The organism is Streptomyces sp. RPT161, from assembly GCF_027533845.1.
Lineage (GTDB): Bacteria > Actinomycetota > Actinomycetes > Streptomycetales > Streptomycetaceae > Streptantibioticus_A > Streptantibioticus_A silvisoli_A.
Genome location: NZ_JAPZVN010000001.1, coordinates 738,480 through 796,150, shown reverse-complemented (window position 1 = coordinate 796,150; position 57,671 = coordinate 738,480). Strand labels below are relative to the sequence as shown.

General features: G+C 71.5%; 50 protein-coding genes, 1 pseudogene and 1 riboswitch (2 of these 52 cut by a window edge). Of the genes and pseudogenes, 34 read left to right on the top strand and 17 right to left on the bottom strand.

The features are described from left to right. Positions 1–482: the 5' portion of a glutamine--fructose-6-phosphate transaminase (isomerizing) gene (gene glmS / locus O5O46_RS03585; protein WP_269853708.1), read on the bottom strand. It extends 1,366 nt beyond the left edge of the window; the window shows 482 of its 1,848 coding nt (coding positions 1–482); it begins with the start codon at positions 480–482; its stop codon lies off the left edge, out of view. Positions 483–667: 185 nt separating this feature from the next. Here glmS and O5O46_RS03580 point away from each other — a divergent pair, with 185 nt between their 5' ends. The 4 genes from O5O46_RS03580 (at position 668) to tsaE (ending at position 4,674) form a co-directional block, all read left to right on the top strand. Beyond that, on the top strand, positions 668–1,609 hold the full coding sequence (locus O5O46_RS03580; protein ID WP_269853707.1) for a L,D-transpeptidase: 942 nt from the start codon (positions 668–670) through the stop codon (positions 1,607–1,609). Positions 1,610–1,700: 91 nt separating this feature from the next. Then, positions 1,701–2,912, top strand: coding sequence for an alanine racemase (alr, locus tag O5O46_RS03575; RefSeq protein ID WP_269853706.1), 1,212 nt, complete (start codon positions 1,701–1,703; stop codon positions 2,910–2,912). A gap of 6 nt (positions 2,913–2,918) precedes the next feature. Beyond that, the gene (locus O5O46_RS03570) at positions 2,919–4,130 is read left to right on the top strand and encodes an alpha/beta fold hydrolase (protein WP_269853705.1); all 1,212 of its coding nucleotides are present in this window, start codon (positions 2,919–2,921) and stop codon (positions 4,128–4,130) included. Positions 4,131–4,170: 40 nt separating this feature from the next. Further along, a complete protein-coding gene (tsaE, locus tag O5O46_RS03565; protein WP_269853704.1) occupies positions 4,171–4,674 on the top strand; it encodes a tRNA (adenosine(37)-N6)-threonylcarbamoyltransferase complex ATPase subunit type 1 TsaE in 504 nt (167 codons plus the stop codon). Positions 4,675–5,028: 354 nt separating this feature from the next. On the opposite strand, the gene O5O46_RS03560 is transcribed toward tsaE, so the two are convergent. Then, the gene (locus tag O5O46_RS03560) at positions 5,029–5,589 is read right to left on the bottom strand and encodes a hypothetical protein (protein WP_269853703.1); all 561 of its coding nucleotides are present in this window, start codon (positions 5,587–5,589) and stop codon (positions 5,029–5,031) included. A 164-nt stretch (positions 5,590–5,753) separates the two neighbouring features. Between O5O46_RS03560 and tsaB the strand changes: the two genes are divergently transcribed. From tsaB to O5O46_RS03535, 5 genes are all read left to right on the top strand, one after another. Then, on the top strand, positions 5,754–6,422 hold the full coding sequence (gene tsaB / locus O5O46_RS03555) for a tRNA (adenosine(37)-N6)-threonylcarbamoyltransferase complex dimerization subunit type 1 TsaB (RefSeq protein ID WP_269853702.1): 669 nt from the start codon (positions 5,754–5,756) through the stop codon (positions 6,420–6,422). Beyond that, positions 6,419–6,913, top strand: a complete 495-nt coding sequence (gene rimI / locus O5O46_RS03550; RefSeq protein WP_269853701.1) for a ribosomal protein S18-alanine N-acetyltransferase — start codon at positions 6,419–6,421, stop codon at positions 6,911–6,913. The genes tsaB and rimI overlap by 4 nt, the downstream gene beginning before the upstream one ends. Further along, a complete protein-coding gene (gene tsaD / locus O5O46_RS03545; RefSeq protein ID WP_269853700.1) occupies positions 6,906–7,964 on the top strand; it encodes a tRNA (adenosine(37)-N6)-threonylcarbamoyltransferase complex transferase subunit TsaD in 1,059 nt (352 codons plus the stop codon). Before rimI ends, tsaD begins: the two co-directional genes overlap by 8 nt. Continuing rightward, positions 7,964–8,227 (top strand): hypothetical protein, encoded by a 264-nt coding sequence (locus O5O46_RS03540; RefSeq protein ID WP_269853699.1) that lies wholly within the window; start codon positions 7,964–7,966, stop codon positions 8,225–8,227. Before tsaD ends, O5O46_RS03540 begins: the two co-directional genes overlap by 1 nt. Before the next feature lie 114 nt (positions 8,228–8,341). Then, a complete protein-coding gene (locus O5O46_RS03535) occupies positions 8,342–8,944 on the top strand; it encodes a hypothetical protein (RefSeq protein WP_269853698.1) in 603 nt (200 codons plus the stop codon). A gap of 6 nt (positions 8,945–8,950) precedes the next feature. Here the strand turns inward: O5O46_RS03535 and O5O46_RS03530 are convergent, their stop codons facing one another. Further along, complete coding sequence (locus tag O5O46_RS03530) at positions 8,951–10,114, bottom strand: THUMP-like domain-containing protein (RefSeq protein WP_269853697.1); 1,164 nt, start codon at positions 10,112–10,114, stop codon at positions 8,951–8,953. Positions 10,115–10,378: 264 nt separating this feature from the next. Between O5O46_RS03530 and groES the strand changes: the two genes are divergently transcribed. Next, on the top strand, positions 10,379–10,687 hold the full coding sequence (gene groES, locus O5O46_RS03525) for a co-chaperone GroES (protein ID WP_269853915.1): 309 nt from the start codon (positions 10,379–10,381) through the stop codon (positions 10,685–10,687). A gap of 136 nt (positions 10,688–10,823) precedes the next feature. Then, the gene (gene groL, locus O5O46_RS03520) at positions 10,824–12,452 is read left to right on the top strand and encodes a chaperonin GroEL (protein WP_269853696.1); all 1,629 of its coding nucleotides are present in this window, start codon (positions 10,824–10,826) and stop codon (positions 12,450–12,452) included. A gap of 90 nt (positions 12,453–12,542) precedes the next feature. On the opposite strand, the gene O5O46_RS03515 is transcribed toward groL, so the two are convergent. Genes O5O46_RS03515 through O5O46_RS03505 form a run of 3 tightly spaced genes read right to left on the bottom strand, consistent with a single transcriptional unit; the run spans position 12,543 to position 15,150 of the window. After that, positions 12,543–13,316 carry an SDR family NAD(P)-dependent oxidoreductase gene (locus O5O46_RS03515; RefSeq protein WP_269853695.1) on the bottom strand — a complete coding sequence of 258 codons (774 nt, stop codon included), beginning with the start codon at positions 13,314–13,316 and terminating at the stop codon, positions 12,543–12,545. Between the two features lie 29 nt (positions 13,317–13,345). Beyond that, positions 13,346–13,996: an MOSC domain-containing protein gene (locus tag O5O46_RS03510; protein WP_269853694.1), complete on the bottom strand. Its 651-nt coding sequence runs from the start codon at positions 13,994–13,996 to the stop codon at positions 13,346–13,348. 59 nt (positions 13,997–14,055) lie between these two features. After that, positions 14,056–15,150 (bottom strand): aminotransferase class V-fold PLP-dependent enzyme, encoded by a 1,095-nt coding sequence (locus tag O5O46_RS03505; protein ID WP_269853693.1) that lies wholly within the window; start codon positions 15,148–15,150, stop codon positions 14,056–14,058. Positions 15,151–15,245: 95 nt separating this feature from the next. Here O5O46_RS03505 and O5O46_RS03500 point away from each other — a divergent pair, with 95 nt between their 5' ends. Next, entirely contained in the window at positions 15,246–16,178 is a 933-nt protein-coding gene (locus O5O46_RS03500; RefSeq protein ID WP_269853692.1) for a LysR family transcriptional regulator, read from the top strand. A 279-nt stretch (positions 16,179–16,457) separates the two neighbouring features. Here O5O46_RS03500 and O5O46_RS03495 read toward each other — a convergent pair whose 3' ends face one another. Next, entirely contained in the window at positions 16,458–16,763 is a 306-nt protein-coding gene (locus O5O46_RS03495) for a WhiB family transcriptional regulator (RefSeq protein WP_255932531.1), read from the bottom strand. Positions 16,764–17,315: 552 nt separating this feature from the next. On the opposite strand from O5O46_RS03495, the gene O5O46_RS03490 reads away from it, so the two are divergent. From O5O46_RS03490 to O5O46_RS03475, 4 genes are all read left to right on the top strand, one after another. Beyond that, a complete protein-coding gene (locus O5O46_RS03490; protein ID WP_003948568.1) occupies positions 17,316–17,927 on the top strand; it encodes a response regulator transcription factor in 612 nt (203 codons plus the stop codon). A gap of 744 nt (positions 17,928–18,671) precedes the next feature. After that, the gene (locus tag O5O46_RS03485) at positions 18,672–19,280 is read left to right on the top strand and encodes a sigma-70 family RNA polymerase sigma factor (RefSeq protein WP_443072383.1); all 609 of its coding nucleotides are present in this window, start codon (positions 18,672–18,674) and stop codon (positions 19,278–19,280) included. Between the two features lie 178 nt (positions 19,281–19,458). Beyond that, positions 19,459–20,973, top strand: coding sequence for an IMP dehydrogenase (gene guaB, locus O5O46_RS03480; RefSeq protein WP_269853691.1), 1,515 nt, complete (start codon positions 19,459–19,461; stop codon positions 20,971–20,973). Positions 20,974–21,075: 102 nt separating this feature from the next. After that, positions 21,076–22,200, top strand: a complete 1,125-nt coding sequence (locus tag O5O46_RS03475) for a GuaB3 family IMP dehydrogenase-related protein (RefSeq protein WP_269853690.1) — start codon at positions 21,076–21,078, stop codon at positions 22,198–22,200. 70 nt (positions 22,201–22,270) lie between these two features. Here O5O46_RS03475 and O5O46_RS03470 read toward each other — a convergent pair whose 3' ends face one another. Continuing rightward, positions 22,271–22,912, bottom strand: coding sequence for a hypothetical protein (locus tag O5O46_RS03470; RefSeq protein WP_269853689.1), 642 nt, complete (start codon positions 22,910–22,912; stop codon positions 22,271–22,273). Between the two features lie 152 nt (positions 22,913–23,064). Between O5O46_RS03470 and O5O46_RS03465 the strand changes: the two genes are divergently transcribed. After that, the gene (locus tag O5O46_RS03465) at positions 23,065–24,303 is read left to right on the top strand and encodes a rod shape-determining protein (protein WP_269853688.1); all 1,239 of its coding nucleotides are present in this window, start codon (positions 23,065–23,067) and stop codon (positions 24,301–24,303) included. 149 nt (positions 24,304–24,452) lie between these two features. Continuing rightward, positions 24,453–26,567 (top strand): DUF6049 family protein, encoded by a 2,115-nt coding sequence (locus tag O5O46_RS03460; RefSeq protein ID WP_269853687.1) that lies wholly within the window; start codon positions 24,453–24,455, stop codon positions 26,565–26,567. A gap of 73 nt (positions 26,568–26,640) precedes the next feature. On the opposite strand, the gene O5O46_RS03455 is transcribed toward O5O46_RS03460, so the two are convergent. Next, positions 26,641–27,900 (bottom strand): nucleotide sugar dehydrogenase, encoded by a 1,260-nt coding sequence (locus O5O46_RS03455; protein WP_269853686.1) that lies wholly within the window; start codon positions 27,898–27,900, stop codon positions 26,641–26,643. Positions 27,901–28,123: 223 nt separating this feature from the next. Here O5O46_RS03455 and O5O46_RS03450 point away from each other — a divergent pair, with 223 nt between their 5' ends. The 8 genes and pseudogenes from O5O46_RS03450 to O5O46_RS03415 all read left to right on the top strand — a co-directional run bounded on the left by O5O46_RS03450 (position 28,124) and on the right by O5O46_RS03415 (position 41,534). Continuing rightward, positions 28,124–29,830 carry a glycerol-3-phosphate dehydrogenase/oxidase gene (locus tag O5O46_RS03450; protein WP_269853685.1) on the top strand — a complete coding sequence of 569 codons (1,707 nt, stop codon included), beginning with the start codon at positions 28,124–28,126 and terminating at the stop codon, positions 29,828–29,830. A gap of 56 nt (positions 29,831–29,886) precedes the next feature. Then, positions 29,887–31,692, top strand: a complete 1,806-nt coding sequence (locus O5O46_RS03445) for a serine/threonine-protein kinase (protein WP_269853684.1) — start codon at positions 29,887–29,889, stop codon at positions 31,690–31,692. 205 nt (positions 31,693–31,897) lie between these two features. Further along, a pseudogene (locus O5O46_RS03440) lies at positions 31,898–33,106 on the top strand (serine/threonine-protein kinase); the annotation flags it as partial. 243 nt (positions 33,107–33,349) lie between these two features. Further along, a complete protein-coding gene (locus O5O46_RS03435; protein ID WP_269853683.1) occupies positions 33,350–35,284 on the top strand; it encodes a protein kinase in 1,935 nt (644 codons plus the stop codon). Positions 35,285–35,449: 165 nt separating this feature from the next. Beyond that, complete coding sequence (locus O5O46_RS03430) at positions 35,450–36,412, top strand: alpha/beta fold hydrolase (RefSeq protein ID WP_269853682.1); 963 nt, start codon at positions 35,450–35,452, stop codon at positions 36,410–36,412. Between the two features lie 77 nt (positions 36,413–36,489). Next, complete coding sequence (locus O5O46_RS03425; RefSeq protein ID WP_269853681.1) at positions 36,490–37,890, top strand: dihydrolipoyl dehydrogenase family protein; 1,401 nt, start codon at positions 36,490–36,492, stop codon at positions 37,888–37,890. Between the two features lie 167 nt (positions 37,891–38,057). Then, a complete protein-coding gene (locus tag O5O46_RS03420; protein WP_269853680.1) occupies positions 38,058–39,689 on the top strand; it encodes a succinic semialdehyde dehydrogenase in 1,632 nt (543 codons plus the stop codon). A 78-nt stretch (positions 39,690–39,767) separates the two neighbouring features. Further along, a complete protein-coding gene (locus tag O5O46_RS03415) occupies positions 39,768–41,534 on the top strand; it encodes a GMC oxidoreductase (protein WP_269853679.1) in 1,767 nt (588 codons plus the stop codon). A gap of 66 nt (positions 41,535–41,600) precedes the next feature. Here O5O46_RS03415 and O5O46_RS03410 read toward each other — a convergent pair whose 3' ends face one another. Together O5O46_RS03410 and O5O46_RS03405 are read right to left on the bottom strand one after the other, a co-directional pair. Beyond that, positions 41,601–42,596, bottom strand: coding sequence for an LAETG motif-containing sortase-dependent surface protein (locus O5O46_RS03410; protein ID WP_269853678.1), 996 nt, complete (start codon positions 42,594–42,596; stop codon positions 41,601–41,603). Positions 42,597–43,344: 748 nt separating this feature from the next. After that, positions 43,345–43,629: a chorismate mutase gene (locus O5O46_RS03405; protein WP_269853677.1), complete on the bottom strand. Its 285-nt coding sequence runs from the start codon at positions 43,627–43,629 to the stop codon at positions 43,345–43,347. Positions 43,630–43,934: 305 nt separating this feature from the next. On the opposite strand from O5O46_RS03405, the gene guaA reads away from it, so the two are divergent. The 4 genes from guaA (at position 43,935) to O5O46_RS03385 (ending at position 47,737) form a co-directional block, all read left to right on the top strand. Next, complete coding sequence (guaA, locus tag O5O46_RS03400) at positions 43,935–45,524, top strand: glutamine-hydrolyzing GMP synthase (protein ID WP_269853676.1); 1,590 nt, start codon at positions 43,935–43,937, stop codon at positions 45,522–45,524. Between the two features lie 122 nt (positions 45,525–45,646). Further along, complete coding sequence (locus O5O46_RS03395) at positions 45,647–46,243, top strand: Uma2 family endonuclease (protein WP_269853913.1); 597 nt, start codon at positions 45,647–45,649, stop codon at positions 46,241–46,243. A 41-nt stretch (positions 46,244–46,284) separates the two neighbouring features. Beyond that, a complete protein-coding gene (locus O5O46_RS03390) occupies positions 46,285–47,079 on the top strand; it encodes a class II aldolase/adducin family protein (RefSeq protein ID WP_269853675.1) in 795 nt (264 codons plus the stop codon). 148 nt (positions 47,080–47,227) lie between these two features. Further along, positions 47,228–47,737: a DoxX family protein gene (locus O5O46_RS03385; protein WP_269853674.1), complete on the top strand. Its 510-nt coding sequence runs from the start codon at positions 47,228–47,230 to the stop codon at positions 47,735–47,737. Here O5O46_RS03385 and O5O46_RS03380 read toward each other — a convergent pair. Next, positions 47,700–47,924, bottom strand: coding sequence for a hypothetical protein (locus O5O46_RS03380; protein WP_269853673.1), 225 nt, complete (start codon positions 47,922–47,924; stop codon positions 47,700–47,702). The two genes, O5O46_RS03385 and O5O46_RS03380, sit on opposite strands and share 38 nt — an antisense overlap. Next, positions 47,908–49,233, bottom strand: coding sequence for a PspC domain-containing protein (locus O5O46_RS03375; protein WP_269853672.1), 1,326 nt, complete (start codon positions 49,231–49,233; stop codon positions 47,908–47,910). The genes O5O46_RS03380 and O5O46_RS03375 overlap by 17 nt, the downstream gene beginning before the upstream one ends. A gap of 151 nt (positions 49,234–49,384) precedes the next feature. Between O5O46_RS03375 and O5O46_RS03370 the strand changes: the two genes are divergently transcribed. Continuing rightward, positions 49,385–50,656, top strand: a complete 1,272-nt coding sequence (locus tag O5O46_RS03370) for an ATP-binding protein (RefSeq protein WP_269853671.1) — start codon at positions 49,385–49,387, stop codon at positions 50,654–50,656. Beyond that, the gene (locus tag O5O46_RS03365) at positions 50,653–51,336 is read left to right on the top strand and encodes a LuxR C-terminal-related transcriptional regulator (RefSeq protein WP_269853670.1); all 684 of its coding nucleotides are present in this window, start codon (positions 50,653–50,655) and stop codon (positions 51,334–51,336) included. Before O5O46_RS03370 ends, O5O46_RS03365 begins: the two co-directional genes overlap by 4 nt. A 44-nt stretch (positions 51,337–51,380) precedes the next feature. Here the strand turns inward: O5O46_RS03365 and O5O46_RS03360 are convergent, their stop codons facing one another. The 3 genes from O5O46_RS03360 to O5O46_RS03350 all read right to left on the bottom strand — a co-directional run bounded on the left by O5O46_RS03360 (position 51,381) and on the right by O5O46_RS03350 (position 53,687). Further along, positions 51,381–51,779 (bottom strand): ATP-binding protein, encoded by a 399-nt coding sequence (locus O5O46_RS03360; RefSeq protein ID WP_269853669.1) that lies wholly within the window; start codon positions 51,777–51,779, stop codon positions 51,381–51,383. 138 nt (positions 51,780–51,917) lie between these two features. Continuing rightward, complete coding sequence (locus tag O5O46_RS03355) at positions 51,918–52,481, bottom strand: DUF4232 domain-containing protein (protein WP_269853668.1); 564 nt, start codon at positions 52,479–52,481, stop codon at positions 51,918–51,920. A 162-nt stretch (positions 52,482–52,643) separates the two neighbouring features. Beyond that, a complete protein-coding gene (locus O5O46_RS03350; protein WP_269853667.1) occupies positions 52,644–53,687 on the bottom strand; it encodes a C40 family peptidase in 1,044 nt (347 codons plus the stop codon). A gap of 264 nt (positions 53,688–53,951) precedes the next feature. Here O5O46_RS03350 and O5O46_RS03345 point away from each other — a divergent pair, with 264 nt between their 5' ends. Continuing rightward, positions 53,952–54,305: a hypothetical protein gene (locus O5O46_RS03345; RefSeq protein WP_269853666.1), complete on the top strand. Its 354-nt coding sequence runs from the start codon at positions 53,952–53,954 to the stop codon at positions 54,303–54,305. 69 nt (positions 54,306–54,374) lie between these two features. Here the strand turns inward: O5O46_RS03345 and O5O46_RS03340 are convergent, their stop codons facing one another. Continuing rightward, positions 54,375–55,517, bottom strand: a complete 1,143-nt coding sequence (locus O5O46_RS03340) for a C40 family peptidase (RefSeq protein ID WP_269853665.1) — start codon at positions 55,515–55,517, stop codon at positions 54,375–54,377. Positions 55,518–55,524: 7 nt separating this feature from the next. Next, positions 55,525–55,679, bottom strand: a riboswitch (cyclic di-AMP (ydaO/yuaA leader). 203 nt (positions 55,680–55,882) lie between these two features. Between O5O46_RS03340 and pcrA the strand changes: the two genes are divergently transcribed. Then, positions 55,883–57,671, top strand: partial view of a DNA helicase PcrA gene (pcrA, locus tag O5O46_RS03335; RefSeq protein WP_269853664.1) — the 5' portion only. The gene runs 653 nt beyond the window's last position; only the first 1,789 of its 2,442 coding nucleotides appear in the window; its start codon is at positions 55,883–55,885; the stop codon falls past the right edge of the window.

Here is a 57,671-nt window from a genome sequence, read left to right as displayed (position 1 = left end):
AGGGTGAACGCGCCCTCCAGGCGGCGGCACACCTGGCGCATCGCCTCGGCGAGGTCACCGGCCGAGGAGTACGCCTCGGCGAGCAGGTGGGAGACCACCTCGGTGTCGGTCTCGGAGAGCAACTCGTGGCCGCGCTCGACGAGTTCGGCGCGCAGTTCCGCGAAGTTCTCGATGATGCCGTTGTGTACGACGGCGACCCGTCCGGCGTTGTCCAGGTGCGGGTGGGCGTTGGCGTCGTTGGGAGCGCCGTGGGTGGCCCAGCGGGTGTGGCCGATGCCGGTGGTGCCGGTGGGCAGCGGACGGTCGGCCAGCTCCTTCTCCAGGTTGGCCAGTTTGCCCGCCTTCTTGGCGGCGGCCAGCCCGCCGTCGGCCAGCACCGCGACCCCGGCCGAGTCATAGCCGCGGTACTCCAGCCGCTTGAGCCCGGTGATGACAACGTCGAGGGCGTTCTGGGCGCCCACGTAACCCACGATTCCGCACATGGGGGTCAGCTTAGGGGGGCCCGGTGAGCGGGTGGACGACGGCGTCGGCCACCCGAGTGGACCACGCCGGGGCGTACGGCGAGGGTACCGGGGAGTGAAGTGCGATTGTCGTACGACTGATGCCGTCCTACTCCGGTGCGCGGCGGGTCCGCCGCGGCTGACGAAAGGCCGGTGCGATGGCTGGTGTGGTGAGGTTGCGAGTCTGGGCGGGGCTGCTGACGGCGGTCACGGTGCTGCCCCTGCTGCTCGGCGGCGGCACCGCCGCGGCGGGCGGCAGATCAGGAGACCCGCGGGTGCCGCTGTACCGGCTGGTGCCGGGCGTACCGCTGCCGCGCGGGGTGGCGGTGACGCCGGACGAGACGTACACGCAGCGGATCGTGTACGGCCGCACCCCCGCCCGGCACCGTCGGCCGGCGCTGACCGCCGCGCAGATCCGGGCGGCCCGGCTCACCGAGTACGTGCCGCGCGAGGACGCGGCCGTGGTGCGGGCCAAGGGGGCGCGGCGGTACTGCTCGCCGCACGCCGGGCCGTACCAGCGGCAGATCACCCGCTTCCTGCGCCTGCTGGTGCGCAACCGGCAGAGCCGGGCCACCTGCCGGGCGATCCGCGGCTACCAGCGGGCGCACGGCATCCGTCCGGCGATCGGCTTCGCCGGTCCGGTCACCTGGGGCATGATGCGCGACTCGGTGCGCACCCGGGCGATGGACCGGAAGGCGCTGATCAAGTCGAGCGCGCGCTGGGCCTGCCCGACCGGCCCGTTCCGGATCGCCTGTGTGGACCAGGACAACCAGGAGCTGTGGATCCAGAACGGCGACGAGATCGTCTTCGGCCCGGTCCCGGTGCGCACCGGCCTGCCCGGCTACCGCACCCGCAACGGCATGCACAGCATCTACTGGCGGCACCGCGACCACGTGTCGACGATCTACCACACCCCGATGCCCTTCGCCCAGTTCTTCTCCGGCGGCCAGGCGCTGCACGGGATCATCGGCGACGTCTACGGCCCGGACGGCTCGTACGGCTGTGTGAACCTGCGGATGCGGGACGCGCAGGAGGCGTGGGACATCCTCCAGCAGGGCGACCGGGTCTATGTCTGGGGGGTCAGGCAAATGAACAATGACGACGACTAGCCACCGTCGCGCCGCCCCCGAACGGTTCCCGCCCGGGCGTGAGGCGAATGCCATAGGCACGAGCGGCGCCCCGCCTGAGACACTGACGGGGATGAACGCTGCACTTGATGAGGACGAGCACTCGGCCCCCGGCACGGCCCTGCGGGTGTGGGCCGAGGTCGACCTCGCCGCGCTGCGGGCCAATGTGGCGGCGCTGCGCGCCCGTATCGGCGGGGCCGCCCTGATGGCCGTGGTGAAGGCCGACGGATACGGGCACGGCGCGTTGGCCTGTGCCCGGGCGGCCCGCGCGGCCGGTGCGTCCTGGATCGGCACCGCCACCCCGCAGGAGGCGCTGGACCTGCGCGCCGCCGGGGTGGACGGCCGGATGCTGTGCTGGCTGTGGACCCCGGGCGGGCCGTGGCGGGAGGCGATCGAGGCGGATGTCGACGTGTCGGTCAGCGGCATGTGGGCGCTGCGCGAGGCGACCGCCGCCGCCCGCGCCGCCGGGCGCCCGGCACGTATCCAGCTGAAGTCGGACACCGGCCTGGGCCGCAACGGCTGCCAGCCCGCGGACTGGCCGGAGTTGGTGGCCGCCGCCCGCGCCGCGGAAGCCGCCGGGCTGGCCAAGGTCACCGGCATCTGGTCGCACTTCGCCTGCGCGGACGAGCCGGGCCACCCGTCGATCGCCGCCCAACTCTCCGTCTTCCATGAGGCGTTGGAGGCCGCGCGGGCGGCGGGCCTGGAGCCCGAGGTGCGGCACATCGCCAACTCGCCCGCCACGCTGACCCTTCCGGAGACGCACTTCGACCTGGTGCGCACCGGTATCGCGATGTACGGCGTCTCGCCGGTGCCGCAGGTCGGCGCGCCGGCGGACTTCGGGCTGCGTCCGGTGATGACGCTGCGGGCCCGGCTGGCCCAGGTCAAGCGGGTGCCGGGCGACCACGGCGTCAGCTACGGCCACCTGTACACCACGCCGGGGGAGACCACCTTGGCGCTGGTTCCGGCCGGTTACGCGGACGGCATTCCGCGGCACGCCTCCAACACCGGTCCGGTGCTGGTCGCGGGCAAGTGGCGCACGGTGGCCGGGCGGGTCGCCATGGACCAGTTCGTGGTGGACCTCGGCGGCGACAGCGCCCAGGTGGGCGATCCGGCGGTGCTGTTCGGGCCGGGCGACCAGGGCGAGCCGACGGTCGAGGACTGGGCGCGGGCGTGCGGCACCATCGCGTACGAGATCGTCACCCGGATCGGCGCGCGGGTGCCGCGGGTCCATCTGCACACGGATGACGACGGAAGTGGGAGCCAGGCCGTCACGGGGGGTATCTGATCCACGATGACTGACAGCAGTGGCAGTGGTGGTGGGCTGAAGTCCGCGGGCAGGTCCGCCGGGCTGGTCGGCGCGGCGATCGGGGTGCTCGCGGCGGGCGCCGCCGCGGGCGTCGCCATAGAGCGGATGACCGTGGGCCGTGCCATACGCAGCAAGGCGCGCCTGGCGCTGGACGCCACCGGCCCGTTCGGCACGCTGCGCGGCACTCCGGGCGTGGCGTACGCCGAGGACGGCACCGCGCTGCGCTACGAGGTCGAGGAGCCCGAGCCGGACGGGCGCGGGCGGCCGGGCCTGTTCCGCCGCAACGGGACCGCGCCGCTGACCGTCGTCTTCAGCCACGGCTACTGCCTGAGCCAGGACGCCTGGCACTTCCAGCGGCTGGCGCTGCGCGGCAAGGTCCGGGCGGTCTACTGGGACCAGCGCAGCCACGGCCGCTCCGCGCGCGGCCACGCCCAGCGGGACGGCGAGCCCGCCACCATCGACCAGCTCGGCCGTGATCTCAAGGCGGTGATCGACGCCGCCGCGCCCGAGGGGCCGCTGGTGCTGGCCGGGCACTCGATGGGCGGCATGACGGTGATGGCGTTCGCCGCGCAGTTCCCGGAACTGGTGCGGGAGCGCGTCGCGGGCGTGTTCTTCGTGGGCACGTCGGCGGGCAAGCTGTCGGCGGTGTCGCTGGGACTGCCCGCGATGGGCGCCCGGGCGTTCCGTGTGCTGGCGCCGAGCGTGCTGAGGGCGCTGGGCAGCCAGGCGACGCTGGTCGAGCGCGGCAGGCGGGCCACCGCCGACCTGTTCGCCGGGATCGTCAAGCGCTACTCGTTCGGCTCGGAAGTCGACCCGGCGGTCGCCCGGCTCGCCGAGCGCATGATCGAGTCAACGCCCATCGACGTGGTCGCCGAGTTCTATCCGGCGTTCACCGAGCACGAGAAGGCGGAGTCGCTGGTCGTCCTGGACGGCCGTCCGGCGCTGGTGATGGCGGGCGACAAGGACCTGCTGACGCCCAGCGACCACAGTGCGGCGATCGCCGAGCGGCTGCCGAGCGCCGAACTCGTCATCGTTCCCGCCGCGGGTCACCTGGTGATGCTGGAGCACCCGGAGGTGGTCAACGCCCATCTCGCCGCGCTGCTGGCGCGCGCCGCGGACGCGGTACGGGCGCCGCTGCCGGACGCGGTGCGCGAGCTGGCCTCCGGCCATGAGGTGACGCAGGCCGCTCGGGCGTAGCGGCGCCGCGGGCCTCCGGTCTTGCGTAGCATCGACACCCATGGGTACGACGCAGGACTTGGACGTACGGGCGCGGATCACCGTGGAGACCGCCGACCGCATGCGGGAGCTGGGCCGTCGGCTGGCCGCGCTGCTTCGGCCGGGTGATCTGGTGCTGCTCAGCGGCGAGCTGGGCGCAGGGAAGACCACGCTGACCCGCGGCCTGGGTGAGGGACTCGGCGTGCGGGGCGCGGTCACCTCACCGACGTTCGTGATCGCACGGGTCCACCCCTCGCTGACCGGAGGCCCGGCGCTGGTCCATGTGGACGCGTACCGGCTGGGCGGCGGGCTGGACGAGATGGAGGACCTCGACCTCGATGTGTCGCTGACGGAGTCGGTGGTCGTCGTGGAGTGGGGCGAGGGCAAGGTCGAGGACCTGTCCGAGGACCGGCTGCACGTCGCCATCCACCGCGGTACCGGCGACGAGGCGCACGATGTGCGGGAGGTCGTGATCACCGGGGTGGGGGAGCGCTGGACGGACGCTCCGCTGACGGAGCTCGGCTAACCGGCGCCTTCCCACCGCTGTCCGTACCCGCGGTCTTTCGCGACAGTATTCCGACAGGACGTCGGGAAGATGTTGCGCGGGGGCCGCCGGGCATGGTGTGCTTGAGGTCAGAGGTTGGTTAGGCCTGCCTAAGTTCTGGCCCGGGAGGCGACATGTCGGCCGACGGTCGTGCAGAGGTTTCCCCGGAATCGCGTGATTACCGGGACGAGACACCGATGCCGCCGATGAGTGCGCTGCTGGCCGCGAGCGCCGCCGCGCAGGCGGTCTGCACCCCGCCCCGGGCGCCGGAGGACGACCCCGAGGACGCCGAGCGGGACCAGGACGCCGCCTAGTCCGGCGCAGCGCCCGGGGGACTCAGGGGACGACGATCACCTTCGCGCCGATCAGCGCGAACTGCCACATCGCGGTGCCGTCCGCGGCCTTCTCCCGCACCCCGCCGGTCTTCTTGGCGGTCTGCGGGGACGGCGCGGAGCCGTCCACCGCGGCGGAGAAGCCGATCGTCGTACCCCGCACCACGGCGAACCGCACCACATGCTCGATCGGCACCCCGTCCGTGCCGGTGACCCGCTCGGAGCGGGAGGTCACCGTGTACGTGCCCGGGTTCGGGGAGACCGAGCCGGGAGTGACCGTGAAGCCGCGCTCCACCTGGTCGTCGGCGGACACCAGCCACACCCGGCGCTGCGCCAGGGAGTACACGATGCGCTTGCCGTGCCCGGAGGCGGGGGGCAGCGCGATCGGCTCGGGGGAGGGCGCCGTCGAAGGAGCCGTGCTCGGACGGGCGGAGGCGCTGGGCGCGGTGTGCGACCGGCCGGTGTGGTCGGGCGCGGCGGACGCCTGCCAGGCGAGTACGCCGATGGCCGCTAGCGCGGCGGCGGTGAGGCCGGTGACGATCGTGCCGGAGGCAATCCTTGCCATGGGGAGACGTTAGCACCGGGTCACTGACCCGTTGGCGTTCGGGTTTTTCCCACCCGGGCACCTGTTCGCGGCTGCGCGCGTGCGGGTGGGAATTCCCCCACCGCCGGCCACAGTGCGCCGGAACCCAAATTAAGACCCCCGAAACGCGCCGTAGGCTGTCTACCGTGCTACTCGCCTTCGACACCGCCACCCCCGCCATCACCGCCGCCGTCCACGACGGCACCGCCGTGCGCGCCGAGTCGACCCAGGTCGACGCCCGCCGCCACGGCGAGTTGCTGCTCCCCGCGGTGGACACGGTGCTGAGCGAGGCGGGCATCAAGCTGGACGCGGTGACCGGCATCGTGGTCGGCGTGGGCCCCGGCCCGTACACCGGACTGCGGGTCGGCCTGGTGACCGCCGCCGCCTTCGGCGACGCGCTGGGCATCCCCGTGTACGGCGTCTGCACGCTCGACGGCATCGCGTACGCCGCCGGGCGGATGGGCGACCTGGACGGGCCGTTCGTCGTGGCGACCGACGCCCGCCGCAAGGAGGTGTACTGGGCGCGGTACACCGACCCCCGTACCCGTACCAGCGACCCGGCGGTGGACCGCCCGGCGGACATCGCCGACGAGGTGGCGGGGCTCCCGGCGGTCGGCGCGGGCGCCGTGCTCTACCCGCAGGTCTTCACCGGTGCCCGTGCGCACGCCCCGCAGAACCAGTCGGCCGCGGCGCTGGCCGCGCTGGCCGCCGAACGGCTGGCGAGCGGCGCGGACTTCCTGCCTCCGCTGCCGCTGTACCTGCGGCGGCCGGACGCCCAGGTGCCCGCCGGGTACAAGGCGGTCATGCCGAAATGACCGCCGCGCTGCGCGAGATGCGCTGGTGGGACATCGAGCCGGTGATGGCGCTTGAGGAAGCGCTGTTCCCGGAGGACGCCTGGTCGCGCGGCATGTTCTGGTCCGAACTGGCCGGAGTCCGGCACCGGGAGGCGACCCGCTACTACGTGGTGGCCGAGGACGGCGGCCGGATCGTCGGCTACGCCGGTCTCGCCGCGGTGGCCGGGACCGGTGACGTACAGACCATCGCGGTCGCCACCGACCACTGGGGCAGCGGACTCGGCGCCCGGCTGCTCGGCGACCTGCTGCGCCGGGCCACCGCCATGGAGTGCCGAGAGGTACTCCTGGAGGTGCGGGTCGACAACGCCCGCGCCCAACGCCTCTACGAGCGCTTCGGCTTCGAGCCGATCGGGTTCCGGCGCGGCTACTACCAGCCGGGCAACGTGGACGCCCTCGTCATGCGACTGACCGACCCCTCATCCGTACCCCTGCAAGGACTGATCCATGGCTGACGAACCCCTCGTCCTGGGCATCGAGACCTCCTGCGACGAGACCGGCGTGGGCGTGGTCCGCGGCCACACGCTGCTGGCCGACGCGGTCGCGTCCAGCGTGGACGAACACGCCAGGTTCGGCGGCGTGGTGCCGGAGGTCGCGAGCCGGGCGCACCTGGAGGCGATGGTCCCGACCATCCAGCGGGCGCTCAAGGACGCCGGTGTCACCGCCCGCGACCTGGACGGCATCGCGGTGACCGCGGGCCCGGGGCTGGCCGGAGCGCTGCTGGTCGGCGTCTCGGCGGCGAAGGCGTACGCCTACGCGCTGGGCAAGCCGCTGTACGGCGTCAACCACCTGGCCTCGCACATCTGCGTGGACCAGTTGGAGCACGGCGCGCTGCCCGAGCCGACGATGGCGCTGCTGGTCTCCGGCGGCCACTCCTCGCTGCTGCTGGCCCCCGACATCACCGCGGACGTGCGCCCGCTCGGCTCGACCATCGACGACGCGGCGGGCGAGGCGTTCGACAAGGTCGCCCGTGTGCTGGGGCTGGGCTTCCCCGGCGGTCCGGTGATCGACCGCTACGCGCGCGAGGGCGACCCCGACGCGATCCGCTTCCCGCGGGGGCTGACCGGGCCGCGCGACCCGCTGTACGACTTCTCCTTCTCGGGGCTGAAGACCGCGGTGGCCCGGTGGATCGAGGCCAGGCGGGCCGCGGGCGAGACGGTGCCGGTGGCGGACGTCGCGGCGTCGTTCCAGGAGGCGGTGACCGACGTGCTGACCCGCAAGGCGGTCCGCGCCTGCAAGGACCACGGGGTGGAGCACCTGATGCTGGGCGGCGGTGTCGCGGCCAACTCGCGGCTGCGGGCGATGGCCGAGGAGCGGTGTGCGGCGGCCGGGATCGAACTGCGGGTGCCGCGACCGAAGTTGTGCACCGACAACGGCGCGATGGTGGCCGCGCTGGGCGCCGAGATGGTGGCGCGCGGCCGGGCCGCCTCGGACTGGGAGCTGCCCGCCGACTCCTCGCTCCCGGTGACCGAACCGCATGTCCCCGGCCAGCACCACGCCGCGTGATGCCGACCGTCGCGTTGATGTGGGAGGCGCGCGCCGTATCGGGGCGCGGCGCCGACCTCCTGGCGTGGGTACGGGAGCTGAAGCCCGACGGTGAGCGTCAACCGCTGCGCCGCGAGGTCCTCACCGCGCCCGAGGACCGGGTGCTCGTGATCACCTGGTGGGAGGGCGGATACCGCGCCGAGGTTCCGGAACTCCCGGATCCACCAGCGGATTTGGTGCGCCGCGCGGTGCACCGCTGGCGGTTCGAGTCGGTCGGCGGCTGAGCGGGCGGCCTTCGACAGGTTCCCTCGTATAGGTGGGATTGGCCGCGACCATATCCCTTGGGTGGGGTGCCGGTTCGTAGTCTGACGGGCGTCGCCGATGCGAGGGGGTGCCCTTTGGAGGAGCCGGAGAGCGGCCGAAGGAGACTGCGCCAGCGCGCGGACTCCGTGGCCGCGGCCTTGGTCGTCCTCGGCCGCAGTCCCGAGCGCGCCGACGATCCGGCGGCCGACCTCGCCTTCCAGCACGCCACGTTGCTGGCCGCCGCCGTGGCCCCGTTCCGTGAGACGGCCGCCGATCCGCAGCTGGTCTACGGGGGCCCGGCGGTCCTGGCGCGCGGTGTGCAGAACGTGCACGACTATCCCGAGCACCGCCATCTCCCGGTCCACGAGCACCTGATCACCCACCTGGGGCTGGCCGCGGAGTACGTCCGGGCACTGTTCGGCACGGAGGGCGACGGGCGTCCGCAGCACGAACTGCTGGTCGCCACCCGGGAGTTCCTCACCGCCATGATCACCGCCGCCGGTCAGACCGCGTACCATCTGCGCTCCGCGCACCTCGGCCCCACCGGACGCCCTTCCGAGTCCGGCCTTGAGACCATCTCCTACGCCGTCAACGGTGATGTCCTCGCCTCGCTCGCCGACGCGGCGGAGCAGGCCGCCACCCGGATGCGTACGGAACTGGACCGCCTCACCGACTCCGGTGACTCCAAGGACGGTTGACGGCCGTCAGGCGGGTGCGCCGATGAGCATGGCCGGCGCTCCGGCCACCCTGGTGAGCAGTACCGTCGCCGAGTTCGGCCCCTGCGGCTTGAGCCGCCTGCGCAGCTCCTCCGGTTCGACGGCCGAGCCGCGCTTCTTGACGGTGAGCGTGCCGACCTCGCGCTCCCGCAGCAGCGCCTTGAGCCTCTTGAGGTTGAACGGCAGCGTGTCGGTGATCTCGTAGGCGGTGGCGTACGGGGTGGGGCGCAGCTCGTCCGCGGTGATGTAGGCGATCGTCTCGTCGATGAGTCGGCCGCCGAGTTCCGCCGCGACCTCCGCCACGAGGTGGGCGCGGATCACCGCGCCGTCCGGCTCGTAGAGGTACCGTCCGACCGGCCCCACCCGCGGTGCCGGCAGGCCGCCGCCGGTCAGCGCGGCGCCGTCGGGCAGCAGGGTGGCGCGCCGGGCGCCGGGTCCGGTGCCGAACCACAGCACGGCCTCCTTGACGTCTCCCCGGTCCGAGACCCACTCGGCCTCGGCGTCCTCCGGTACCGCGTCGTGCGGGATGCCGGGGGCGACCTTGAGCGCTGCGTGCGGGGCCTTGCGGGCGGCGGCCACCGCCCAGGACAGCGGGGGCGAGTACGCCTCGGGGTCGAACACCCGGCCACGGCCGCCGCGGCGGGCCGGGTCGACGAAGACCGCGTCGTACCCGTCCGTCGCCACCTCGGCGACATCCGCCCGGCGCACCTCGATCAGTCCGTCCAGGCCCAGGGCGCGCGCGTTGGCCTGGGCGACCGCGCAGGTCAGCGGTGAGCGGTCCACGGCGAGCACCTCGATCCCCTTGCGGGCGAGGGCGATCGCGTCGCCGCCGATCCCGCAGCACAGGTCGGCCACCCGCCGTGTCCCCAGCCCGGCGAACCGTGCCGCCCGGTGCTCCGCCACCACGGTCCGCGTCGCCTGCTCGACGCCGTCCGGGGTGAAGTACATCCGGTGCGCGTCCGCCCCGAACTTGGCCTCCGCCCGCCCCCGCAAGCGCGCCTGCGTCAGCGCCGCCCCCACGATCTCCGCCGGGTACGCCCGCCGCAACCGCGTCACGATCGCGATCTCGTCCGCGGGGTCGAACCCGCGCAACTGGTCGAGCAAGGCCTGGCCGTCGGGCGCGAGAAGAGAGGAGAAGCCGTCAACATCCACAGCACCATTCTCGTGCTCCGGGGTTGGCGGTCCGAACGGGGAGTGGGTACCCGCCCCCGTGAGGAGGGAAGCCCGCGGCGGCGCACCCCGGCGCGCTGGCACTCCGCTTGACCGAGTGCTAACGGAGTTCTAGGCTCGGCTCTGGCACTCCGCACCGCAGAGTGCCAACAGCGACGAGGCAGGTCCGGCACCCGCGACGACGGATCTACCAGGTCGCCACCCCAAGACACACACTCCTGTGAACTCTCCGAAGGGGGAGGTCGGATCGTGACGACCGCCAGCAAGGTTGCCATCAAGCCGCTCGAGGACCGCATCGTGGTCCAGCCGCTCGACGCCGAGCAGACCACGGCCTCGGGCCTGGTCATCCCGGACACTGCGAAGGAGAAGCCCCAGGAGGGCGTCGTCCTCGCCATCGGCCCGGGTCGCTTCGAGGACGGCAAGCGCGTCGAGCTCGACGTCAAGGTCGGCGACGTCGTGCTGTACAGCAAGTACGGCGGCACCGAGGTCAAGTACAACAACGAGGAGTACCTCGTCCTCTCGGCCCGCGACGTCCTCGCGATCGTCGAGAAGTAATCAAGGCGCGCCCGAGGGGGCGTGCCGACCGGCTCCACTACACGCAGCCGTGATCCCGCCCCGGGTTTTCCGCGTCCGTTGGACCGGGGCCCGGGGCGCGGTCTCTGACGAGGAATAGACGAGGTAGTACGCAGGTATGGCCAAGATCCTGAAGTTCGACGAGGACGCCCGTCGCGCTCTTGAGCGCGGCGTCAACAAGCTTGCCGACACCGTCAAGGTGACCATCGGCCCCAAGGGTCGCAACGTCGTCATCGACAAGAAGTTCGGCGCTCCGACCATCACCAACGACGGCGTCACCATCGCCCGCGAGGTCGAGATCGAGGACGCGTACGAGAACCTGGGCGCCCAGCTGGTCAAGGAGGTGGCGACCAAGACCAACGACATCGCGGGTGACGGCACCACCACCGCCACCGTGCTGGCCCAGGCGCTTGTCCGCGAGGGTCTGCGCAACGTCGCCGCCGGTGCCTCCCCGGCCGCCCTGAAGCGCGGTATCGACGCCGCGGTGAAGGCCATCTCCGAGGACCTGCTGGCCACCGCCCGGCCGATCGACTCCAAGACCGACATCGCCGCCGTCGCCGCGCTGTCCGCTCAGGACAAGCAGGTCGGCGAGCTGATCGCCGAGGCGATGGACAAGGTCGGCAAGGACGGTGTCATCACCGTCGAGGAGTCCAACACCTTCGGTCTGGAGCTGGACTTCACCGAGGGCATGGCCTTCGACAAGGGCTACCTCTCGCCCTACTTCGTCACCGACCAGGAGCGGATGGAAGCGGTCCTCGAGGACCCGTACATCCTGATCCACCAGGGCAAGATCTCCTCGATCCAGGACCTGCTGCCGCTGCTGGAGAAGATCATTCAGGCGGGCGCCAGCAAGCCGCTGCTGATCATCGCCGAGGACGTCGAGGGCGAGGCGCTCTCCACCCTGGTCGTCAACAAGATCCGCGGCACCTTCAACGCGGTCGCGGTCAAGGCGCCCGGCTTCGGCGACCGCCGCAAGGCGATGCTCGGCGACATGGCGGTGCTCACCGGCGCCACCGTGGTCGCCGAGGAGGTCGGCCTCAAGCTCGACCAGGTCGGCCTGGACGTACTGGGCACCGCCCGCCGGGTGACCGTCACCAAGGACGACACCACCATCGTCGACGGCGCCGGTGACAAGGCCGAGCTGGAGGGCCGGATCAACCAGATCAAGGCCGAGATCGCCGCCACCGACTCCGACTGGGACCGCGAGAAGCTCCAGGAGCGCCTCGCCAAGCTGGCCGGTGGCGTCTGCGTGATCCGCGTCGGCGCGGCCACCGAGGTCGAGCTGAAGGAGCGCAAGCACCGTCTGGAGGACGCCATCTCCGCGACCCGCGCCGCGGTCGAGGAGGGCATCGTCTCCGGTGGTGGCTCGGCGCTGGTGCACGCCTCCAAGGTGCTCGGCGACTCGCTGGGCAAGGCGGGCGACGAGGCCACCGGTGTCGCGGTCGTGCGCAAGGCCGTGGTCGAGCCGCTGCGCTGGATCGCCGAGAACGCCGGCCTTGAGGGCTACGTGATCACCTCCAAGGTGGCCGAGCTGGAGAAGGGCCACGGCTTCAACGCCGCCACCGGCGAGTACGGCGACCTGGTCAAGGCCGGTGTCATCGACCCGGTGAAGGTCACCCGTTCCGCGCTGGAGAACGCCGCGTCCATCGCCTCCCTGCTGCTCACGACCGAGACCCTGGTCGTGGAGAAGAAGGAAGAGGAGCCCGCCGAGGCCGGTCACGGCCACGGCCACGGCCACGCCCACTGAGCTGGGTAGCGCGTAGTTCCACGAAGGTCCCGGGTCCCCACCGCCGAGCGGTGGGCCCGGGGCCTCGTGCGTTGCCGGCCGGGCTGACGCTCAGCGGGGGCCGAAGCGCCGCCCCGCCTTCGTGGAGACCCGGGCGAACACCCCGCTCGGTACGACCTTCGCCAGCCCGACGACCGCCTTGTACCGCACGTCGGGCACGCTCACCACCTTGCCCACCGCCAGGTCGCGGATGGCCGCGGCCACCACCTTGTCCGCGTCCAGCCAGGCCCAGTCGGGGATGCCGCTGGCGTCCATACCGGCCCGCTGGTGGAACTCCGTGCGCACGAACCCCGGGCACAGCGCCATCAACCGCACACCGCTGCCCGCGAGTTCACGGGCCACACCCTGGGTGAACCGAACCACCCACGCCTTGCTCGCCGCGTACGTACCGCGTGGCAGGAACGCCGCCACCGATGCCACGTTGATGACGAAGCCCCGGCCGCGCTCCCGCATCGCCTCCGCCGCCGCGTAGGTGAGCCGCAGCACCGCCTCGCAGTGCACCTTGAGCATCGTCAACTCCTCGGCCACCGGTGCGTTCAGGAACGCCTCGCGGTTGCCGAAGCCCGCGTTGTTCACCAGCACGTCAACCGGCTCGGACCGGTCGGCGAGCCGTGACTCCACCGCCGTGACACCCTCCTCGGTGGACAGGTCGGCGACCAGCACCTGAACCCGCACGCCATGGCGCTTGCGCAGTTCCTGCGCGCTGTCCTCCAGCCGTTTGCCGTCGCGCGCCACCAGGACCAGGTCATGCCCGTCGTCCGCCAGCCGCCGTGCGAAGGCGGCACCGAGGCCCGCCGTCGCTCCCGTGATCAGTGAAGTGGTCATGAAGCGAGGCTAGGGCCTCCGCCACCGCTTCAGCTCGTCCTCCTTCGGGCGACCTCCTTGATCTCGTCGGGAAGCGCCTCTGCCTCCAACAGCCTTGGCAACAGCTGCGGTTGCCCCGTCATCGCCCGAAAGGTGAGCGAGACGGTCACCCGGTGGGATGGCCGGGACTCGATCACGATGGGGTCCCCGGCCCGGATCTCGCCAGGCTGGACCACCCGCAGATACGGTCCGGGCAGCGCGGCGACGGTGAACTGCCTGATCCAGCCAGGACGGTCCAGCCAGCCCTGGAACGTGGAACACGGGATGCGCGGGCAGGAGACTTCGAGCAGTACGTCGGGGCCGATGCGCCAACGCTCCCCGATCAGCGCGTCGTTGACGTCCAGGCCGGTGGTGGTCAGGTTCTCCCCGAAGGCACCGTTGGGCAGTTCCCGGCCGACTATCGTCTCCCAGTCATCCAGATCCTCCCTCGCATAGGCGTACACGGCCTGGTCGTCCCCGCCGTGGTTCTTCACGTCGTGCACCCGGTCGCCCGCCAGCCCGACCGCACCGGTGCCCTTCGGTCCGGGCGCCCGGACCTCGACCGCACCCTCGACCGGTCGCTTGTCGATCCCGGTGCCCGTCGCGTTCTTCTTCCACGGGTTGGAGCGCTCCACCCCGATGTTCACCGACAGCAGCCTCATGCTCCGACGCTACGGGCGAAGACCACTGGAGGCGACAGCATTACGCGTCCCCCGCGGGACTAGTGGCCGGGCGCCGGCAGGGCGTCGAGTATCCGGTCCACGTCCTGGGCCGAGTTGTACAGATGGAAGGACGCGCGCAGGTTCCCCGCCCGCGCCGATACCTGGATACCGGCGCGCTCCAGTCGCTCCGCCGCCGCTCCCAGGCCGGGCACGGAGACGATGGCGGAGCCACCGGTGCCCACCGCCTGGTACCCCAACTCGGCGAGGCCCACGGTGAACCGGTCGGCCAGCGCCAGGTTGTGCGCGTGGATCGTCTCGACGCCGGTCTCCTCGATCAACGCCAGTGACGCGGCGGCGCCGATGTAGCACAGGTACGCCGGGGAGTGGTCGAACCGCCGTGCAGAGGTGGCGAGTTGGGCGATCGGCCCGTAGCAGGACTCCCACGGCTCCTCGCCCGCCAGCCACCCCGCGAAGGCGGGCGGCAACTCGGCGGCCGCGGACTCGCCTATCGCCAGGAAGCACACGCCCCGCGGAGCGAGCAGCCACTTGAAGCCCGCGCACACCACATAGTCGAAGTCGCCGGCGCGCAGCGGCAGCCAGCCCGCCGACTGCGTGGCGTCGACCAGGGTGCGGGCGCCGTGCGCGGCGGCCGCGGTCCGTATCGCGTCGAGGTCGGCGAGCCGGCCGTCGGCCGACTGGACCGAGCTGACGGCCACCAGCGCCGTGCCCGGGCCGATCTCCTCGGCCATCCGCTCCAGCGGCGCGGTGTGCAGCTTGAGGTCGGCGCGGACCGCGAACGGATTGACCAGGGAGCTGAAGTCGCCCTCGGCGACCAGGACTTCGGCGCCCGACGGCAGACCGGCCGCGATCAGCCCCGCGTACACCGAGACCGAGGCGCCCTCGGCGACCCGCTCCGGGGGAACCCCCGCGATGCGCGCGAACGCCGCTCGGGACGCGGCCACCGCCGGGTCGTAGTCGGAGAAGTCCCCGGTGGGCCAGGCCCGCGCGGCGCGCTGGACCGCCTCCGCCGCCCTCGCCGGGCCGAGGCCGCTGGACGCGGTGTTGAGATACGTGGTGCGCGGCGCGAACTCGGCCTCCGCCAGGCTGGTCAGGCCGTTCGCCGTGCCCCTGCTGTCGTTGTCCGTGTGACTCATGATGCCCTCCCTCGAACACCAGAGTGCCCGCCGCCGACCTCAAAGTCCATGCCGAAAATTGACATTCACCCCTAAGGGCGTCTTATGGTTGGAGCGTGATCGAAGCACGCCATCTCCGGGTACTGCGCGCGGTTTCCCGAAGCGGTTCCTTCTCCGCCGCCGCGCGTGAACTCGGCTGCACCCAGCCCGCGGTGAGCCAGCAGATGAAGGCGCTGGAGCAGTCCGCGGGCACGCCGCTGCTCATCCGCGCCGGCCGGGAGATGCGGCTGACGGAGGCGGGCGAGGCGCTCACCCGGCACGCCGCCGGGATCCTCGCCGGGCTCACCGCGGCCGAGGAGGAGGTCGCCGCCATCGCCGGGCTGCGCGCCGGGCGGGTGCGGATGGTCTCGTTCCCCTCGGGCAGCTCGACGATCGTGCCCGCCGCCGTGGCGGAGATGCGCACCGCGCACCCCGGGACGCAGGTCTCGCTCGAGGAGGCCGAGCCGCCGCAGTCCGTCGAGATGGTGCGTGGCGGCGACTGCGAGGTGGCCCTCGCCTTCCGCTACCTCGACGTGCCCGCCGAGCCCGCCGAGACGGAGTGGGGCGACCTGGTGGTGCGGCCGCTGCTCACCGACCGTCTGGTAGGCCTGGTGCCCACCGGGCACCGGCTGGCGCGGGCGGCCGCCGAGCGCGGCCCGGTGGAGATCGCCCAGCTCGCCGACGAGCAGTGGATCGCGGGCTGCCCGCGCTGCCGCCGCCACTTGGTGGAGGTGTGCGAGGACGCGGGTTTCACCCCCCGGATCGACTTCGCCACCGACGACTACCCGGCCGTCGCGGGTCTGGTCGGTGCCGGCCTCGGCGTCGCGATGCTGCCGGAGCTCGCACTGCAGTCGGTACGCCCCAAGGGGATCGCGGTGGTCGAGACGGCCCCGGCGGTGCGCCGTGAGGTCGTCGCCCTGACGCTGCCCGACCTGGAGCACGTGCCCGCGGTGAACGCGATGCTCACGCATCTGGAGACCGCGGCCGCCCGCGCCCTGGCCGCTCTGTGACCGGCGGGAGCGCCGCCGTCCCGCGATGAGCCCCGGCCGGTTGATCCGAACGGGTGATGGGGAGCCGCCGCACGGGTGGTTCTGTTGCGTCGGACTGTTAGGCCATTCGGCGCACGCACCCGTCGGGATCGCTCGAACGGTGCAAACGGCCGTCGCGCGGGCCGTGCCTTCCGGCGCATACGGAAACCCAACGCGCGGTGCGGCGCGCCTTGTTCGGCTGGTCCCGCGGGTAGCCGTCCCGTGGAGGGAGGTCCGGCAGCGGGACGCAGAAGCGTTCCTTCAGTTGCTGGGACTGCTGATCAGCCGGTTCCGCGAACGGCCCATCATCTCCTCGCGCTCGTCCTCGGTGAGCCCGCCCCAGACGCCGTACGGCTCACGCACCGCCAGCGCATGGGCCGCACACGCCGCGCGGACCGGGCAGCGCATGCACACCTCCTTGGCGGCGGCCTCGCGGGAGCTGCGGGCAGCGCCCCGCTCGCCCTCAGGGTGGAAGAACAGCGAGCTGTCGACGCCGCGGCAGGCGGCCACCAGTTGCCAGTCCCATAGATCGGCATTGGGGCCAGGGAGTCGGGAGAAATCTGCCATCGCTCATCCCCTCGGAAGGTCTGCCTACGGGACGTGCGGCCCGCGGCCGTGCTCATCCGGACACATTCACCGTGTAACTGGATGTAAATATGACTGATTGCCAATCTAGTCTCAACATCCCCATCTGGTAAAAAAAGCCGCCAAATAGTTCAAAATCCGGCACTTGCCCCAGGTGTCGGGCTGGACGTCGGCCTTCGGGCCGTTCCCCCGTCCGGGGTGCGCGGCATCCGCGGCGCCCGGGAGTGTCCGGCGGGCGGGCGCGGTCGGCGGAACCGGCGCGGGTGCGTCCGCCGCACGCGCCTGTAGCGCTCCGCCGGTGGGCGTGATGCAACGGTTGGTGAGCGCTGTCGCCGATCCGTGTTGCGGCGATCACGTAGAGTATCGAGGACGGCTGCCAGACTCCGTAACTCTTTCGAGTGAGCGTCGTTGAGAGTGCGGAGGTGGTTGGACGGCGAGGCAATCGGGCAAGTGCCCGACGCCGTCAGCCCACCGGTGACGATTCGTACCAGCCTGGAGGCTCAACGTGACGCGGATCAGCTACGGAGGGCGGTCATGACATCCGTCCTCGTCTGCGACGACTCCCCGCTCGCCCGAGAAGCGCTTCGCCGTGCGGTCGCGACCGTGCCCGGCGTCGAGCGCGTGACGACGGCGGCCAACGGCGAGGAAGTCCTCCGCCGCTGGGGCGCCGACCGTTCCGACCTCATCCTTATGGATGTCCGGATGCCCGGCCTCGGTGGTGTCGAAACCGTGCGTCGGCTGCTGTCCGCGGACCCCGGCGCGCGCATCATCATGCTGACCGTCGCGGAGGACCTCGACGGAGTGGCGCTCGCGGTCGCCGCGGGTGCCCGCGGTTATCTGCACAAGGACGCCTCGCGTGCCGAGTTGCGGGCCACCGTCACGCAGGCGCTGGCCGACCCGACATGGCGGCTGGCGCCGCGCAGACTGCGCTCGGCTGAGATGGGCGCCGCGCCCACGCTGACCGCGCGGGAGATCCAGGTGCTGGAGGGCATGAGCCACGGCCGCTCCAACGCGGAGATCGGCCGCGAGCTGTTCCTGTCCGAGGACACGGTCAAGACGCACGCGCGGCGCCTGTTCAAGAAGCTGGGAGCGTCCGACCGGGCGCACGCGGTGGCACTCGGATTCCGCTGGGGCCTGGTGCGCTGAGGCCCGCGCCGTGCGCCGCCAACGGGGGCGACCACCCCGCCGGAACCCGACCCTCCGCCGAGCCGCCGCGCACCCCGGCCGACCGTCCCGCACCGGGCCGCGCCCATCCGGACCACCCCGCGGAGGGCCCGGTCCGGGCGCGGCATCGGCGACCGGTCACGGTATGGACCGCGGCATGAAGTTCCGGATGCCCGCGCGAGGACGCATCCTTGGGGTATGGACTTCCTCGGGGACCGGCGAGCGGGGCTGCGCGGAGCGCCTCCGGCAGTGGTGGTGGGCGACGGATGGGCGGGGCAGTGTGCGTCGGTTCCGCCAGGGGTCGCGGTGATGGTGGCACCCTTGCCGGAGGCCAGAGGTGAGCGGAGCGGCCAGGATTCGGCGCTCCACACGGCGGGCACGGCACTTGAGTCGTCGGCACTACAGGGCAAGGGCGCGCGGGAGGGAAACGGGGTGCGCGACATCACGGCAGCGGGCGCATCACCCCAGGACGTCGACGCGCCCGCGCACCAGACGCCGCCGGGCGGCGATGACGCCCCGCGCGCCCAGGGTGTTCCGCCTCACGTTCCGCCGCCCGGCGAGGGCGGCGCCGCGGCGCACAACTCGACCGTCCCACCGGCCGATTCGGGCGCCCCGGTGGAGGACGCTCCGGCGCACGACCCAGGACGCGGTGCCCCGAACGCGGCGGCGGCAGGGCACCATGGACCGATGCGCGACAAGGCGGCCGACGAGCAGAGGGGGTCCCGGATGGCCGCGGGAAGCATCGGTGCCCTGGTACGGCGTGCCGCCGAAGGCGACGAACAGGCCACGCACGACCTGCTGGCGCACGTCCATCCGCTGGCGCTGCGCTACTGCCGCACCCGGCTGTCCCGGCTGCCCGGTGACGCCCGGCACTTCGTGGACGACCTCGCGCAGGAGGTCTGCCTGGCCGTGCTGTGCGCGCTGCCGCGCTATCGCGACCAGGGCCGCCCCTTCGAGGCGTTCGTCTTCGCCATCGCCTCGCACAAGGTCGCCGACCTCCAGCGGTCGGCCATGCGCGGTCCGGGCTCGACCGCGGTCCCGTCAGAGGACCTGCCGGAGACCCCCGACGACTCGCTCGGCCCGGAGGAGCGCGCGCTGCTCAGCAGCGACGCCGAGTGGGCGAAGGCGCTGCTGGCGAATCTGCCCGCGACCCAGCGCGAACTCGTGCTGCTGCGGGTCGCCGTCGGGCTGACTGCGGAGGAGACCGGGCAGATGCTGGGCATGTCGCCGGGCGCGGTACGGGTCGCCCAGCACCGAGCACTGAGCAGGCTGCGGGCGCTCGCCGAGCAGGCGGAGGCGATGCGGGCCGACGGCGCCAGAGGACTCACGGCATAGCGGCGTTCCGGACGCACGGCGGACCGGGCACATCAGGGCCCCGGAACATCACGTTCGGGGGACAGCACACAGCGGAGGGACGGGCCGCCGGATCAGGCCGAAAGCAGCCGGACGGGAATGGTCGCGAACCCCAGTAGCATGGGATGCCACGCCGGGCAAGAGCATTGGGGAAGGTGTCATGACTGCGAACGCCGACGGAGTGGCCGAGAAGATCGCCGAGAAATTCGGCTACCTCGGGCTCACCTACGACGACGTGCTGCTGCTGCCGGGCGCGTCGGACGTGGTTCCGAACCAGGTCAGCACCGCTTCCCGGATCACCCGGAACATCAGGGTCAACATCCCGCTGCTGTCCGCGGCGATGGACAAGGTGACCGAGGCCCGGATGGCCATCGCGATGGCGCGTCAGGGCGGCGTCGGCGTACTGCACCGGAACCTGTCGATCGAGGACCAGGTCAACCAGGTCGACCTGGTCAAGCGCTCCGAGTCCGGCATGGTCACCGACCCGATCACGGTGCGCCCGGACGCCACGCTCGCCGAGGCCGACGCGCTGTGCGCCAAGTTCCGGATCAGCGGTGTGCCGGTCACCGACGCGGCGGGCAAGCTGCTGGGCATCGTCACCAACCGCGACATGGCCTTCGAGTCCGACCGCAGCCGCCAGGTGCGCGAGGTCATGACCCCGATGCCGCTGGTCACCGGCAAGGTCGGCATCTCCGGTACGGACGCCATGGACCTGCTGCGCCGCCACAAGATCGAGAAGCTGCCACTGGTGGACGACCAGGGCCGCCTCAAGGGCCTGATCACGGTCAAGGACTTCGTCAAGGCCGAGCAGTACCCGAACGCCGCCAAGGACGCCGACGGCAGACTGCTGGTCGGCGCCGCGGTGGGCGTCGGCGACGAGGCGTTCGTCCGTGCCGAGGCGCTGGTGGTGGCCGGTGTCGACTTCCTGGTCATCGACAGCGCGCACGGCCACAGCCGCGGCATCCTCGACATGGTCGCCAAGGTGAAGGCCAACCTGCGCACCGAGGTGGTGGCGGGCAACGTCGCCACCCGGGACGGCGCCCAGGCGCTGATCGACGCGGGCGCCGACGGCATCAAGGTCGGCGTCGGCCCGGGTTCCATCTGCACCACCCGCGTGGTCGCCGGTGTCGGCGCGCCGCAGGTGACCGCGATCTACGAGGCGTCGCTGGCCGCGGGTCCGGCGGGCGTTCCGCTGATCGGCGACGGTGGCCTGCAGTACTCCGGTGACATCGCCAAGGCCATCGCGGCCGGTGCCGACACCGTGATGCTGGGCAGCCTGCTGGCCGGGTGCGAGGAGTCGCCCGGCGAGCTGCTGTTCATCAACGGCAAGCAGTTCAAGTCCTACCGCGGCATGGGCTCGCTCGGTGCGATGCAGGGTCGCGGCCAGGCCAAGTCGTACTCCAAGGACCGCTACTTCCAGGACAACGTGCTCTCCGAGGACAAGCTGGTGCCCGAGGGCATCGAGGGCCAGGTGCCCTACCGCGGCCCGCTGGCGGCCGTGGCGCACCAGCTGATCGGCGGCCTGCGCTCGTCCATGGGGTACGTGGGCGCGGCGACCGTGCCGGAGCTGAAGGAGAAGGGCCGCTTCGTGCGCATCACGGCGGCGGGCCTGAAGGAAAGCCACCCGCACGACATCCAGATGACCACCGAGGCGCCGAACTACCACGCGCGCTGACACCCGTCCGACCGGCGGCGAGCCCGCGTCCCGCAAGGGCCGCGGGCTCACGCCTGCCGTCTCGGGGATACTGGACGAGCAGGCCACGAAGAAAGGCGAACAGTGACTGAGATCGAGATCGGGCGGGGCAAGCGCGGCCGCAGGGCCTACGCATTCGACGACATCGCCGTCGTCCCGAGTCGGCGCACCCGGGACCCCAAGGAGGTCTCGATCGCCTGGCAGATCGACGCCTACCGCTTTGAGCTGCCGTTCCTCGCCGCGCCGATGGACTCGGTGGTCTCCCCGGAGACCGCGATCCGCATCGGCAACCTCGGTGGCCTCGGCGTGCTCAACCTCGAGGGCCTGTGGACGCGGTACGAGGACCCGGAGCCGCTGCTGGCCGAGATCGCCGAGTTGGACGACACCTCGGCGACCCGGCGGTTGCAGGAGATCTACGCTGCCCCGATCCGCGAGGACCTGATCGGCCAGCGCATCAAGGAGGTGCGCGACGCGGGCGTGGTCACCGCCGCCGCGCTCTCGCCGCAGCGCACCGCGCAGTTCTCCAAGGCCGTGGTGGACGCGGGCGTTGACCTGTTCGTGATCCGCGGCACCACGGTGTCGGCCGAGCACGTTTCGAGCTCGCACGAGCCGCTGAACCTCAAGCAGTTCATCTACGAGTTGGATGTGCCGGTGATCGTCGGCGGCTGCGCCACGTACACCGCCGCGCTGCACCTGATGCGTACCGGTGCCGCGGGTGTGCTGGTCGGTTTCGGCGGCGGTGCGGCGCACACCACGCGCAACGTGCTGGGCATCCAGGTGCCGATGGCGACCGCGGTCGCCGATGTGGCGGCGGCCCGCCGGGACTACATGGACGAGTCCGGCGGCCGGTACGTGCACGTCATCGCGGACGGCGGCTTCGGGGCCAGCGGTGACCTGCCGAAGGCGTTCGCCTGCGGTGCGGACGCGGTCATGATGGGCTCGCCGCTGGCGCGCGCCACCGACGCTCCGGGCCGTGGCTTCCACTGGGGCATGGAGGCGGTGCACGAGGAACTGCCGCGCGGCAAGCGGATGAACCTCGGTGCGGCCGGGACCACCGAGGAGATCCTGCTCGGCCCCTCGCACGCCCCGGACGGTTCGATGAACTTCTTCGGCGCGCTGCGCCGCGCGATGGCGACCACCGGCTACTCGGAGCTCAAGGAGTTCCAGCGGGTCGAGGTCACCGTGGCGCCCGCCGTCGCGCACCGCTGACACCGCGTAGAAGGGGCGGCCCCGGACTTGCGAGTCCGGGGCCGCCCCTTTTGCGTCTGCGCCCCCGGGCTCAGCGGTTGCGGCCCACCCGCCGGGTGACGGCCCAACCCTCAAGGCCCGCTATGCCGAAGAACAGGAAGTCCTTGGCGTCCAGGCCGTTCTGCCACGCCTTGAGCAGCGCACCGAACTGGCCGAAGAACAGGTGGACGAACGACAGGCCCGGGTCCAGGTGGGTTGCGAGCCAGGCGATGCCGATGAGTTGGCCGAGCCAGACCGCGAGCAGTGAGAAGACGATGCCGAGTACCGGCAGCGCGGCGTTGCGCCCGCCCGCCTTGCCCATCGCGGCGCCGATCAGCAGCCCGACGACGAGCGCCACGTAGCCGATCTCGTGGTTGGTGAACCGGATGATGGCGGCGTACAGCAGCGCGGCGACCACCGCCGTGCCGAGACCCGCCAGCACGCCGGCGCCGACGGTGTCCGGGCGCCGCGGTATGGCGGCCACCGGCGGCACCGGCCGCGCCGCGTAGGGATTACCGGCGGGCGGCGGGTAGCCACCGGGGGCTGGTGCCTGGGGCGGCGGATAGCCACCGGGGGCCGCGGCATGCGGCTGCCCCGGCGGAAATCCGTAGCCGGGCTGGGGCTGCGGCTGCTGTCCGTAACCCGGTTGGGCGTACGGGTTGTTGCCGGATGGCTGCGGCCAGGGCTGGCTCATGGTGTTGTCCCCCGTGAATGAGATCTTCGGCCAGAGGCTAGCAGTGGCCTCTGACAGGGGCTCAACAGCTTGGCTGTAAGGGCGAGGTAAGGAGCCGGGCCGACTGCCGCTCAAGGGGCAGATAAATACGACTATGGCAATAATTAGTGTTTATGGCGCAAAAGAAGACGTTCTCCAGTCGTGACATGGGTATCGACCTCGGCACCGCCAACACGTTGGTGTACGTCCGAGGGCAGGGAGTCGTGCTCAACGAGCCGTCAGTGGTGGCCGTCAACGCCGTCAGTGGCGAGGTGGTCAGCGTGGGCACCGAGGCGAAGTCCACCATCGGCCGAACACCGACGCACATTGTGGCGGTCCGTCCGCTGCGCGACGGCGTGATAGCCGACTTCGAGATGGCCGAGCGGATGCTCGCCCACTTCATCCGCAAGGTGACGGGCAATCGGCGTTACGCACGCCCCAGGGTGGTGATCTGCGTGCCGTCGGGGATCACCGGTGTCGAGCGGCGCGCGGTCATCGAGGCCGCGACCAACGCGGGCGCCCGCCAGGTGCATCTGGTCGATGAGCCGATGGCGGCGGCCATAGGCGCGGGCCTGCCGGTGAGCGACCCCATAGGCTCCATGGTGGTGGACATCGGCGGCGGCACCACCGAGGTCGCGGTGGTCTCGCTGGGCGGCATCGTGGCGGCCCGCTCGGTGCGCATCGCGGGCGACGCGATCGACGCCGCGATCATGTCGTACGTACGGCGCGAGCACTCGCTGATCATCGGTGAGCGCACCGCCGAAGAGGTCAAGATGGCCATCGGCTCGGCCGCCCCCGCGGGCTCCTGGTCGGAGCGGGCGCACCGCCTTGCCGAGGAGCTGGACCCGGAACTCGACCGGGAACTGGACCGGGAGCTGGGCCGGGAACTGACCCAGCGCTTCGACGGACGCCCCCCGCTGGGCGCCGAGGGGAACGAGGGCGACGACGTGCCGGCGGGCGATGTGGAGGTCACCCAGACGCTGCCCAGCGCGGAGCGCTGCCGGGTGCGCGGCCGGGACCAGGTCAGCGGGCTGCCGAAGAACCTGGACCTCGACGCCGACCAGGTGCGGCACGCGATCAGCGAACCGGTGGACTCGATCATGGACGCGGTGCGCCACACCCTCGACCTGTGCCCGCCGGAGCTGGCGGGCGACATCATGGATCGCGGCATCGTGCTCACCGGCGGTGGCGCGCTGCTGCGCGGTCTGGACGAGCGGCTGCGCACCGAACTGCAGATGCCGGTGATCACCGCCGAAAAACCGCTGGACTGCGTGGCGATCGGCACCGGCAAGTGCGTTGAGGACTTCGCGTCGTTGAAGCGGGTGCTGGACGCCTCGCCGCCCTCGTACACGCACGCCGTGGCGAGGGTCTGACGGCGTCGTCGGGGCGGGTGCCCGCGGCAAGTGACGCGAGTGGTCCGTCGCGCGTTGAGTGGAGCAGACGACGGCGAACACGGACGGGGGTACGTGGCCAGGTGGCGTACGGCGCTGGGGTTCCCCCTGCCAGCAATCAGGGGAGTGCGGTGGGGGCGCGCGGCCGTGCGCTGCGCGCCGTACTGCTCGTGGGCCTCGCCGCCCTGCTCAGCGGGCTGGCGGTGGGGCCGCTGGCGATGCTCGCGCTGGGCGCCCCCGGCCCGGCGGACGGCGCGGACGCCCCGGTCCTCACTCCCCGCGCACCCCGCAGCGGCCAGGACGACACCGGCGCCACGTATCCCGTCGACGTCATCATGGACACGCTGACGCCCGCCGTGCCCAAGCCCGACTCGACGGTCGCCGTCACCGGACGGCTGGTCAACAACACGACCCGGCAGATCACCGGCGCCCACCTGGGGGTGCGGGTCGACCAGGAGGGTGAGGTCGCCGGGCACACCGTGGACGTCGCGCCGCTGGTGCCCGGTCAGAGCCTGCCGTTCACCTTCGACGTGCCGGTGTCCGCGCTCGGCCTGTCCGCCCCCCGGGACTACCGGATCGGCCTCGCGTTCGTGGGCGAGGACGGCACGGTACTGGGACTGCTGCGCACCCATCTGCCGTGGTACCCGCCCAACACCGGGGGGCCGCCACTCAACGTCGCGGCGCTCTGGCCGCTCACCGACACGCCGCACATGGAGGCGGTTTCGCTCGGCACCGGGGAGAACGCCAAACCGGTCTTCCGGGACGACGCGCTGGCGGACGAGTTCGCGCCGGGCGGCAGACTGCGCCAGGTGGCCGCCGCGGGCGCCGGGCTGCCGGTCACCTGGGTGGCCGACCCGGGACTGCTGGACGAGGCTCACTCCATGGCGAGCGGCTACCAGGTCGCCAAGACCCCGGACAGCGGCAACCCGCAGGACAGCCGCAGGGGCACCGGCGACAAGATGGCGACCGCCTGGCTGACCGCGGTCAAGAGCGCGGTCAGGGGACGCATGGTGGCCGCCCTGCCGTACGCCGATCCCGACCTGGCATCCATCGCCCACAACGGCTCCAGCCGTGACGCCCTGGCCGCCCAACTCGGGCCCGCGGTGGGGCTCGGCGGCCAGATCGTGGCGGGCACGCTGGGCGGCCCGCCGCACACCGAGATGGCGTGGCCCTATGGCGGCGCGGTGGACCGGTCGATCGTCTCGCTCACCGGAAAGCTCGCCCTGAACACCGTGGTCTCCTCCGGTGTCGGGCTGTCCACCGGCACCTCGCAGCCCCGGGTGTCGCTGGGCGGCGCGGCCACCGCCTTGGTGGGTGACCCGGCGTCGGACGCGGTGCTGGAGCGCGACCTGACCGGCGAGGGCGACCCCGTGGCGGCCCGTCAGGAGCTGCTGGGCGACCTGCTGGACGCACAGCGCCACTCGCCCGACACCCAGAGTGGGCTGGTGGTGGTGCCGCCCCGGCAGCTGACCGGGCAGGCGGCGCAGGTGCTGGCCGACGCGTTGCGGTCGGCGAGCGACGGGGGCTGGATCCACCTCGTCGCGCCTGAACAGGTGGCCGACAAGCCGCCGCCCGCGACGGTCGCGACGGTGGGCGGCTACCCACAGGAGCTGCGGGACACCGAGCTGTCCACCCAGGACATCAAGGCGGTGGACAGCATCCAGCCGGACCTGGACACGCTGTCCCGGGTGCTGTCCGATCCGGACCGTACGACGAACGCGGTGCACCGGGCGATGCTGCGCGCGGTCTCCACCGGCTGGCGGACCAACACCCAGGGCGCGGAGTCGTACTCCGAGGGCGTGGAGGCGTACGTCGACAATTCCATCACCTCGGTGCGCCTGTTGCCCAAGGTCGGCGCGCTCACCGTGGCGGGCGGCTCCGCATCGGTACCCGTCACCCTTGTCAACGGGCTCCAACAGGGTCTGGCCGGGCTGGAGTTGCGGGTCACCTCCTCGATGCCGAGCCGGTTGACGGTCACCACCCCGTTGATCCCCATCACCGCGCCCGCCGCCGCCAACCACACCGAGCAGATCAAGGTCGAGGCCCACACCAACGGACCTGTTCAGGTCACCGCCCGGCTCTACACCAAGGCCAACGGGAGGCCGTGGGGCGATCCGCTCACCTTCCGGGTGACCGTCCGCAAGTTCTCGGTGGGCGCGGTGGCGATCATCGCGGGCGGGGTGCTGCTGGCACTGCTCGCGGGCGCCTACAAGATGCGCCAGGCGCGCCGCAGGGGCCGGGACTGACCAAACACGTTCGCCCGCTGGCTCTGGAGCCGACCGATCGGGTTCGCCCGGCGCCGGAACTGACCGAAAACGTTCACAGTCGGGCTGCGGCGCACGCCGGAGTCGCGCCCCGGGTGTCGAGCAGCAACTGCGCCTTGACCGCCAGCCCTTGCAGGTCGTAGGTGCGGTGGTGCTGGAGCAGCACGGTGAGGTCGGCCTCCGCGGCGGCCTCCCACAGCGAGTCGGCGCGTGGCACCGGACGGTCCATCACGCGCCACTCCGGCACATAGGGATCGTGGTAGCTCAGTGCCGCCCCCAGCTCGATCAACCGGGAGCCGACCTCCCGCGCGGGGGCGCCCTCCTGGTCGGCCAGGTCGGCCTTGTAGGTGACGCCGAGCAGAAGCACCCTGGCGCCGCGCACCGACTTGCCGTGCTCGTTGAGCAGGGTGGCGCAGCGCTGTACGACATAGCGCGGCATGCGCCCGTTGACCTCCTGCGCGAGTTCCACCATGCGCAGCGGGTATCCCAGCGTCCGGCCCTTGTACGCGAGGTAGTTGGGGTCGAGCGCCACGCCGTGGCCGCCGACGCCGGGGCCCGGCCGGAACGCCTGGAAGCCGAACGGCTTGGTCTCCGCGCAGCGGATCACGTCCCACAGGTCGATCCCCGCGTCATGGCAGAAGACCGCCATCTCGTTGACGAGCGCGATGTTGACCTGCCGGTAGTTGGTCTCCAGCAGCTTGACCGCCTCGGCCTCGCGCAGTCCGCGGGTGCGCACCACGCGTTCGGTGAGCCGTCCGTAGAAGGCGGCGGCGGCCTCCGTACAGGCGGACGTCAGCCCGCCGATGACCTTGGGCGTGTTGGCGATGCCGTGCACACGGTTGCCCGGGTCCAGCCGGTTGGGGGAGTAGGCCAGATGGAAGTCGCGTCCGGCGCGCAGCCCGGAGCCGTCTTCGAGGACGCCGCGCAGGAACTCCTCGGTGGTGCCCGGGTAGACGGTCGATTCCAGGATCACGGTGGTGTGGGGTCGCAACTGGGCGGCGAGGGTGCGGGCGGCCTCGGTGACCGCCGACAGGTCGAGCGCGCGGTCCTCGCCCAGCGGTGTCGGCGCGCAGATGACCGCGGTACGGGCCCGGCCGAGCGCCGCGGGGTCGTCCGTGGCGCGGAATCCGGCGGCGAGCATCCGGCGCACCGCCGCGGCGTTCAGCCCGTCGACCGGGGAGCGCCCGGCGTTCAGTCCGTCGACGACGGCGCGGTCGGTGTCATAGCCGATGACGCCGAGGCCGCTGGCCGCCGCGGCCTGGGCGAGCGGAAGGCCGAAGTGATGGAGGCCGAGGACGGCGAGGTCTGCGGGCACGGTGGTTCAGTCCTCTCCCGGAGGTCTGGTTGTGCCGAATGGCGCATTTAAGGTTAAGCGGACATATGACTGAAATTTAGTATTGAACGCTGTGCGTGGCGGAGTGTGGCGCGATCCATGGCCCGTATCGACCATCGCGAGGCGCTTTCGGACTGGCCGACGCCTCTGATGCCGGTCACCATCGAAACCACGGGGAGCGTGGGCGTCCGCAACGGGAGGCACAGTGAAGACCGCACTACTGGGGCCGCAGCAGCGTGGCGAGGCGTTGGCCCGGATGGCCGAGCAGGAACTCGACGTGCTGGTCGTCGGCGGCGGCGTGGTGGGCGCCGGGACCGCGCTGGACGCGGCGACCCGCGGCCTGCTCACCGGGGTGGTGGAGGCGCGTGACTGGGCGTCGGGCACGTCCAGCCGGTCCAGCAAGCTGATCCACGGCGGGCTGCGCTACCTGGAGATGCTGGACTTCGCACTGGTCCGCGAGGCGCTCAAGGAACGCGGGCTGCTCACCCAGCGGCTGGCGCCGCACCTGGTCAAACCGGTGCCGTTCCTCTACCCGTTGACGCACCCTGGCTGGGAGCGGCTCTACGCCGGAAGCGGGGTCGCGCTGTACGACATCATGGGCCTGTCCTCCGGGCACAGTCGCGGCCTGCCCGGCCACCGGCATCTGACGCGGCGCAAGGCGCTGCGGGTCGCGCCGTGCCTGCGCAAGGACGCGCTGGTCGGCGCGCTGCAGTACTACGACGCCCAGATGGACGACGCCCGTTACGTGGCCACCCTGGTGCGCACCGCCGCCTCCTACGGCGCGTTGGCCGCCAACCGGGCCCGGGTGGTGGGGTTCCTCCGCGAGGGGGAACGCGTTGTCGGTGCCAGGGTGCAGGATGTCGAGCAGGGCGGGGAGTACGAGGTGCTGGCCCGTCAGGTCGTCAACGCGACCGGGGTGTGGACGGACGAGACGCAGGCACTCGTGGGGGAGAGGGGGCAGTTCCATGTCAGGGCGTCCAAGGGCATCCACCTGGTCGTACCCAGGGACCGGATCCATTCGACGACAGGGTTGATCCTGCGTACCGAGAAGAGCGTGCTGTTCGTGATCCCGTGGGGGCGGCACTGGATCGTCGGCACCACCGACACCGACTGGGACCTGGACAAGGCGCATCCGGCCGCGTCCAGCGCCGACATCGACTACCTGCTGGAGCACGTCAACTCGGTGCTCGCGGTGCCGCTCAGCCGTGACGACGTGCAGGGGGTGTACGCCGGACTGCGCCCGCTGCTGGCCGGGGAGTCGGAGGCGACCAGCCAGCTGTCGCGCGAGCACATCGTGGCTCATCCCGTACCGGGCCTGGTCGTTGTGGCGGGCGGCAAGTACACGACGTACCGGGTGATGGCCAAGGACGCGGTGGACGCGGCGGTGCACGGACTGGACCGCAGGGTCGCGCAGTGCTGCACCGACGAGGTGCCGCTGGCCGGGGCGGACGGCTACCACGCGTTGTGGAACGCGCGGGCGCGGATCGCCGCCGAGGCGGGGCTGCATGTGGCCAGGATCGAGCATCTATTGAATCGTTATGGATCGTTGATTACCGAGCTGTTGGATCTGATCGCCGCGGACCCAACGCTGGGTGAGCCACTTGCCGCGGCCGACGACTACCTGCGGGCCGAGGTGGTGTACGCCGCCTCGCACGAGGGCGCGCGGCATCTCGACGACGTGCTCACCCGCCGTACGAGGATCTCCATCGAGACCTTCGACCGCGGGACCCTGAGTGCCCGTGAGGTGGCCGAACTCGTGGCACCGGTGCTGGGTTGGGACCAGGAACACCTGGAGAAGGAGGTGACGCACTACGAGAAGCGGGTCGAGGCAGAACGTGAATCGCAACGCCAACCCGACGATCTGACCGCGGACGCTGCTCGCTTGGGTGCGCCAGATATCGTGCCCCTCTAGAAAAACCGTGCGGCCACCGGGATCTCAGGCGTGACGGGGAGTGAGAGGGGTGGAGAGTGTCCGATCAGGGGCGGCTGGTGGCCGGGCGGTACCGGCTGGTCGAGCTGATAGGCCGGGGCGGCATGGGCACCGTCTGGAGGTCCGAGGACGAACTGCTCGGCCGTCAGGTCGCCGTCAAGAAGCTGCGCGTACCACCGCAGTTGCACGATGACGAGCGGGAGACGCTCTACGAGCGCACCCGCAGGGAGGCCCGCAGCGCCGCCCGGATCACCCACCCCAACGTGGTCGTGGTGCACGACGTGGTCGAGGACGAGGGCCTGCCGTGCATCGTGATGGAGTACGTGCCGTCCAGGACCCTCGGTGACGTACTGAAGAAGGACGGTCCGGTGACGCCGCGTGAGGCCGCGCGGATCGGCCGCGGCATGGTCGCCGCGCTGCGCGCGGCACACCGCGCCGGAGTGCTGCACCGTGATGTCAAGCCCGCCAACGTGCTGTTGAGCGCCGAGGGCCCGGAGGGCGGCGGGAGTTGGCCTGGTGGACGCGTGGTGCTCACCGACTTCGGTATCGCCTCCGCGACCGGCACCTCCACCCTCACCCGCACCGGAGAGCTGATCGGCTCCTTCGACTACCTGGCGCCGGAGCGAATAACCGGCGGCACCGGCGGCCCGGCCTGCGACCTGTGGGCGCTGGGAGCGACGCTGTACCAATCGGTGGAGGGCGTGGCGCCGTTCCGCCGGGACACCCCGATCGAGACCGCGTACGCCATCGCCTCCGAGCCGGTGCCCACCCCGCGCCGGGCGGGCCCGCTCACCTCGGTCATCGAGTCGCTGCTGGAGAAGGACCCCGACAAGCGGATGACCGCCGAGGAGGCCGAGCGACTGCTGGTCGCCTCCGTGGAGACGGTCGCCACCCGCGCCCCCCGGCCGACCCCGTCGTGGGCGCTGCGCGAGGCCACCGACGACCAGCCGACCGCCGTGGTCGGCCAGCGCGCCGCCGCCCCCGCCGCCGTCCCGGAGCAGCGCACCGAACCGGACCCCCAGGACCCGCAGGGCTTCCACGACTCACAAGTCACCCAGGTCCCGCAGGGTACCCAGCGCCCCCAGGACACCGGTGACCTGTACGGCGAGCGGTCCGCCGAGGACCCAACCGCACAGGTCCACACCCCGACCGCCGCCGCCCCGGCGTCCGCCGAACCCGCGCACCGCCCCGCCGACCCCGCACGGCACGACGCCCCCCGCACCGGACGCGGCAAGCGGGTGGCCGCCTGGTGTGCCGCCACCGTCGTCGTGGTGGCCGCGGTCGCTGCCGGCGGACTGCTGCTGACCCGGAACGGCGGGGGGTCGGACGTCAAGCAGACGGCCGGTGGCGGAGCGTCCGGGGGGCCCTCGACGGGACCCGCGCCGACCGCGCCGCCCGGCTACCATGTGGTCGACGACCCGGCGGGCTTCACCATGGCGGTGCCCAACGGCTGGACCCGTCAGGTGAACTCGGACGGCCGCAACATCCACTATGTGGACACCCAGAGCAAGTGCGACCTGCTGGTGAGCATCGAGGACTACGCCGGGCCGAGTCCGTTGCAGCACTTCCGAGATCTGGAGGTCACGTTGAAGGGCGACAACAACGGCTACAGCCCCCTTCGGATGAACTCCACCCAGGCGCAGATCAACGGCCAGCAGGTGCCGGCCGCGATCTGGGAGTGGAAATGGAACGGCAAGGTCCGCACCTACCACGCCATTGACCTGGGCTTCGGCAAGGAGGGCGGCACCGAGTACGCGATCTACCTCTCGGCACCGGACGCCGAGTGGCAGCAGCGGCTTCCGGCCTTCGACAACGCGGTGAAGACCTTCCAGCCGCGCGGCTGAGACCGGTCTCGCTCATCTGCGATGACATCTACCGGTCGAAGTACCGGCGTATACCGGTCGAAGTATGAGCACTCGGTTCCGGAACCGGGGGCAGGCGTACCGATGTCCTACCCACAGGGGATGATGTGATGGGGCAGTCGCATCGACCCCGTGTCGACCCGTGCGCCGCCCGATGCACCGTCATATCGATCTGCAGAGGACGTTGATGACCCAGGCGCAAGGCACCACCGGCCGTCTCCTCGCCGACCGCTACCGCCTCGGCGAGGTCCTTGGCAAAGGCGGTATGGGCACGGTGTGGCGGGCGGTCGACGAGACCCTGGGCCGTACCGTCGCCGTGAAGGAGCTGCGGTTCCCCGGCAACGTCGACGACGACGAGAAGCGCCGCCTGATCACCCGCACCCTGCGCGAGGCCAAGGCGACCGCCCGGATCCGGGCGAACGGCGCGGTGACCGTCTTCGACGTGGTCGAGGAGGACAGGCGGCCGTGGATCGTGATGGAGCTGGTCGAGGGCCGCTCGCTGTCCGACGCGATCCGCGCCGACGGGCCGCTGCCACCCAGACGCGCGGCCGAGGTCGGTCTCGCCGTCCTCGACGTGCTGCGCGCGGCGCACCGCGAGGGCATCCTGCACCGTGACGTGAAGCCGTCCAACGTGCTGATCGCGGACGACGGGCGGGTGGTTCTCACCGACTTCGGCATCGCACAGGTCGAGGGCGACCCGTCGGTGACCTCGACCGGCATGCTGGTGGGCGCGCCGTCCTACATATCTCCCGAACGGGCCCGTGGCCAGAAGCCGGGACCGCCGTCCGACCTGTGGTCGCTGGGCGCGCTGCTGTACGCGGTGGTCGAGGGCCGCCCGCCGTACGACAAGGGCTCGGCGATCGCCACGCTCACCGCCGTGATGACCGAGCCCGTCGATCCGCCGAAGGTCACCGGACCGCTGGCGGACGCCATCCACGGTCTGCTGATCAAGGACCCGGTGAAGCGTCTCGACGAGCCGGGCGTAAGGGAGTTGCTGAAGGAGGCGGTCAACGCCCCGGAGGCGCCGGACGCCGAGGAGACCCGCATGATGGCGATCCCGGCCGATCCGCAGCCCACCCCGACCGACGCCCGGCCGCTGTCGTTCCAGCAGGAGAAGATGCTGGGCGCGCTGCGGGCGTTGACCAACGCCGCCACCGCGAAGTCCGACCCCGAGCCGAAGTTGAAGCCGGTCGCGGTCACCTCGCCGTTCTCTCCCACCCGCACCTCCGGCTTCCCCCCGGCCCGCGCACCGCTCAGCGATGTCGTGCCGCGCCGCACCCTGGTGATAGTGGTGACGGTGGTGGTGCTCGCCGTGCTGGGCGCCATCATCGGCACGGCCTTCGCCGCCGATCGCGCCGTGTCCGGTCAGCGGCCCGGCGCCTCACACGCGTCCGGTATGCCCGACGACCGCGTGGCGGACCTTCTTCAACACGTTCAAACCGGTCAACCGACCGGCCATGAGCACGTATCGTAAAAAGGCTCAGACTGTCCGTCGCCGACCGAGGTTGACCGAAGACGGCTTGGCCGAAAGCCGTCTGCCCAGAAACCGAACACCCGGTAGCCGGACGTCACCGTGCCGTGCGGCCGCCTGACCGAAAGCCGTGCTACCGCGTTCATGCGACGCTCATGGGGAGGAGCCGTGGACGAGTACGCCGGGCGGGTGCTGGCGGGCCGCTACCGGCTGCCCCGGCCGCCGGCCGACGAGTTCGAGCTGGTGGAGACCCGCGCCTTCGACACGTACAGCGGACAGGAAGTGCTGGTACGGCAGTTGCTGCTGCCCGAGGTCGTGCACGCCGAGGTGGTCGGCGACGAGACGGCGCCGGACGCCGCGCACAACGGTGCGGGGGACAGCGCGGGCCGCGCTCTCGAAGCCGCCAGGGCCGCCGCCGCGGTGCCGGACCATCCCGCGCTGGTCCAGGTCTTCGATGTCCTGGTGGAGGACGGCAGCCTGTGGGTGGTCTCCGAACTGGTCCCGGCCCGCCCGATCGCCTCGCTGCTGGCCGACCGGCGGCTGTCCCCGTACCGTGCCGCCGAGGTCGCCGCCGACCTGCTGGGCGCGCTGCGCGCACTGCACGCACGCGGCTGGGCGCACCGCAACATCACCGCCCGCACCGTGCTGGTCTGCGAGGACGGCCGGGCGATGCTGGACGGACTGGCCTTCGGCGCCGCCCAGGAGGCGCTGTGCGGCTATGACCCGGTGCCGCGCGAGGTGCTGGCCGGCGCGGGCGGCGAGGACCGCGCGGAGCGCGGTGGTTGGGGCGGCCCGGACTCCGCGCTGGCCCTGGAGCGCGCCCGGCAGGCCAGGATCACCGTGATCGGCCCGGTCACCGAGCGCTGGGCACCGGAGCAGGCCGGTCCGGTGCACCAGAACTGGCAGTTGGCGCCGCCCGTCGGCCCGGCGGCCGACCTGTGGGCGCTCGGCGCGCTGCTGTTCCGCTGTGTTCAGGGGCATCCGCCGTTCCCCGAGGAGAGCGCCGCCGAACTGGTCGACCTGGTCTGCGCCGAGCCACCCGCGCACGCCGAGGACTGCGGCCCGCTGCGTCCGGTCGTGGAGTCGCTGCTGCGCCAGGACCCCACCGAGCGGCCGGAGTTCGAGGAACTGAGCGGCTGGCTGCGCTCGTTGGTCCGCTCCGCGCCCGAGCCGGACATCGGCGCCCGCATGGTCCAGGTGCCGGCCGGTCCGGGCGACCCGCACAAGCTGCCCGTGGTGCGCCGCAGGGGCGAGCTGGTCCGGCTGCGCAGACGTCGCCGCACGGGCGGCGACGCGATGGCCGCGGCCCCGCAACACGGCCGGCACGCGCGCAGCCGCGGCCAGCGGCCCGCCCCGGCGGGCGCGGCCGGTGAGACGGTCGAAGTGCGGCGCCGCACGGGGCAGTTGAGCCAGACCGCCGCAAGGACGCCGCACCGGATGGGGCTGCTGCTGGTCGGCCTGGTCCTCCTGCTGCTGGCCGCGCTGGTGCTGTACGCGGTGCTGTTCATGCCCAAGGGCGCGGGCGGCGTCTCCAGCCGCTCGCTGCCCGCGCAGGTCTCGGGAGGCGTGACGGCGGGGCGGACGGAGCCCGCGTCGCAGGACGCTCCGACGCCCACCGACCGCTCAACCCAGCAAGCCCCGTCGCTGGGATCGGACTTCACCGTACGCGGCGACCCGGCGGGGTTCTCGATCGCGGTGCACAACGGCTGGACCAGGGCCGCCGGCCCCAACGGCGAGACCGTCTTCTCCAGCGGCGGCGACGTGATGCAGCTGGTCGTCGTGGTGGGCCGGGACAGCACGGCCGCCTACGGCGCCGACCCGCTCGCCTACCTGGACAGGGAGCCGGAGTTGGCGCCGTTCCGGTCCAGCACATGGTCCTCGGCCGCCGGGCTCAAGCGCCTGGACGCGGGCGGAGCGGCCGCCGCGGAGGGCGAGTTCACCTGGCGCGACCCCGACTCCGGCAACCAGGTCTACGGCCGCGACATGGCGGTCGCGCGCGGTGGCCGGTACGACATCGTCCTGCTCACCGGACCCGACGACCAACGCTCGGTGATCTCCGAGTACTTCGACAAGGCGACGCTCACCTTCCGCGCGAACGGCTGACCGGCGCGGGTCCGAACGGCGCGCCCTCCAACGGGTGAACGTCGCCGGGCGGGACGGCTGGCGGTGGTACACATCCCGGGTTGCCGTCGGCGCCCCGGTTGGCACCGGCAGTCCGGCCGAACGGTTCCAAGTCCGCTGTCCACCCGGCGAGTTGGGGAGTCCCGCATGTCCACCGAAACGACGGCACCGCTACGCCTGCCGCCCGCCCGCCCGGCGGAACGGGCGCCGTGTGACGTGACGGAACACCGGCTCTCCTTCGACGGGTTCGGCTACCTGTGCCGGGTGGTGTGGCAGGACGCCGCGGTCACCGAGCCGCTGGTACTGCTCGGCGGATCGTCCCAGGACCGGTTCTCCTGGGCGCGGCACGAGGAGCGGCTGGCCGAGGCGTGCACCGTGGTCACCCTCGACCTGCCCGGGTACGGTGCCGCCGAGCCGCTGCCCACCAGGTACGGCATCGACTTCCTGGCCGCCGCGGTGCGGCACACCCTGTACGAACTGGGCATGGCCAAGGTCAACCTGATGGGGGCCTGCTTCGGCGGCGCCATCGCGCTGCGCTTCGCCCAGCACTACCCGGACGCCCTGCGGCGGCTGATGCTGGCCGGCATGACCACCAGGGTGCCCCGGGAGTACGCGGAGGCGGTTCCGCGCTGGCTGCGGATGCTGGACGAGGACCGCCGTGAGGAGATGGCCGGCCAGCTGGTGGCGCGGTTCATGTCACCGTCCGGCGCCGGGCGGATCCGGCGGCACGCGGCCATCGCCCGACTGCTCCACCAGCAGTTCATGGCGCAGACGCCGCGGCAGATCGGCATGGCGGTGGTGGACCACAACGTCCGCCTGCTGAATCACGAGTGGTACCGCCCGGAACCGGTGCCACCGCTGTCCGCGCTGGTCTTCACCGGCGAGTACGACTCGCTCACCACTCCGCGGATGGGGCGGGAGACGGCCGCGCAACTCCCCGGTGCCGCCTTCCTGACGGTCAGGGACGCCGACCATCTGGTGCACATGGAACGCATCGAGGAGTTCACCGACCTCCTGTTGCGCTTCTGCACCGACCGCCCCATCGATGACCTGCCGTACTGCCACCCCGTCGAGTACCCGGGCGCCGGACCCGAGCGGACCGGTTCGTAACCGGGCATACGGTCCCTGGCGCGCGTACCGTGGAAGGAGACTCCAACCGTTCGCATCCCGTACGCGAGGAGGACCCCATGGCTGTCCGCGCGGACACCGCCGATGTCGTCGTCGTGGGGCTCGGCCCCGGCGGGGAGGAGGCGGCCGGACGGCTGGCCGAGGCGGGGCTCGACGTGGTGGGGGTGGAAGAGGGCCTTGTGGGGGGCGAGTGCCCGTACTACGGCTGTATTCCGTCCAAGATCATGGTGCGCTCGGCCGGGCTGCTGGCCGAGGGGCGGCGGATCACCGGGCACGCCGGCACCGCGATGGTGCACCCGGAATGGCGGCCGGTGACCCGGGCGGTACGCAAGGCCACCGCCGACTGGGACGACAAGATCGCCGTGGAACGGCTGATCGGTCGCGGTGTGCGGTTCCTGCGCGGCACCGGGCGGCTGACCGCCAGGGACGAGGTGACGGTCGCGGACGTGGACGGCAACGAGACCGCGGTGCGGGCCCGGCAGGCGGTGGTGCTGGCGGTCGGCAGCGAGCCCGCCGTACCGCCGATCCCGGGGCTGGCCAGGACGCCGTACTGGACCAACCGGGAGGCGATACGGGCGGAGGAGGTACCGGGTTCGCTGCTGGTGATCGGCGGCGGGTCGATCGGGCTCGAACTCGGCCAGGTCTTCTGCCGTTTCGGCACCGCGGTCACCGTGGTCGAGGGCATGCAGCGGCTGCTGCCGCGCGAGGAGCCGGAGGCGCACGAGCTGCTGCTGAAGGTACTCACCGACAACGGCATCGAGGTGCACACCAGCGCCCGGGTCGGCGCGGTCGACCACGAGGAGGGCGCCGGTTTCACGTTGTACTGCGACCGCGGTGAACGGCTGGTCGCCGAGCGGCTGCTGGTGGCGACGGGACGGCGCAGCGATCTGGCGAAGGTGGGCGCGCTCGCCGTCGACGTGGACGCCGAGGCGCCCGCGCTCCCGGTCGACGAGCGGCTGCGGGTGGCGCCGCCCGTCAGCGGACGGCCCGGCATCTGGGCGCTGGGCGATGTCACCGGCAAGGGCGCCTACACCCATGTGTCGATGTACCAGGCGGACGTGGTGGTGCGCGGAATCCTGGGCGAGGGCGGTCCACCCGCCGCCTACCACGCGGTACCGCGGGTGACGTTCACCGACCCGGAGATCGGTGCGGTCGGGCTGACCGAGTGGGAGGCCCGTGAGCGGGGCCTGGCGGTGCGCACCGGGCTGGTGGACCTGTCGACCAGCGCCCGCGGCACCACCCACCAGATCGGCAACGACGGCTTCGTCAAGCTGGTCGCGGACATGCTCAGCGGTGTGCTGGTCGGCGGCACGACCGCCGGTCCGTACGGCGGTGAGGTGCTGGGCGCCCTGTCGGTCGCCGTGCACGGTCGCGTCCCACTTGCGGTTCTGCGGGAGCAGATCTGGGCGTATCCGACGTTCCACCGGGCGATCGGGGACGCGTTGCGCCAGATCAAGTAGCTGTGGGCGGGTCGCGGTTCGTCCGGACACCGCCGTGGCCGCGCCGTGGGGCGTGCTCCCCGTCGCGGCGGGATCGTCTGCCGGAGGCAGGCCCCGTGCACCCGGCAGGCAAAATCGGGTTACTGCCGGGTACACAAAACCCGGCGGGAGCCGTAACCTCGCGTGGCATGACGGACGCGCAGGAGATTTCCGCGAAGCCTCAACAGACGCCTCAGCAGACATCCGGCAACCCGGTCGCCCCCGAGGGCACCCGCGGGCCGGGCGATGTGGTCACCGCCGAACTGGTCACCCGGCTCACCCGGGGTGTCGCGGGCAGCGGCCGCACGGCCAACCACACCCCCTTCACCGGCGAGCGGCTCGCCGAACTGCCGGAGTCGGGCCCCGAGGACATCACCGGCGCCTTCGAGGCGGCCCGCGAGGCGCAGCGCGCCTGGGCCGCCGTACCGGTGCGGCAGCGCGCGGCCGTGCTGCTGCGCTTCCACGACCTCGTGCTGCGGCGGCAGTCCGAGGTGCTCGACCTCATCCAGGTGGAGACCGGCAAGTCCCGGCTGCACGCCCACGAGGAGGTGCAGGCCGTCGCCGTCGCCGCCCGGCACTACGGCCGCAAGGCGCCCGCCTATCTGCGCCCCAGGCGGCACACCGGCGTCGTGCCCGCCCTCACCAAGGTCAGCGAGCTGCGCCAACCACGCGGTGTGGTGGGCCAGATCGCGCCCTGGAACTACCCGTTCGAGCTGTCCGTCGGCGACGCGCTGCCCGCCTTCGTGGCCGGTAACGCGGTCGTGATGAAGCCCGACACGGAAACCGCGCTGACCGCGCTGTGGGCGCGCGAGCAGCTCATCGAGGCCGGACTGCCGCCCGCCGTCTGGCAGGTGGTGATCGGCGAGGGGCCGGTGGTCGGCCCGGCCGTGGTGGAGCACGCCGACTACGTCTCCTTCACCGGCTCCACCCGCACCGGCCGCGACGTCGCCCAGCGCGCGGCGGCCCGGCTGATCGGCTGCTCGCTCGAACTCGGCGGCAAGAACGCCATGTTGGTGCTGCGCGACGCCGACCTCGACAAGGCCGCCGAGGGCGCGGTCCGCGCGTGCTTCGCGTCGGCGGGACAACTGTGCATATCCATCGAGCGGTTGTACGTGCACTCCTCGGTCGCCGAGCCGTTCCTTGAGCGGTTCGCCGCGCGCACCCGCGCGTTGCGCCTCGGCAAGGGGCTGGCCTACGGCGCGGACATGGGATCGCTGGTCGGACAGCGGCAGTTGGAGACGGTCACCCGGCACGTCGAGGAGGCGGTCAGCAAGGGCGCCGCGGTGCTCGCGGGCGGTCGCGCCCGCCCCGACATCGGCCCGTTGTTCTACGAGCCGACCATCCTGGACGGTGTCCAGCCGCCGATGGCGGTGTGCACCGAGGAGACGTTCGGCCCGGTCGTGTCCGTCTACCGCTTCGACGACGAGGACGACGCGATCGCCCGCGCCAACGCCACGCCGTACGGCCTCAACGCCAGCGTCTGGACCAGGGACGCCCGCCGTGGCCGCGCGGTCGCCGCGCGCCTGCGCGCCGGGACGGTCAACGTCAACGAGGGCTACGCGGCGGCGTACGGCAGTGTGCAGTCCCCGATGGGCGGCATGAAGGACTCCGGCCTGGGCCGCAGGCACGGCTCCGAGGGCATCCTCAAGTACACCGAGCCGCAGACGGTGGCCACCCAGCGCATCCTGCCCATGGCCCCCTCGTTCGGCATGAACGACGAGGCGTACGCGGCCTTCATGACCCGCAGCCTGAAGGCGCTCAAGCGCCTGCACTTCCGCTGATCCCCCCCGGGGGTCTTCGGCCCCCCCCCGGACCACCGCTCGCGGCCCCCAACCCGCCGTTCGACGAAAGGACTTCGCGTGGATCAGGAGTACCCCTACGACGTGATCGTGGTCGGATCCGGGTTCGGCGGATCCGTGGCCGCCCTGCGGCTGACGGAGAAGGGGTACCGGGTGGGGGTGTTGGAGGCGGGGCGGAGGTTTACCCGGGAGACGTTGCCCAAGACCTCGTGGGCGGTGCGCGACTACCTGTGGGCGCCCGCCCTCGGCCTCTACGGCATCCAGCGCATCCATCTGCTGGGCAGCGTCCTGGTGCTGGCGGGCGCCGGGGTCGGCGGCGGCTCGCTCAACTACGCCAACACCCTCTACGTACCGCCGGAGCCGTTCTTCACCGACCGCCAGTGGGGCCACATCACCGACTGGCGGGAGGAGCTGGCGCCGTACTACGAGCAGGCCAGGAAGATGCTGGGGGTACGGCTGAACCCCACGCTCACCCCCTCCGACGTCCATCTGAAGGCCACCGCCGAGGAGATGGGCGTGGCGGACACCTTCCACATGGCGCCGGTCGGCGTGTTCTTCGGGGACGGCGAGGACGCCGGGGGATCGGCGAAGGTGCCACCGGGCACCGAGGTCCCCGACCCGTACTTCGGCGGCGCCGGACCGTCCCGCCGGGCGTGCGTGGAGTGCGGCGAGTGCATGACCGGCTGCCGGCACGGCGCCAAGAACATGCTCACCGAGAACTACCTCTACCTGGCCGAGAGGGCCGGTGCCGTCATCCACCCCATGACCACCGTGGTCGGCCTGGCCGAGGACCCCGAGCACGGCGGCTACCGGGTCGCCACCGTACCGACCGGCCGGCGCAGGACCGCCCCGAAGGTGCTGCGCGCCCCGCACGTCGTGCTGGCCGCGGGCACCTACGGCACCCAGACCCTGCTGCACGCCATGCGCGACCGCGGTGAACTGCCCCGGATGTCAGCGAGGTTGGGCGAGCTGACCCGGACCAACTCCGAGGCGCTGGTCGGCGCGCAGACCACCGACCGCCGATACCGCGCCACACACGGTGGCGAGCGCGCGGACTTCACCCGGGGGGTGGCCATCACCTCCTCGATCCACCCCAACGACACCACGCACATCGAACCCGTCCGCTACGGCAGGGGTTCCAACGCGATGGGCGCGCTGTCCGTGCTCCAGGTGCCGTACGGCGGACGCCTGCCGCGCTGGCTGTCCTATCTGGCCAACAGCGTCAAACACCCGACGCTGACGGCGCGTTCGCTGTCCAACCGCCGCTGGTCGGAGCGGACCATCATCGGCCTGGTGATGCAGACCCACGACAACTCCCTGACCACGTACCGGAAGCGCAAGGGGCTGGGCAAGGGCTTGTTGACGGCCCGCCAGGGACATGGCACGCCCAACCCCACGTACATACCCGAGGGCGCGCAGGCGGCCCGGGTGCTGGCCGAGCAGATCAACGGCTTCGCGGGCAGCAGCGTCGGCGAGATCATGGATGTGCCGATGACCGCGCACTTCCTCGGCGGCTGTCCGATCGGCGAGGATCCGGAACACGGCGTGATCGACCCGTACCACCGGCTGCACGGCTATCCGGGCATCCATGTGGTGGACGGCTCGGCGGTCTCCGCGAACCTGGGCGTCAACCCCTCGCTGACCATCACCGCACAGGCCGAGCGCGCGATGTCGCTGTGGCCCAACAAGGGCGAGACCGACCCGCGTCCGGCGCAGGGCGAGGGGTATGCGCGGGTCTCACCGGTGGAGCCGCGGCGACCGGCGGTGCCCAAGGACGCGTTCGCGGCGCTGGTGCTGCCGGTGCCGAAGGTGCCGCCGAGGGCCTGAGACGCGACCGGGACCCGCGCCGTGGCGCGGGTCCCGGGGTCCTTCTGGTGCGGCCTTGCGCGGCCGTCAGGCGGCGGAACCGCCCTTGCGGCGCCGTACGAGGAACACCGCGCCGCCGCCGAGCACCACCGCGGCGGCACCGGCTCCGGCGATGGCGGGCAGCGCGGACGACGCACCGGTGTGCGCCAGCGTGCCGCCGGTCGCGCTGTCGGTGGACGTCGCCGAGGCGGGCACGACCTCGTTGGCGCTGGCCTTCTGGGCGCTGTCCGGTGCGGTCTTGGGGGCCGGGACCGGGGCCTCGCCGCCGGTCTGCGGCTGAGGCACGGAACCGGTGGTCCGGGTGCCCGGCGCCACGATCTGGATCCGGTAGGCGGCGGCGCTGGCCGCCACGCAGTCGTACTGCTTGTCGAGGTAGAACCCGGCGCCGAGGGTCAGCCCGTTGCCGATCGGGGCGTTCTTCTTGACCTCGATGCGCATCGGCACGTCGAAGTGGGTGCGGGCGGGCAGCATGCCCCAGCCGAAGTAGCCGACGGAGCGACCGGAGCCGTCTGTGACGTCCAGCCACTGCTTGGTCTTCGGGTGGTACGCCTGCAACTCCACCTGGCTGGTGGCGAACGCCTGGGCCTGCTTGGCGGCCGGGCCGACGCCCGCGAACAGGTTGATCCGCGTGACGCTGGCCGACGTCGGGTTGTCCACCGACAGCGTGAAGCCGTGCCAGCCGCTGCCCCGGGCGATCCTGCCGGGCAGGCCGCTGATCGCGGTGCGGACGGCGGCCTTGTACCCGGGGTTCTGCACGACGCAGACGCCGGGCGCGCTGGGCGTGGCGGTCGGCGGCAGGCTCGGCGTGGTGCCGGTGTGGGCGGCCGGGGTGTTCGGACTGGGCGCGGCGGCCGACGCGGTGGCGGAGGCAGACGGCGCGGGGGCGGCCGAGGGGGCGCCAGTGGCGGCGCTGGGGACGGGCGCGGCGGCGTCCGCGGCGAACGCGCTCGGTGCGCTCAGCAGCGCGGCGGGGGCGATGGCTGCGGTCGTGGCGACCGCGGCCAAGGCGCGGCGAAGCTTCATTGAGACCTCTTCTAGGTCAGAAAAAGATGAGAGGCCGTCGCGGTGGTGGGGGGGCGGCTCGCGGTGCGGCAGGCGCTGATCGTAAAGCCGTGTGGAGGCTGTGTGGCCGGTGTCTTCACAGCCGCCACAGAGACGCTTCTGTGCGGCGCACGGCTCAAACCATTGAATTCGGGCAGTTGCCCACGCCCGCGCTGGTTTTTCGGTGATCAACGTCACAGCGGGTCGCTTGCGGTAGGGTGCATCGCGTACCGCCTCGCGGAGCGTTTCTTCGCCGCTTCGCAGAGCGGTCGGCCCCAAGCGTCCCCAGGACCGACCGCCTGTTTTTCAGTCGGGCGACCGGGCTGCTGTCCCCTGCTGACCGGTCACCTGTTAACCAGGGCGAGGTCCCACGACGTGCGACCAGGCACGCCTCATCGCCCCGGTGAATCCACCCAGCTGCGTCTGGGCGGTCTCCACGCGTGGTAATCACTACTCCCGACCGCACCTGGCTGGAACGGACACCGGGTCCAACGAACCGCCACCTGCCTGGTCACGCGCCGTACGGGTGATGTCCGGAAGGCTGCTGGCGCGGCCTTCCGCGGCGTGCCTCCCGGGTGCGCCCGTGTGCGCCGTCCGCGCGCCGCCGCGCCCGCCTTCCTCCCACCGTCACACGCGTTCGCCCAGGGCCTTCGCCCGGCGTCGCGCACGGCTCGTCCCGGGTCGGGGGAGCTTCAGAGAAGAAGGCGGGCGGCCAAACCCCGACGCGGCCTCAGAGTTGCCCCCTGCACAGGGCGAGGACCGTCATGGCCAAAGCGGTGCCTTGCCTGCCCAGCTCCCCGTTGTAGCGGTTGATGACCTCCATCTCGCGAGACAGGTGCACCCGCCGCCCGCCGGAGGCGATCCGCTCGCGTTGGATCTGCTCCGAGACCGTGACGCGCTCGGCCAGCAGGCCGATGATGCGCTGGTCCAGGTCGTCGATCCGCTGCCGCGCGTCGCTGATCAGCGACGCCGCGTCGGCGCTGCCCGCACCGGTGTCCACTGCGCTCGTGCTCATGTCCGTACTACCTCCCGGGTCGCTGCCCCGACGGTTTCGGAACGGTACGGAAACGACAGGCGCCCCGGACCGATACCGGTCCGGGGCGCCTGTTGATGTCTGTGTTCGTTCAGACAGCATGACCATGGCAGCCGGACCAGCCGGTGCCATAGGTAAAGACGAAGTGCGTGCTGCTGAACATGGCGGCCATTATGCACGACCGCCGCCCACCGCGCCCGGCTGGCGAACCCGCGGCGGGAGGCGTTTCTCGTAGCAACGGTAGAATCGGGAATCGATCCCTTGTAGCAACCGCCGGAAGGCCGCCCGTGGCATCAGCTACCCCAGCTCCCGCCGACACCGTCCTGGTCGTCGACTTCGGCGCGCAGTACGCCCAGCTCATCGCCCGACGCGTCCGTGAGGCCCGGGTCTACAGCGAGATCGTGCCGAGCACCATGCCGGTCAGCGAGATGCTCGCCAAGAACCCGAAGGCGATCATCCTCTCCGGCGGACCGTCGTCGGTGTACGAGGAGGGCGCGCCCTCCATCGACCGCGCCCTGTTCGAGGCGGGTGTCCCGGTCTTCGGCATGTGCTACGGCTTCCAGTTGATGGCCACCACGCTCGGCGGCACGGTCGACAACAACGGCCGCCGCGAGTACGGCCGCACCCCGCTGTACGTCAACCGGCACGGCGCCAACTCCACCCTGTTCGAGGGCACGCCCGCCGAGCAGTCGGTGTGGATGTCGCACGGTGACGCCTGCTCCGCCGCGCCGGAGGGCTTCACCGTCACCGCCTCCACCGACGGCGTTCCGGTCGCCGCCTTCGAAAACGACGAGCGCAGGCTGTACGGGGTCCAGTACCACCCCGAGGTGATGCACTCCACGCACGGCCAGCAGGTGCTGGAGCACTTCCTCTACCGCGGCGCGGGCCTGGAGCCCACCTGGACCACGCACAACGTCGTGGAGGAGCAGATCGCCGCGGTCCGCGAGCAGGTCGGCGACAAGCGGGTGATCTGCGGTCTGTCCGGCGGCGTGGACTCCGCGGTCGCCGCGGCCCTGGTGCAGAAGGCCGTCGGCTCCCAGCTGACCTGTGTCTTCGTCGACCACGGCCTGCTGCGCAAGGGCGAGGCCGAGCAGGTCGAGAAGGACTTCGTGGCCGCCACCGGCGTTGAGCTCAAGGTGGTCGACGCACAGGAGCGCTTCCTCGACGCGCTCGCCGGGAAGACCGACCCGGAGGAGAAGCGGAAGATCATCGGCCGGGAGTTCATCCGGGTCTTCGAACAGGCCGCCTCCGAGATCGTCGCCGAGGCGGGCGCGCACGGCGAGGCCGTGGAGTTCCTGGTCCAGGGCACGCTCTACCCGGACGTCGTGGAGTCCGGCGGTGGCACCGGCACCGCCAACATCAAGTCGCACCACAACGTCGGCGGCCTGCCGGAGGACCTCCAGTTCCGGCTGGTCGAGCCGCTGCGCAAGCTGTTCAAGGACGAGGTGCGCAAGGTCGGCGAGGAACTCGGCCTGCCGTCCGAGATCGTCTGGCGCCAGCCGTTCCCCGGCCCCGGCCTGGGCATCCGGATCATCGGCGAGGTCACTCGCGACCGCCTCGACCTGCTGCGCGAGGCCGACGCGATCGCCCGTGAAGAGCTGACCGCCGCCGGTCTCGACCGCGAGATCTGGCAGTGCCCGGTCGTCCTGCTGGCCGATGTGCGCTCGGTCGGCGTCCAGGGCGACGGCCGCACCTACGGCCACCCGGTGGTGCTGCGCCCGGTGTCCTCCGAGGACGCGATGACCGCTGACTGGTCGCGGCTGCCGTACGACGTGCTGGGGAAGATCTCCACCCGGATCACCAACGAGGTGCGCGAGATCAACCGCGTGGTGCTGGACGTGACCAGCAAGCCGCCGGGCACCATCGAGTGGGAGTGACCTGACCCCCATTCGAACGCGTCAACGACTCGTGCCGCCGCTCATACGTATGAGTGGCGGCGCTGTCGTTCACGCTCGGTACGCTGTCCGTACGGTGCAGGATCCCGTCCATGGGAGGAACCATGACCGCCGAACCGCTGCCCGCCACCGCCTCGTCGTGGCCTGAACCGCCGCGTGACGGCTACACCGTGGATGACCTGTTCACTCTGCCCGACCTCCCGCCGCACACCGAGTTGATCGACGGGAGCCTGGTCTTCGTGAGCCCGCAGCGGGATTTTCATGCGTTGACGGTTGAGGTCTTGCTCATGGGCCTGCGCCGGACGGCCCCTGAGCACCTGCGGGTGCGGCGGGATATGACCATCGTGCTGAGCAACCGCACCGCTCCCGAACCCGATGTGCTGGTGCTGAAGGCCGAAGCGGTCACTGGGCGGCGGCAGACCCGATACGAGGCGAAGGACGTCGTGCTCGCGGTCGAGGTCGTCTCACCGGACTCGGAGGAGCGGGACCGGGACACCAAGCCGCACAAGTACGCGCAGGCGGGCATCCCGCACTTCTGGCGGGTGGAGATGACCGGCGAGAAGGACCTCCCGGTGGTCTACGTCTACGAACTGGACCCGGTCACCAGGACCTACGTCGTCACCGGCATCCACCACGACCACCTCAAGGTCGGCGTCCCCTTCACCATCGACATCGACCTCACCGAGATCGACCACCTGTAAGACCCTGGCCATGTGCTGTACCTCGCGGTAACTTCCGCCTCATGAGTGAGAAGACGCCGCCGCAGCCCATACCCACGGACCAACTCCAGTTCGCGCTTCCGCCGACGTTCGACAACGTCGAGGACGAGCGCACGTACCGCAAGGAGCGACTCGCCGCGGCCCTGCGCCTGTTCGGGCGGTTCGGGTTCGAAGAGGGCGTCGCGGGCCACATCACCGCGCGGGACCCGGAGTTCACCGATCACTTCTGGGTCAACCCGTTCGGGATGTCCTTCAAGCACATCACGGTCAGCGACCTGATCCTGGTCAACCACTCCGGTCAGGTGGTGGAGGGCCGCCACCACGTCAACCAGGCCGCGTTCGCGATCCATTCACAGGTCCACAAGGCGCGCCCGGACGTCATCGCCGCCGCGCACAGCCACTCCACCTACGGGCGGGCGCTGTCCGCGCTCGGTGAGTTGCTGGAGCCGATCACCCAGGACGTCTGCGCGTTCTTCGAGGACCACACCCTGTTCGACGACTACACGGGCGTGGTCGTGGACGAGGAGGAGGGCCGCCGGATCGCGGCGACGCTCGGCCCGCACAAGGCGGTGATCCTGCGCAACCACGGGCTGTTGACCGTGGGCGACTCGGTGGACGCCGCCGCGTGGTGGTTCATCACCATGGAACGCTCCTGCCAGGTGCAGCTCACCGCGAAGGCGGCGGGCAAACCGGTGCCGATCTCCTACGAGAACGCGGTGCGCACCCGCGAACAGCTCGGGAACGACCTCGTGGCGTGGATCAACTACCAGCCGCTGTACAACCAGATCACCCGCAGCGAACCCGACCTGCTCGGCTGACGCCGCGCGCCAGGCGCGTCGGGCCCGTACGGCGGCCACGCCCAACGAGTCCGCACAACAAGTCGGCACGGGAATCCCGCGCAGTATTGAGCGGGAGCCGCCCGGCGCCCGTACCTGATGTGGGAACCGACGGAGAGGCGGAGACGCGATGTGTGGTGCGCATGCGACGGCGCTTGAGTCCCACGGGAGATGGCGGGCCGCCGCGGCCCGCCATGCGCTGCTGCCGCTGCGCGTCTTCCTGGGCGTGACGTTCGTCTACGCGGGGCTGGACAAGCTCTCCCATCCCGCCTTCTTCTCCGCCGGCGCCCCGGGCTCGCTGGTCGCCACGTTGCACGCGGTGCGTGACAGCGCGGCGATACCGGCGATGGTGGATCTGGCGTTGAAGAACCCGGACGCGTTCGGCCATGCCATCGCCTTCGGTGAACTCGCCGCCGGGCTGGGCACGTTGTGCGGACTGCTGGCCCGGCCGGCCGCGCTCGGCGGTGCGTTGATCTCGCTGAGTCTGTGGCTGACGGTGAGCTGGGCGAGCACGCCGTACTACTACGGCAACGATCTGCCGTACCTGATGGCGTGGTTGCCGCTGGTGCTGGCCGGGGCGCCGTACCTGTCGCTGGACGCGCTCATCGCGCGCCGCCGGAAGTCCGCGAGCGGCTCCTGACCGACCGCGTCACCGCCCTTACCAGCCCGGTCAGCACCAGGCCGAGGCCCATCACCGGCAGGGCCATTGTGGGGCGGGGGTGCCAGGATCCGGCCGCTGCCAGCCCGAACCCGCCCGCGATGGCCAGGAAGACCAGGCCCGCCACCAGCGTCGCCGGCTCGAAGCGCCGCTCACGATCCGGTGCCACGCAGCACCACCGCCTCTCCCACGCCGACCTTCAGGTTGAGTGTGATCGTCCCGCCGGACCTGGTGCCCGCGGGCGGTTCCAGCGTCGCCGAACGGTCCATTCCAGGGGGCTGTAGGTCCACCCGGTGTGAGCCGGGCGCCTCGGGCAGTCGCAGGTCGCCGAGGCCGACCTTGGCGTGCACGTTGACCGTCGCGTCTTCCGGCACCCGTACCTCCAGTCGCCCGGCACCGATGTCCACGGTCGTGCTGGCGTTACCGCCCTTGAGGTTGAGGCCGGTGAGGTCCAAGGTGCCCTGGCCCGTGCCGAGTTGGTAGGTGGGCCGCAGCTGCGCGGCGGCCGTAGGTCGCCAGTTCTCCCGGTGCCAGTCGGTGCCCACGGACTTCGGCAGCGAGGCCGCGCCCACCAGCAGCACGGTGCTCAGCGCCGCCCACAGGATGGTGCCGCGTGCCCGGTGCCCCCGGAAGGCGCCGAGCACCAGGCACAGGCCGAACACGCCGAGCGCGCTGACCAAGCCGATCTCGATGACCGTGCCCAGCGGGTGGTGCCGCCAGGACAGCGCCGTACCGGCGCCCGCCGCGAGCACGGCGAGACAGAAGGTCCCCAGGCCGAACCCCGAGCGCTCGCGCCGCTGCCGGTACTCACCGGCGGTCCGGGGTTCCCGCGGCTCCCGGGACTTCGTGAACGGCGCCGACCACTTCTCGTACGGCGCCCCTTCGTCCGAGTCGTCGGGACCCCACAGGTACCCGGTGGACGCGTGGGCCCGGTGCTCCCGCCACCACGACGGGGCGTCGGCGGGCGGCGGCTGCGCGGCCGGGGGCGCGTCGGACACCTGGTTCGTGGCGCTGGCGGTTCCCTCACCGTCCGCCCCGGCCCGGGCCAGCGCCGACCGCCGCTGGGTGGACCAGTAGATCGCTCCGACCACCGCGGCCACCAGGCAGATGGAGAACGCCTGGCTGCTCCCGTTGTCCATGGTGGACAGGAACAGCCCCGAGCCGACCAGCGTGAACAGCAGCGCGGTCAGCGCGCTCCCCTCGATCCGGCCGGAGAGCAGCCGGTGCAGCTCGGTCTCGTCCTCACCGCGCATCGGGATCAGCAGCCACCCGATGCCGTACGCGATCAGACCGACGCCACCGGTCAGGGCGAGCACGGTGAGCACCACCCGGAAGATCACCGGGTCCATGCGGAAGTACTGGCCGAGGCCGCCGCACACACCGCCGACTACCTTCTGGCGGCGGCTGCGGGCCAGCCCCTTGCGCAGCTGTTTGCCCAGCGTGACGCGTTCCTCACCCCGCGGGTCCTCGTCTGTCATGCCTCCTATGGTGCGGGTTGCCCGCGGTCCGCCGGAATCGGTGACTCCCCTGGTCCGACCCTGATTCCTTGCTCAGGGACACCCAGGTCAGGGAAGACCTCGGGGGCAACCCTGATGCCGGACGCCGCCGCGGCATGTGACGATCGGATACATGCCTGCCGTGTCCGCGCCCGCCGGGTCCGCCCGCGCCGACTTCGACGACGATCCGCCGCCCAAGCTGTACCGCAGCTCGGAGGGCCGCATGATCGGTGGTGTGGCGCGTGGGCTGGCAGGTCACCTGGGGTTGCCGACGTCCTGGGTGCGGATCGCCTTCGCCGTGCTGCTGACCATCGGCGGCCTCGGCATTCCGCTGTACGCGGCGTTCTGGTTCGTCGTCCCGCTCGGGGTGGGCGGGGTCGACCAGGCGGCGAGGCAGCCGCTGAACCCGCGCGCCTGGCTGGCGTCCGGCCGCAAGCCCGACCGGGGGCAGATCCTCGCGATGGCCGCGGTGATCGCGGGCTTCGCGGTGCTGGTGAAGAACCTCAACCCGGGCGCCGCCAACCACTACATCTGGCCCGTCGTCCTGATCGGCGCGGGTGTGGCGCTGGTGTGGCGGCAGGCGGACAACGCCCGTCGGGCCCGCTGGGTGGAGATGAGCCGGGGCAAGCGGTTCTGGCCGGTGGCCCGGGGCGCGGCGGGCGTGATCCTGGTGGCCGCCGGCGTCACCGGCTTCCTGGTGGTGCGCAGTTCCGCGCGTGACTTCGGTGCGGTGCTCCAGGCGTCGCTCGCCGTGCTGGTCGGCATCGCGTTGCTCGCCGGGCCGTACGTGGTGCGGATGACCCAGGACCTGTCGACGGAGCGGATGATGCGCATCCGCGCACAGGAGCGCGCGGAGGTCGCGGCGCACGTCCATGACTCCGTGCTGCACACCCTGACCCTTATCCAGCGGCACGCCGACGATCCTCGCGAGGTGGCCCGGCTGGCCCGGGCGCAGGAGCGCGAGCTGCGTGCCTGGTTGTACCGGCCGGAGGGCACCGGCAAGGAGGACGAGCCGACCACGCTGGCCGACGCGGTGCGCCGGACCGCGGCCGAGGTCGAGGACCACCACGGGGTTCCGGTCGAGGTGGTGTGCGTCGGTGACTGCCCGTTGGACGGCAACCTCGGCGCCCTGATGCAGGCCGCGCGTGAGGCGATGGTCAACGCGGCCAAGTACGGTGGCGACGAAGCGGTTCAGGTGTACGCGGAGGTCGAGGACGCCCGGGTCTTCGTCTCGGTACGGGACCGTGGTCCCGGCTTCGACATCGACCAGGTGCCGGACGACCGGATGGGCGTCCGGGAGTCGATCATCGGCCGTATGAAGCGCAACGGCGGCGAGGCCCGGCTGCATGCCGCACCGGGCGGGGGTACCGAAGTGGAACTGGAAATGGAGAGGTCGGCGGGATGAGCGAACAGACGTCTGCGACGCGGCAGGTACGGGTGGTGCTCGTCGACGACCACAGGATGTTCCGCACCGGTGTGCAGGCCGAGATCGGCGACACCGGCCGCACCGGTGTCGACGTGGTCGGCGAGGCCGCCGACGTCGACCAGGCGGTGACGGTGGTGACCGCCACCCGTCCCGACGTCGTGCTGCTGGACGTCCATCTGCCGGGCGGCGGCGGGGTGGAGGTGCTGCGCCGCTGCGCGCCGTTGATGGCCGACGCCGAGCAGCCGGTGCGCTTCCTGGCGCTTTCCGTCTCCGACGCGGCCGAGGACGTCATCGGTGTCATCCGCGGCGGCGCACGCGGTTATGTGACGAAGACGATCACCGGTCCCGACCTGGTCGACTCCATCTTCCGGGTGGCCGACGGCGACGCGGTCTTCTCCCCGAGGCTGGCCGGTTTCGTCCTGGACGCCTTCGCCTCCTCCGACGCCCCACCGGTCGACGAGGACCTGGACCGGCTCACCCAACGCGAGCGCGAGGTACTGCGGTTGATCGCCCGCGGCTACGCGTACAAGGAGATCGCCAAGCAACTGTTCATCTCCGTCAAGACCGTTGAGTCCCACGTCTCGGCGGTGCTGCGCAAGCTGCAGCTCTCCAACCGCCACGAGCTGACCCGCTGGGCCACTGCCCGCAGGCTGGTCTAGTCGAGGTCAGCTCGGTGCCGCAGGCGGGGAGGGCGTCCCGCCGCCTACCGGGATCTCACCGGCAGCTCGAACCACACCGTCTTGCCGATCCCGTACGGGCGGGGCTGTACGGCCCAGGCGCTCGCAAGGATCGCCACCAGCGTCAGACCCCGGCCCGAGCAGTCCCGGGCCGAGGCCTGACGTGGCCGCGGCCAGTCGTTGTTGGCGTCCGAGACCTCGATGCGCAGGGTGTCCGCCGTGCGTACGCAGCGGACACCGATCTGACGGCCGGGCGGGACCCGGGCGTGGCGGCAGGCGTTCGTCATCAACTCGCTCAGCAGCAGTAGGGCGGTCTGCGCCGTCTCATCCGGAATGGCCCACGAACCCACCTGCTGCCGCAGCCACTTCCGGGCCCGGCCGACGCTGCGGGAGTGGCGCGGGAAGCGCCGTTCGACGTCGTTCACGGCTCATACGGTGCCGCTCCGGAAGGGGGCGTGTGGAGTGACGGTACGGGTACGGAGCGCTGTTGTGCCCGTCGCGTGACAAACACGACGGCCCGGGGTCGCAACGCCGCCGCGTGCTGGTCCCGGGCCGTCGGTTGGTCAGTGGAAGATGCCGATCCAGGAGGCGCTGGGCGCCAGGGCGGTGATGTTGAACTTGTCGCCGCAAAGGGTGATGTCCTGCTTCTTGCCGCCGCCGTCCGCGGACAGGAACGGCGTGGCTATGGAGGTCGTCTGGTTCGGCGGGGTCACCAGCGCCTTGGTGGCCTTCTGGCAACCGTACGGCTGGGAGACGAAGTCGGCCCCGGCGAACGCCGTCGTACCCGGACGCAGGGTGATGGTCGTGGTGGGGACGTACGAGGTGCGGTGTGTCGCCGCGCTGTGCTGCTTGCCCTTGGCGTCCACGTATCCCAGGCCGACGAAGCCGCGTACGGAGCAGGTGTGCTTGGAGTGGTTGGTCACCATGATGAGCGCCGAACCCTCGGTCTCGGGCCGGTCGCCGACGTTCGGCTGGAGCTGGAAGTCGGCCTTCAGGTCTCCCGTGGCGCACTGGGCGACCGTCGGGGTGGCGGCGGTGGCGGCGTTGGCCGTGCCCGCCGTGGTGAGGGTGAGGCAGCTCAGGGCGGCGAGGGCGCCAGTGGTGGCGACGGCTGCGGTGCGGAACATCTCGGTGTTTCCCCTCCTGGTCGGCGCTCCTGGCGGAGCGCTCTGCGGTGGGAGACGGGAAGGGTGGGAGAAGGGTTTCTGCTGTTACATGTCTAATACATTTGCTATGTGAACCCTCGTCAAGTCTGTCTTAAAGAGCCCGGATTGGCGATTTTCCGCCGGTCAGGCCGGCCGGGTGGCTCCGGCGAACGGCATCTCGGAGACCGGGGAGACGCGGACCGGAGCGCCCGGGTGTGGGGCGTGGATCATCTGGCCGTCACCGATGTACAGGCCGACATGGCTGATGCTGGAGTAGAAGAACACCAGGTCTCCCGGCTGGAGTTGGTCCTGCGAGATCCGCGCGCCGGCGTTGATCTGGCTGTACGTGGTGCGGGGGAGGGAGACTCCGGCGGCGGACCAGGCGGCCTGGGTGAGCCCTGAGCAGTCATAGGAGTTGGGGCCGGTCGCACCCCACACGTACGGCTTGCCCAGTTGCGCGTGCGCGAAGGCAACGGCCTGCGCGGCACGGGAGTTGGGGGCGTGGACCGGGAGGGCAACGGGGGCGGGGTGCGCGGCAACGGGGGTGTGGGGGGCCGCGGGCCGGCTCGTTGCCGCCTGGCTCGGGGGGAGTTGGCCGAGCAGCTCGCGGGCGTGGTCCAGCTCCGCGGTCACCGTCTGCCTGCTGACGGCGAGTTCGTGCTCGGTGGCCTGAAGTGTGGTGAGTTTGCGGGACGCTTGGTCGCGTAGCGCCTGTGCCTGCCGCTCCTGGGTGGTCAGGCCGCCGAGGGTCGCCGCCTGGCTGCGGCCCGCCCGTTGGAGCATGCCCGCCTGCTCCAGGTACTGGTCCGGCCGGGATGAGAGCAGCAGTCGCATGGCCGGGGCGGGGTCGCCGGAGCGGTACTGGGCGGCGGCGACCGTGCCCAGGCGGTCGCGGGACTCGTTGATCTGCTGGGTGCGGTGGGCCAACTCGTCCTGAAGTACTGCGAGTTCACCGCGCTCGGCGCCGGCCAGCGTCTTGGCCGCGTCGTACTTCTGGGTGGCCTGCTCGGCCTGCTGGTAGAGCGCGTCCACCTTCGACTTGACCTGCTCAGGTGCGGGCTTGGGGGCCGCGTGCCCGGTGTCGGTCAGGGCGCTGGCCGCGCCCGCTCCCGCGATCACGAATGTGGCGGCGGTGCGGGCGGTGGCTCCGGTGAGGGCGCGCCGCTTGGGTTTTCGGTGCGAGGCCACGGGGGTACTTCTCCGTCTCCGCGATGGCGCGGTCTTCCCCGACTGGTTCGGGGGAGCGCTTCGGTTCTGCTGAGGGACGCTAGACCGGAGGGTTACGCGGATGCGGGGCATGGATCGGGACTGGCGCCAAGCGATCATGTGGTGATCGAACATGATCGTCGTGTTATGCGGGCGACGTGGTTTCGTCGGTGGCGACGACCGAAGCGCGGGTTGGAGCGCACCCGGGTGGGAGTGGGTGCTATGGCCGAGATTAGGCTCACGCCCATGGACGTGCTGATTCATCTCTTCGTCGGCCTGCACATCATCGGCATCGCCGCGCTGCTCGGCGGCTTCCTCACCCAGATGAAGGCGATGGGGCGCGGCGAGGCCCGCATGGTCCCCGCGATGCTGCACGGCGCACTGACGATGCTCGCCACCGGCATCGTGCTGGTGGGCCTCAACGAGGCCCAGCGCCAGCACATCAACACCATCAAGATCGGCGTCAAGCTGGCGCTGCTGGTGGTGATCCTCGGCCTGGTCTACGTCAAGCGGGACGAGGAGACGGTGGAGAAGGGCGCCCTCGCCACGGTCGGCGGCCTCACGATGGCCAACATCTTCATCGCCGTCCTGTGGACGTAGGGCACCCCACCGAGGGTGGCCCCCGGCAGGGCCTTCGGGCACCGAGCCCCCGAAGGCCCTGCCGTCTCGCTACGCGGGGCGCGTCGCCCCGTAGATCGGCATCTCGGTGACGGGCTGGATGTCCACCACGGCCCCCGTGTGCGGAGCCTGGATCATCTGGCCGTTGCCTATGTACATCGCGACATGGCTGATGTCGCTGTAGTAGAAGACCAGGTCCCCGGGCTGGAGGTCCGAGACCGCGACGCGCTGGCCGACGTTCACCTGGTCCCATGTGGTGCGCGGCAGCGTGACCCCCGCGGCGGCCCACGCGGCCTGGGTGAGGCCGGAGCAGTCGTAGGAGTTGGGCCCGGTGGCGCCCCACACATACGGCTTGCCGAGCTGCGCCTTGGCGAACGCGATCGCCTTGGCCGCCTTGGCGGCGTAGGAGGATCCGGCGTACGAACCGCCGCCGCCCGACCCCGGCCCCTGCTGCGATCCCTGTGACCTCTGCTTCTGCCGCTGCTCGGCGGCCAGCCGCTCCGCCTCCCGCTGCGCCTGCTCCTCCTTCTGCTTCTGCAGCGCCGCCAGCCGTGCCTTCTGCTGCGCGGTGAGGCTGTTGAGCAGGTCCTGCGCCTGGGTGAGCTTCTTCTGCACCGTCGCCTTGTCGGTCGCCAGCTGCTGCTGCGCGTCGCTGAGCGACTGCAGGCTCCTGGCCGCGGTACCGCGCTGCCTGGCGGCCTGCGCCTGCTGGGTCTCGTAGTCCGCCAGCACCTGCTGCTCCTTGCCGGAGGCCCGGTTCAACAGGTGCGACTGGTCGAAGTACTGCTGCGGATCGGCGGCCAGGAAGAACTGCGCGGTCTTGCCCAGTCCGCCGGTGCGGTACTGCGCTGCGGCGTACTGCCCCAGCGTGCGCCGGGTGGCGTTGAGCTTCTGCGCCCCGCTCGCGACCTGGTCGAGCAGCGCGTCCGCCTTCCTGCGCTGCGCGTCGGTGTTCTCCTGCGCCTGGTTGTACTTCTGGGTGGCGACCTCGGCGTCATGGTTGAGCTGGTCGACCTGCTGCTGCACCGCCTCGATCGACGGCTGCGCGGAGGGCTGCGCCGGCGCGGCGGAGGCGGTCTCGCTCAGCAGGGTGACGGTGGCGAGCGCGGCCGAGGTCAGACCTATGGCCGAGCGGGTACCCGGTGCCGCCAGGGCGAGGCTCAGCGGTTTGCGGGCTTTGCGATGCGACGCCAACGCGGGCGCTCCTTCCGTGGACCGCTTACCGGGTTAGCTGTCGGGTTCGGGCGGTCGGAAGGTTGCCCTACGGCTCGCGCTGGGGCCGCGCGTGCCGATTCACCCCAGGTGGTGCGGATGGGTCCCCGGTTCCGGACGGGCCGGACTCAGCGGAGGCGTACGCCTCGGCATGGTCGCCGAGTTGGGGGACGGACGCCTGGTCGAGCACGCTAGCGAACGTGTGTGGCTGGTGTGAAGCCCGTGGCGTGATTTGTACGCAACCATTCCGTGATCCTGTGTGCGACCGGTCCTCCGAACGGTCCCCGGGGGCGCGTTGACCGGACCCGGCCCGGGCTGTCGGTGCGGACGCCTAGACTCGGTGGACGATGAGCAGCCTCTTCGATGACAGTTTCCTGGCCGACATGGCCGCCGCGGAGCCGGGCGGGGAACACCCTCCGCCGCCGGACGAGCACCCGGCGGAAGACCTTCCGGACGACCTGTTCGGGGGCCGGTACGACACGCCGCCGCACTCCCTGGGCACGCTGCGCGACACGTACTACCGGGACGGCGCGCCGCGGCCCGTGGTCGACGCCTCGGCCCTGCTGGAGGGGCTGAACGAGCAGCAGCGCGCCGCCGTCGTCCACTCCGGCTCACCGCTGCTCATCGTCGCCGGTGCGGGCTCCGGCAAGACCCGCGTACTGACCCACCGCATCGCCCACCTGCTCGCGGCACGCCATGTGCACCCCGGCCAGATCCTCGCGATCACCTTCACCAACAAGGCCGCGGGCGAGATGAAGGAGCGGGTGGAGCAGCTCGTCGGGCCGAGGTCCGCCGCGATGTGGGTGTCCACGTTCCACAGCGCGTGCGTGCGCATCCTGCGCCGCGAGTCCAAGAAGCTCGGTTTCACCTCCAGCTTCTCGATCTACGACGCCGCCGACTCCAAGCGCCTGATGGCGCTGGTCTGCCGCGATCTGGACCTGGACCCCAAGCAGTTCCCGCCGAAGTCGTTCAGTGCCCAGGTCTCCAACCTCAAGAACGAGCTGATCGACGAGGAGACCTTCGCCGCCCGGGCGGAGAACCCGTTCGAGAAGAAGCTCGCCGAGGCGTACGCGCTCTACCAGGCCCGGTTGCGCGAGGCCAACGCGCTGGACTTCGACGACATCATCATGACCACCGTCCACCTGCTCCAGGCGTTCCCGGACGTCAGCGAGCACTACCGGCGCCGCTTCCGGCACGTGCTGGTGGACGAGTACCAGGACACCAACCACGCGCAGTACACGCTGGTGCGCGAGCTGGTCGGCACGGCACAGTCGGCTAGCGGCACGGACGCCGCCGAGCTGTGCGTCGTCGGTGACGCGGACCAGTCGATCTACGCGTTCCGCGGCGCGACGATCCGCAACATCCTCCAGTTCGAGGAGGACTACCCGGCGGCGACCACGATCCTGCTGGAGCAGAACTACCGCTCCACGCAGACCATCCTGTCCGCCGCCAACGCGGTCATCGAACGCAACACCAGCCGCCGTCCGAAGAACCTGTGGACCGAGGCGGGCGCCGGGCCGGTGATCACCGGATATGTCGCCGACACCGAGCACGACGAGGCGCAGTACGTCGCCGAGGAGATCGACCGCCTCAGTGACGCGGGCGATGCCAAACCCTCCGATGTGGCGGTCTTCTACCGGACCAACGCCCAGTCCCGGGTCTTCGAAGAGATCTTCATCCGGGTCGGCCTGCCGTACAAGGTCGTCGGCGGTGTGCGCTTCTACGAGCGCAAGGAGGTCCGGGACGTACTGGCCTACCTACGCGTTCTGGCCAATCCGGAAGACAGTGTTCCGCTGCGCCGCATCCTCAACGTGCCCAAGCGCGGCATCGGCGAGCGCGCGGAGGCGATGATCGACGCGCTGGCGCTGCGCGAGAAGATCACCTTCCCCCAGGCACTGCGCCGGGTGGACGAGGCGTACGGCATGGCGGCCCGCTCCGCCAACGCGGTCCGGCGGTTCAACGAGCTGATGGAGGAGCTGCGGACCATCGTCGAGTCGGGTGCCGGACCGGCGACCGTGCTCGAAGCCGTACTGGAACAGACCGGCTACCTCGCCGAGTTGCAGGCGTCCACCGATCCACAGGACGAGACCCGGATCGAGAACCTCCAGGAACTCGCCGCGGTGGCTCTGGAGTTCG

Bases quoted from the DNA above. Each gene is read 5' to 3' on its own strand.
- O5O46_RS03495 (WP_255932531.1), bottom strand. From the start codon at position 16,763: ATGGCAGATTTCTCCCGACTCCCTGGCCCCAATGCCGATCTATGGGAC.
- O5O46_RS03540 (WP_269853699.1), top strand. From the start codon at position 7,964: ATGCCGACCGTCGCGTTGATGTGGGAGGCGCGCGCCGTATCGGGGCGC.
- O5O46_RS03570 (WP_269853705.1), top strand. From the start codon at position 2,919: ATGACTGACAGCAGTGGCAGTGGTGGTGGGCTGAAGTCCGCGGGCAGG.
- O5O46_RS03410 (WP_269853678.1), bottom strand. From the start codon at position 42,596: ATGAAGCTTCGCCGCGCCTTGGCCGCGGTCGCCACGACCGCAGCCATC.
- tsaE (WP_269853704.1), top strand. From the start codon at position 4,171: ATGGGTACGACGCAGGACTTGGACGTACGGGCGCGGATCACCGTGGAG.
- O5O46_RS03385 (WP_269853674.1), top strand. From the start codon at position 47,228: ATGTGTGGTGCGCATGCGACGGCGCTTGAGTCCCACGGGAGATGGCGG.
- O5O46_RS03485 (WP_443072383.1), top strand. From the start codon at position 18,672: ATGGCCGCGGGAAGCATCGGTGCCCTGGTACGGCGTGCCGCCGAAGGC.
- O5O46_RS03390 (WP_269853675.1), top strand. From the start codon at position 46,285: ATGAGTGAGAAGACGCCGCCGCAGCCCATACCCACGGACCAACTCCAG.
- O5O46_RS03490 (WP_003948568.1), top strand. From the start codon at position 17,316: ATGACATCCGTCCTCGTCTGCGACGACTCCCCGCTCGCCCGAGAAGCG.
- guaB (WP_269853691.1), top strand. From the start codon at position 19,459: ATGACTGCGAACGCCGACGGAGTGGCCGAGAAGATCGCCGAGAAATTC.
- O5O46_RS03465 (WP_269853688.1), top strand. From the start codon at position 23,065: ATGGCGCAAAAGAAGACGTTCTCCAGTCGTGACATGGGTATCGACCTC.
- O5O46_RS03395 (WP_269853913.1), top strand. From the start codon at position 45,647: ATGACCGCCGAACCGCTGCCCGCCACCGCCTCGTCGTGGCCTGAACCG.
- tsaD (WP_269853700.1), top strand. From the start codon at position 6,906: ATGGCTGACGAACCCCTCGTCCTGGGCATCGAGACCTCCTGCGACGAG.
- rimI (WP_269853701.1), top strand. From the start codon at position 6,419: ATGACCGCCGCGCTGCGCGAGATGCGCTGGTGGGACATCGAGCCGGTG.
- O5O46_RS03355 (WP_269853668.1), bottom strand. From the start codon at position 52,481: ATGTTCCGCACCGCAGCCGTCGCCACCACTGGCGCCCTCGCCGCCCTG.
- O5O46_RS03375 (WP_269853672.1), bottom strand. From the start codon at position 49,233: ATGACAGACGAGGACCCGCGGGGTGAGGAACGCGTCACGCTGGGCAAA.
- O5O46_RS03365 (WP_269853670.1), top strand. From the start codon at position 50,653: ATGAGCGAACAGACGTCTGCGACGCGGCAGGTACGGGTGGTGCTCGTC.
- O5O46_RS03505 (WP_269853693.1), bottom strand. From the start codon at position 15,150: ATGAGTCACACGGACAACGACAGCAGGGGCACGGCGAACGGCCTGACC.
- O5O46_RS03420 (WP_269853680.1), top strand. From the start codon at position 38,058: ATGACGGACGCGCAGGAGATTTCCGCGAAGCCTCAACAGACGCCTCAG.
- O5O46_RS03405 (WP_269853677.1), bottom strand. From the start codon at position 43,629: ATGAGCACGAGCGCAGTGGACACCGGTGCGGGCAGCGCCGACGCGGCG.
- alr (WP_269853706.1), top strand. From the start codon at position 1,701: ATGAACGCTGCACTTGATGAGGACGAGCACTCGGCCCCCGGCACGGCC.
- O5O46_RS03560 (WP_269853703.1), bottom strand. From the start codon at position 5,589: ATGGCAAGGATTGCCTCCGGCACGATCGTCACCGGCCTCACCGCCGCC.
- O5O46_RS03510 (WP_269853694.1), bottom strand. From the start codon at position 13,996: ATGAGGCTGCTGTCGGTGAACATCGGGGTGGAGCGCTCCAACCCGTGG.
- O5O46_RS03470 (WP_269853689.1), bottom strand. From the start codon at position 22,912: ATGAGCCAGCCCTGGCCGCAGCCATCCGGCAACAACCCGTACGCCCAA.
- O5O46_RS03430 (WP_269853682.1), top strand. From the start codon at position 35,450: ATGTCCACCGAAACGACGGCACCGCTACGCCTGCCGCCCGCCCGCCCG.
- groL (WP_269853696.1), top strand. From the start codon at position 10,824: ATGGCCAAGATCCTGAAGTTCGACGAGGACGCCCGTCGCGCTCTTGAG.
- O5O46_RS03345 (WP_269853666.1), top strand. From the start codon at position 53,952: ATGGACGTGCTGATTCATCTCTTCGTCGGCCTGCACATCATCGGCATC.
- O5O46_RS03425 (WP_269853681.1), top strand. From the start codon at position 36,490: ATGGCTGTCCGCGCGGACACCGCCGATGTCGTCGTCGTGGGGCTCGGC.
- O5O46_RS03370 (WP_269853671.1), top strand. From the start codon at position 49,385: ATGCCTGCCGTGTCCGCGCCCGCCGGGTCCGCCCGCGCCGACTTCGAC.
- O5O46_RS03515 (WP_269853695.1), bottom strand. From the start codon at position 13,316: ATGACCACTTCACTGATCACGGGAGCGACGGCGGGCCTCGGTGCCGCC.